This is a genomic window from Parasphingorhabdus sp. (genome assembly GCF_041748495.1).
In the GTDB taxonomy this organism is placed as follows: domain Bacteria; phylum Pseudomonadota; class Alphaproteobacteria; order Sphingomonadales; family Sphingomonadaceae; genus Parasphingorhabdus.
Genome location: NZ_JBGTDD010000098.1, coordinates 1 through 49,136 on the forward strand (window position 1 = coordinate 1; position 49,136 = coordinate 49,136).

Annotated in this window: 55 protein-coding genes and 1 tRNA gene; 25 read left to right on the forward strand and 31 right to left on the reverse strand. The window is 57.0% G+C overall.

All coding sequences use genetic code 11. The features are described 5' to 3' along the window. Window positions 1-3: 3 nt before the first annotated feature. A tRNA-Gly gene (locus tag ACEW8J_RS08670) sits at window positions 4-77 on the reverse strand. Between the two features lie 54 nt (window positions 78-131). After that, window positions 132-1,652 (reverse strand): glycerol-3-phosphate dehydrogenase, encoded by a 1,521-nt coding sequence (gene glpD / locus ACEW8J_RS08675; protein ID WP_373491240.1) that lies wholly within the window; start codon window positions 1,650-1,652, stop codon window positions 132-134. Between the two features lie 114 nt (window positions 1,653-1,766). On the opposite strand from glpD, the gene glpK reads away from it, so the two are divergent. Next, the gene (gene glpK / locus ACEW8J_RS08680) at window positions 1,767-3,245 is read left to right on the forward strand and encodes a glycerol kinase GlpK (protein WP_373491241.1); all 1,479 of its coding nucleotides are present in this window, start codon (window positions 1,767-1,769) and stop codon (window positions 3,243-3,245) included. A gap of 59 nt (window positions 3,246-3,304) precedes the next feature. On the opposite strand, the gene ACEW8J_RS08685 is transcribed toward glpK, so the two are convergent. From ACEW8J_RS08685 to petA, 3 genes are read right to left on the reverse strand one after another with little or no spacing between them, the layout of a single operon-like run. Continuing rightward, window positions 3,305-4,168, reverse strand: coding sequence for a cytochrome c1 (locus tag ACEW8J_RS08685; protein WP_373491242.1), 864 nt, complete (start codon window positions 4,166-4,168; stop codon window positions 3,305-3,307). A gap of 19 nt (window positions 4,169-4,187) precedes the next feature. Beyond that, window positions 4,188-5,456 carry a cytochrome bc complex cytochrome b subunit gene (locus tag ACEW8J_RS08690; protein WP_373491243.1) on the reverse strand — a complete coding sequence of 423 codons (1,269 nt, stop codon included), beginning with the start codon at window positions 5,454-5,456 and terminating at the stop codon, window positions 4,188-4,190. Window positions 5,457-5,470: 14 nt separating this feature from the next. Further along, the gene (gene petA, locus ACEW8J_RS08695; protein WP_373491244.1) at window positions 5,471-6,034 is read right to left on the reverse strand and encodes a ubiquinol-cytochrome c reductase iron-sulfur subunit; all 564 of its coding nucleotides are present in this window, start codon (window positions 6,032-6,034) and stop codon (window positions 5,471-5,473) included. A 176-nt stretch (window positions 6,035-6,210) separates the two neighbouring features. Here petA and ACEW8J_RS08700 point away from each other — a divergent pair, with 176 nt between their 5' ends. From ACEW8J_RS08700 to ACEW8J_RS08710, 3 genes are read left to right on the forward strand one after another with little or no spacing between them, the layout of a single operon-like run. Further along, window positions 6,211-6,669 (forward strand): tRNA (cytidine(34)-2'-O)-methyltransferase, encoded by a 459-nt coding sequence (locus ACEW8J_RS08700; protein ID WP_373491245.1) that lies wholly within the window; start codon window positions 6,211-6,213, stop codon window positions 6,667-6,669. Then, window positions 6,666-7,523, forward strand: coding sequence for an oxygen-dependent coproporphyrinogen oxidase (hemF, locus tag ACEW8J_RS08705; protein ID WP_373491246.1), 858 nt, complete (start codon window positions 6,666-6,668; stop codon window positions 7,521-7,523). Before ACEW8J_RS08700 ends, hemF begins: the two co-directional genes overlap by 4 nt. Next, on the forward strand, window positions 7,514-8,113 hold the full coding sequence (locus tag ACEW8J_RS08710; RefSeq protein ID WP_373491247.1) for a GNAT family N-acetyltransferase: 600 nt from the start codon (window positions 7,514-7,516) through the stop codon (window positions 8,111-8,113). The genes hemF and ACEW8J_RS08710 overlap by 10 nt, the downstream gene beginning before the upstream one ends. On the opposite strand, the gene ACEW8J_RS08715 is transcribed toward ACEW8J_RS08710, so the two are convergent. Next, window positions 8,106-8,858, reverse strand: a complete 753-nt coding sequence (locus tag ACEW8J_RS08715) for a hypothetical protein (protein WP_373491248.1) — start codon at window positions 8,856-8,858, stop codon at window positions 8,106-8,108. The two genes, ACEW8J_RS08710 and ACEW8J_RS08715, sit on opposite strands and share 8 nt — an antisense overlap. A gap of 73 nt (window positions 8,859-8,931) precedes the next feature. On the opposite strand from ACEW8J_RS08715, the gene lipB reads away from it, so the two are divergent. Together lipB and ACEW8J_RS08725 are read left to right on the forward strand one after the other, a co-directional pair. Then, complete coding sequence (gene lipB / locus ACEW8J_RS08720; RefSeq protein WP_373491249.1) at window positions 8,932-9,636, forward strand: lipoyl(octanoyl) transferase LipB; 705 nt, start codon at window positions 8,932-8,934, stop codon at window positions 9,634-9,636. Then, window positions 9,633-9,902, forward strand: coding sequence for a hypothetical protein (locus ACEW8J_RS08725; protein WP_373491250.1), 270 nt, complete (start codon window positions 9,633-9,635; stop codon window positions 9,900-9,902). The genes lipB and ACEW8J_RS08725 overlap by 4 nt, the downstream gene beginning before the upstream one ends. A gap of 4 nt (window positions 9,903-9,906) precedes the next feature. On the opposite strand, the gene queE is transcribed toward ACEW8J_RS08725, so the two are convergent. The 6 genes from queE to ACEW8J_RS08755 all read right to left on the reverse strand — a co-directional run bounded on the left by queE (window position 9,907) and on the right by ACEW8J_RS08755 (window position 14,844). Further along, the gene (gene queE / locus ACEW8J_RS08730; protein ID WP_373491251.1) at window positions 9,907-10,551 is read right to left on the reverse strand and encodes a 7-carboxy-7-deazaguanine synthase; all 645 of its coding nucleotides are present in this window, start codon (window positions 10,549-10,551) and stop codon (window positions 9,907-9,909) included. Then, window positions 10,548-11,234, reverse strand: coding sequence for a 7-cyano-7-deazaguanine synthase QueC (gene queC / locus ACEW8J_RS08735; RefSeq protein WP_373491252.1), 687 nt, complete (start codon window positions 11,232-11,234; stop codon window positions 10,548-10,550). The genes queE and queC overlap by 4 nt, the downstream gene beginning before the upstream one ends. 57 nt (window positions 11,235-11,291) lie before the next feature. Beyond that, window positions 11,292-11,699, reverse strand: coding sequence for a DUF3617 domain-containing protein (locus tag ACEW8J_RS08740; RefSeq protein ID WP_373491253.1), 408 nt, complete (start codon window positions 11,697-11,699; stop codon window positions 11,292-11,294). A gap of 135 nt (window positions 11,700-11,834) precedes the next feature. Next, window positions 11,835-12,737 (reverse strand): Hsp33 family molecular chaperone HslO, encoded by a 903-nt coding sequence (locus ACEW8J_RS08745; protein ID WP_373491254.1) that lies wholly within the window; start codon window positions 12,735-12,737, stop codon window positions 11,835-11,837. Beyond that, window positions 12,737-13,663 (reverse strand): ornithine carbamoyltransferase, encoded by a 927-nt coding sequence (argF, locus tag ACEW8J_RS08750; RefSeq protein WP_373491255.1) that lies wholly within the window; start codon window positions 13,661-13,663, stop codon window positions 12,737-12,739. The genes ACEW8J_RS08745 and argF overlap by 1 nt, the downstream gene beginning before the upstream one ends. After that, the gene (locus ACEW8J_RS08755) at window positions 13,660-14,844 is read right to left on the reverse strand and encodes an aspartate aminotransferase family protein (RefSeq protein WP_373491256.1); all 1,185 of its coding nucleotides are present in this window, start codon (window positions 14,842-14,844) and stop codon (window positions 13,660-13,662) included. The genes argF and ACEW8J_RS08755 overlap by 4 nt, the downstream gene beginning before the upstream one ends. A gap of 255 nt (window positions 14,845-15,099) precedes the next feature. Here ACEW8J_RS08755 and katG point away from each other — a divergent pair, with 255 nt between their 5' ends. Further along, entirely contained in the window at window positions 15,100-17,292 is a 2,193-nt protein-coding gene (katG, locus tag ACEW8J_RS08760) for a catalase/peroxidase HPI (protein ID WP_373491257.1), read from the forward strand. Window positions 17,293-17,367: 75 nt separating this feature from the next. On the opposite strand, the gene ACEW8J_RS08765 is transcribed toward katG, so the two are convergent. The 12 genes from ACEW8J_RS08765 to ACEW8J_RS08820 all read right to left on the reverse strand — a co-directional run bounded on the left by ACEW8J_RS08765 (window position 17,368) and on the right by ACEW8J_RS08820 (window position 26,818). Then, window positions 17,368-17,742, reverse strand: coding sequence for a GFA family protein (locus ACEW8J_RS08765; protein ID WP_373491258.1), 375 nt, complete (start codon window positions 17,740-17,742; stop codon window positions 17,368-17,370). Next, window positions 17,739-18,290: a GDYXXLXY domain-containing protein gene (locus ACEW8J_RS08770; RefSeq protein WP_373491259.1), complete on the reverse strand. Its 552-nt coding sequence runs from the start codon at window positions 18,288-18,290 to the stop codon at window positions 17,739-17,741. The genes ACEW8J_RS08765 and ACEW8J_RS08770 overlap by 4 nt, the downstream gene beginning before the upstream one ends. Next, window positions 18,287-19,456 (reverse strand): DUF2157 domain-containing protein, encoded by a 1,170-nt coding sequence (locus ACEW8J_RS08775; protein ID WP_373491260.1) that lies wholly within the window; start codon window positions 19,454-19,456, stop codon window positions 18,287-18,289. Before ACEW8J_RS08775 ends, ACEW8J_RS08770 begins: the two co-directional genes overlap by 4 nt. A 92-nt stretch (window positions 19,457-19,548) precedes the next feature. Beyond that, a complete protein-coding gene (locus ACEW8J_RS08780) occupies window positions 19,549-19,989 on the reverse strand; it encodes an OsmC family protein (protein ID WP_373491261.1) in 441 nt (146 codons plus the stop codon). Between the two features lie 2 nt (window positions 19,990-19,991). After that, window positions 19,992-21,815 (reverse strand): glutamine--fructose-6-phosphate transaminase (isomerizing), encoded by a 1,824-nt coding sequence (gene glmS / locus ACEW8J_RS08785; RefSeq protein WP_373491262.1) that lies wholly within the window; start codon window positions 21,813-21,815, stop codon window positions 19,992-19,994. Between the two features lie 19 nt (window positions 21,816-21,834). Further along, window positions 21,835-22,215, reverse strand: coding sequence for a type II toxin-antitoxin system VapC family toxin (locus tag ACEW8J_RS08790; RefSeq protein ID WP_373491263.1), 381 nt, complete (start codon window positions 22,213-22,215; stop codon window positions 21,835-21,837). Next, complete coding sequence (locus ACEW8J_RS08795; RefSeq protein WP_373491264.1) at window positions 22,212-22,577, reverse strand: ribbon-helix-helix protein, CopG family; 366 nt, start codon at window positions 22,575-22,577, stop codon at window positions 22,212-22,214. The genes ACEW8J_RS08790 and ACEW8J_RS08795 overlap by 4 nt, the downstream gene beginning before the upstream one ends. Before the next feature lie 108 nt (window positions 22,578-22,685). Beyond that, on the reverse strand, window positions 22,686-24,035 hold the full coding sequence (glmU, locus tag ACEW8J_RS08800) for a bifunctional UDP-N-acetylglucosamine diphosphorylase/glucosamine-1-phosphate N-acetyltransferase GlmU (protein WP_373491265.1): 1,350 nt from the start codon (window positions 24,033-24,035) through the stop codon (window positions 22,686-22,688). A gap of 112 nt (window positions 24,036-24,147) precedes the next feature. Next, window positions 24,148-25,179 carry a nucleotidyltransferase family protein gene (locus ACEW8J_RS08805; RefSeq protein ID WP_373491292.1) on the reverse strand — a complete coding sequence of 344 codons (1,032 nt, stop codon included), beginning with the start codon at window positions 25,177-25,179 and terminating at the stop codon, window positions 24,148-24,150. Beyond that, entirely contained in the window at window positions 25,179-26,039 is an 861-nt protein-coding gene (locus ACEW8J_RS08810) for an HprK-related kinase A (protein WP_373491266.1), read from the reverse strand. The genes ACEW8J_RS08805 and ACEW8J_RS08810 overlap by 1 nt, the downstream gene beginning before the upstream one ends. Before the next feature lie 8 nt (window positions 26,040-26,047). After that, a complete protein-coding gene (locus ACEW8J_RS08815) occupies window positions 26,048-26,332 on the reverse strand; it encodes an HPr-rel-A system PqqD family peptide chaperone (protein WP_373491267.1) in 285 nt (94 codons plus the stop codon). A 69-nt stretch (window positions 26,333-26,401) separates the two neighbouring features. Then, the gene (locus ACEW8J_RS08820; protein ID WP_373491268.1) at window positions 26,402-26,818 is read right to left on the reverse strand and encodes a hypothetical protein; all 417 of its coding nucleotides are present in this window, start codon (window positions 26,816-26,818) and stop codon (window positions 26,402-26,404) included. Window positions 26,819-27,055: 237 nt separating this feature from the next. On the opposite strand from ACEW8J_RS08820, the gene ACEW8J_RS08825 reads away from it, so the two are divergent. From ACEW8J_RS08825 to phoB, 7 genes are all read left to right on the forward strand, one after another. Beyond that, entirely contained in the window at window positions 27,056-28,327 is a 1,272-nt protein-coding gene (locus ACEW8J_RS08825) for a sensor histidine kinase (RefSeq protein WP_373491269.1), read from the forward strand. A 182-nt stretch (window positions 28,328-28,509) separates the two neighbouring features. After that, window positions 28,510-29,553: a substrate-binding domain-containing protein gene (locus ACEW8J_RS08830; protein ID WP_373491270.1), complete on the forward strand. Its 1,044-nt coding sequence runs from the start codon at window positions 28,510-28,512 to the stop codon at window positions 29,551-29,553. A gap of 59 nt (window positions 29,554-29,612) precedes the next feature. Beyond that, window positions 29,613-30,998: a phosphate ABC transporter permease subunit PstC gene (pstC, locus tag ACEW8J_RS08835; RefSeq protein WP_373491271.1), complete on the forward strand. Its 1,386-nt coding sequence runs from the start codon at window positions 29,613-29,615 to the stop codon at window positions 30,996-30,998. Further along, entirely contained in the window at window positions 30,991-32,253 is a 1,263-nt protein-coding gene (gene pstA / locus ACEW8J_RS08840; RefSeq protein WP_373491272.1) for a phosphate ABC transporter permease PstA, read from the forward strand. The genes pstC and pstA overlap by 8 nt, the downstream gene beginning before the upstream one ends. A gap of 52 nt (window positions 32,254-32,305) precedes the next feature. Further along, window positions 32,306-33,103 (forward strand): phosphate ABC transporter ATP-binding protein PstB, encoded by a 798-nt coding sequence (gene pstB, locus ACEW8J_RS08845; RefSeq protein ID WP_373491273.1) that lies wholly within the window; start codon window positions 32,306-32,308, stop codon window positions 33,101-33,103. Between the two features lie 23 nt (window positions 33,104-33,126). Further along, a complete protein-coding gene (phoU, locus tag ACEW8J_RS08850; protein ID WP_373491274.1) occupies window positions 33,127-33,858 on the forward strand; it encodes a phosphate signaling complex protein PhoU in 732 nt (243 codons plus the stop codon). Next, entirely contained in the window at window positions 33,858-34,559 is a 702-nt protein-coding gene (phoB, locus tag ACEW8J_RS08855; protein ID WP_323800497.1) for a phosphate regulon transcriptional regulator PhoB, read from the forward strand. The genes phoU and phoB overlap by 1 nt, the downstream gene beginning before the upstream one ends. A 41-nt stretch (window positions 34,560-34,600) precedes the next feature. On the opposite strand, the gene ACEW8J_RS08860 is transcribed toward phoB, so the two are convergent. Together ACEW8J_RS08860 and epsC are read right to left on the reverse strand one after the other, a co-directional pair. Next, window positions 34,601-34,954, reverse strand: a complete 354-nt coding sequence (locus ACEW8J_RS08860) for a DUF2794 domain-containing protein (RefSeq protein ID WP_373491275.1) — start codon at window positions 34,952-34,954, stop codon at window positions 34,601-34,603. Beyond that, the gene (epsC, locus tag ACEW8J_RS08865) at window positions 34,954-35,658 is read right to left on the reverse strand and encodes a serine O-acetyltransferase EpsC (RefSeq protein WP_373491276.1); all 705 of its coding nucleotides are present in this window, start codon (window positions 35,656-35,658) and stop codon (window positions 34,954-34,956) included. Before epsC ends, ACEW8J_RS08860 begins: the two co-directional genes overlap by 1 nt. Window positions 35,659-35,812: 154 nt before the next feature. Between epsC and ACEW8J_RS08870 the strand changes: the two genes are divergently transcribed. After that, window positions 35,813-36,736, forward strand: a complete 924-nt coding sequence (locus tag ACEW8J_RS08870; RefSeq protein WP_373491277.1) for a hydrogen peroxide-inducible genes activator — start codon at window positions 35,813-35,815, stop codon at window positions 36,734-36,736. A gap of 9 nt (window positions 36,737-36,745) precedes the next feature. Here the strand turns inward: ACEW8J_RS08870 and ACEW8J_RS08875 are convergent, their stop codons facing one another. The 3 genes from ACEW8J_RS08875 to pgsA are packed head-to-tail and all read right to left on the reverse strand — an operon-like array spanning window position 36,746 to window position 38,021. After that, a complete protein-coding gene (locus ACEW8J_RS08875; RefSeq protein WP_373491278.1) occupies window positions 36,746-37,189 on the reverse strand; it encodes a molybdenum cofactor biosynthesis protein MoaE in 444 nt (147 codons plus the stop codon). Further along, complete coding sequence (locus ACEW8J_RS08880) at window positions 37,186-37,449, reverse strand: MoaD/ThiS family protein (protein WP_373491279.1); 264 nt, start codon at window positions 37,447-37,449, stop codon at window positions 37,186-37,188. Before ACEW8J_RS08880 ends, ACEW8J_RS08875 begins: the two co-directional genes overlap by 4 nt. Further along, window positions 37,449-38,021, reverse strand: a complete 573-nt coding sequence (gene pgsA, locus ACEW8J_RS08885; RefSeq protein WP_373491280.1) for a CDP-diacylglycerol--glycerol-3-phosphate 3-phosphatidyltransferase — start codon at window positions 38,019-38,021, stop codon at window positions 37,449-37,451. The genes ACEW8J_RS08880 and pgsA overlap by 1 nt, the downstream gene beginning before the upstream one ends. Before the next feature lie 163 nt (window positions 38,022-38,184). Between pgsA and ACEW8J_RS08890 the strand changes: the two genes are divergently transcribed. Beyond that, window positions 38,185-39,471, forward strand: coding sequence for an MFS transporter (locus ACEW8J_RS08890; protein ID WP_373491281.1), 1,287 nt, complete (start codon window positions 38,185-38,187; stop codon window positions 39,469-39,471). A gap of 11 nt (window positions 39,472-39,482) precedes the next feature. Here the strand turns inward: ACEW8J_RS08890 and ACEW8J_RS08895 are convergent, their stop codons facing one another. Then, window positions 39,483-39,701, reverse strand: coding sequence for a hypothetical protein (locus ACEW8J_RS08895; RefSeq protein WP_373491282.1), 219 nt, complete (start codon window positions 39,699-39,701; stop codon window positions 39,483-39,485). A gap of 304 nt (window positions 39,702-40,005) precedes the next feature. Here ACEW8J_RS08895 and ACEW8J_RS08900 point away from each other — a divergent pair, with 304 nt between their 5' ends. From ACEW8J_RS08900 to ACEW8J_RS08915, 4 genes are all read left to right on the forward strand, one after another. Next, window positions 40,006-40,245 (forward strand): hypothetical protein, encoded by a 240-nt coding sequence (locus tag ACEW8J_RS08900; protein WP_373491283.1) that lies wholly within the window; start codon window positions 40,006-40,008, stop codon window positions 40,243-40,245. Window positions 40,246-40,408: 163 nt separating this feature from the next. Continuing rightward, window positions 40,409-40,975, forward strand: coding sequence for an ATP-dependent protease subunit HslV (gene hslV / locus ACEW8J_RS08905; protein ID WP_373491284.1), 567 nt, complete (start codon window positions 40,409-40,411; stop codon window positions 40,973-40,975). 43 nt (window positions 40,976-41,018) lie between these two features. Continuing rightward, a complete protein-coding gene (hslU, locus tag ACEW8J_RS08910; protein WP_373491293.1) occupies window positions 41,019-42,320 on the forward strand; it encodes an ATP-dependent protease ATPase subunit HslU in 1,302 nt (433 codons plus the stop codon). Window positions 42,321-42,455: 135 nt separating this feature from the next. After that, complete coding sequence (locus ACEW8J_RS08915; RefSeq protein WP_373491285.1) at window positions 42,456-43,088, forward strand: peroxiredoxin family protein; 633 nt, start codon at window positions 42,456-42,458, stop codon at window positions 43,086-43,088. Between the two features lie 17 nt (window positions 43,089-43,105). On the opposite strand, the gene ACEW8J_RS08920 is transcribed toward ACEW8J_RS08915, so the two are convergent. Further along, window positions 43,106-45,940, reverse strand: a complete 2,835-nt coding sequence (locus ACEW8J_RS08920) for a M16 family metallopeptidase (RefSeq protein WP_373491286.1) — start codon at window positions 45,938-45,940, stop codon at window positions 43,106-43,108. A 206-nt stretch (window positions 45,941-46,146) separates the two neighbouring features. Between ACEW8J_RS08920 and ACEW8J_RS08925 the strand changes: the two genes are divergently transcribed. From ACEW8J_RS08925 to ACEW8J_RS08945, 5 genes are all read left to right on the forward strand, one after another. Beyond that, window positions 46,147-46,719, forward strand: coding sequence for a NifU family protein (locus tag ACEW8J_RS08925; RefSeq protein ID WP_373491287.1), 573 nt, complete (start codon window positions 46,147-46,149; stop codon window positions 46,717-46,719). A gap of 25 nt (window positions 46,720-46,744) precedes the next feature. Continuing rightward, window positions 46,745-47,338: a malonic semialdehyde reductase gene (locus ACEW8J_RS08930; RefSeq protein ID WP_373491288.1), complete on the forward strand. Its 594-nt coding sequence runs from the start codon at window positions 46,745-46,747 to the stop codon at window positions 47,336-47,338. A 6-nt stretch (window positions 47,339-47,344) separates the two neighbouring features. Continuing rightward, the gene (gene tsaB / locus ACEW8J_RS08935; RefSeq protein ID WP_373491289.1) at window positions 47,345-47,971 is read left to right on the forward strand and encodes a tRNA (adenosine(37)-N6)-threonylcarbamoyltransferase complex dimerization subunit type 1 TsaB; all 627 of its coding nucleotides are present in this window, start codon (window positions 47,345-47,347) and stop codon (window positions 47,969-47,971) included. A 3-nt stretch (window positions 47,972-47,974) separates the two neighbouring features. Then, complete coding sequence (rimI, locus tag ACEW8J_RS08940) at window positions 47,975-48,478, forward strand: ribosomal protein S18-alanine N-acetyltransferase (protein WP_373491290.1); 504 nt, start codon at window positions 47,975-47,977, stop codon at window positions 48,476-48,478. A gap of 106 nt (window positions 48,479-48,584) precedes the next feature. Continuing rightward, the gene (locus tag ACEW8J_RS08945) at window positions 48,585-49,001 is read left to right on the forward strand and encodes a MucR family transcriptional regulator (protein ID WP_373491291.1); all 417 of its coding nucleotides are present in this window, start codon (window positions 48,585-48,587) and stop codon (window positions 48,999-49,001) included. Window positions 49,002-49,136: the final 135 nt, after the last annotated feature.

Sequence of the window (49,136 nt, forward strand, 5' to 3'; positions counted from 1 at the left end):
CGGTGGAGCGGGTGAAGGGAATCGAACCCTCGTCGTAAGCTTGGAAGGCTTCTGCTCTACCATTGAGCTACACCCGCATTTCCAGATCGACCGGATGCGCCGCTATTGCCATTGCTTTTGTGGTCCGTCAATCAGGAAAGGGCAAGATTGGCCGGTGCAGCTTCGACCTGATGCTCAAACCATGTCGCTATGGCCTGTTGCTCGGCGGCGGTCATGTGCAATCCCAGTTTCGATCGCCGCCAGAGGATATCTTCGGCGGTGCGGGCAAATTCATGCTCGATGAGCCAGCGGATTTCGACTTCATAGAGGCCCGCCCCGAAGGTCTGCCCGAGATCGGCGATGTTGCGGGCCTGTCCCAGAATATGGGCGGTGTCGGTGCCATAGGCGCGGACCAGACGGCGCAGGACGGACCGGTCGAGAAAATTCCACTGGCTGGCATATTGACTGACGAGCGTGTCAAAACCGTCGGGCGGGAAATCGCCTCCGGGCAGATGCGCCTTCCTGGTCCAGTCGTTGCCGTCGATAGCGAGCGCTTTCGATAATGTCCGGATCGCCTGCAATGCCAGCACCCGATAGGTGGTGATCTTGCCGCCAAAGATCGACAGCACCGGGGCGCCGCCTGCATTGTCATAGTCAAAGACAAAGTCCCGGGTAACCGTGGCGGCGCTGCGGCTGTGGTCGTCGAACAGCGGACGGATGCCGGCGAAGGTCCAGACGATATCATCGCGGGTGACCGGCTGTTCGAAATATTCGCTCACCGCATCACACAGATAGTTGATTTCGCTGTCGCTGATCCGGGCGTCGCCTTCGGCATAACGCCACGGTTCGTCGGTCGTTCCGATCAGCGTGTGGTCGCCTTCATAGGGAATGGCAAAGATGATGCGGCCGTCCTTGTTCTGGAAGATATAGCTGTGGTCGCCGTCATATTTGCGCTTCACCACGATATGGCTGCCCTTGACCAGGCGCAGTTTCGCGGCATGGTTGCTACGGTCATACAAGGCGGTGACCGGATCGACCCAGGGACCGGCGGCGTTGACCAGCACCCTCGCCTGCTCGGTGCTCTGTTCGCCATGCTGCTGGATGCGCAGCTGCCAGTGATCAGCCGCGCGATCCAGTCCGGTACATTCCGCCCGGGTCCGGATCTCGGCACCGCGGATTGCGGCATCGCGGGCGGTGAGCGAGACCAGCCGGGAGTCCTCGACCCAGCAATCGGAATAGGCGAAGCCCTTTTTAAGGCGCTTTTGCAACGGGTCGCCGCGATGGTCGGTGAGCAAGTTCAGGCTTCTGGTGGCCGGCAATATGTCGCGGCCGCCGAGATGATCGTAAAGGAACAGGCCGAGACGCAGCAACCAGGCGGGTCGCATGCCTTCGTCCACCGGCAGCACGAAACGCATCGGCCAGATGATATGCGGAGCGGCGCGCAGCAGAACCTCGCGTTCCTTGAGCGCCTTGCGCACCAGATTGAATTCATAATGTTCGAGATAGCGCAACCCACCGTGGACCAATTTGGTGCTGGCCGAGGATGTATGCGAGGCCAGGTCGTCGCGTTCGACCAGCAGGACCTTCAGTCCCCTGCCCGCTGCGTCGCGCGCGATTCCGACGCCATTTATGCCGCCGCCGATGATGGCCAGATCATACATCGCCCTGTTCATAGAGATGCCGGAGATTTGTGCAATGTTGCATCGCAATATAAAGCTGGTTCACCCTGCTTTTGCTTGCCTTTTCAAGGCCAGCTTATAGCGTGGGCAGCGGAAAAGGAGCGGACGATGGTCGCACAGCATATCCTGGTCATCGATGAAGGGACCACGTCAACCCGGGCGATGCTCTTTGGCTTCAACGGGACGCTGCACAGTTCGCATCAGGAAGAATTGCGGCAATATTATCCGGCGCCCGGCCTGGTGGAACATGATGCCGAGGAAATCTGGAACAAGACGCTGCGCTGCTGTCAGAAAATGATCGAACAGGCAGGCGGAGCCGAAAAGATCGCCGCGATTGGCATTACCAACCAGCGGGAAACCGTCGTCGCCTGGGACAAGCGGACCGGAGAACCGCTCGGCAAGGCGATTGTCTGGCAGGACCGGCGCACCGCTGCAAAATGCGAGCAACTCAAATCGCAGGGTCTCGAGCCGATGGTGCAGGCGAAGACCGGGCTGCTGCTTGACCCTTATTTCTCCGGTAGCAAGATCGGCTGGATGCTAGAAAACTGGCCGCAGGTACACGCGGCGGGAGACAATCTGGCGTTCGGCACGATCGATTCCTACCTGATCTACCGGCTGACCCATGGACAGCATATTACCGATGCCAGCAACGCCAGCAGAACGATGCTGATGGCATTGGACGGAGATGACTGGGATGACGAACTGCTGGCGCTTTTCAATATCCCGAAGCAGGCCTTGCCGAAAATTGTCGACTGCGCTGGAGAATTGGGTGCCACGTCCGCCGAGCTTTTTGGCAGCGCGATCCCGATCTGCGGATCGGCCGGTGACCAGCAGGCTGCCACGATCGGCCAGGCCTGCCTTGCGGTCGGGCAGACAAAGGCGACATTCGGTACCGGCGCGTTCATTCTGACCAACAGCGGCGACACCCCTCCGAGATCGGAAAATCGTTTGCTGTCGACGATACTCTATCAGCATGACGGCAAGCGTATCTTTGCCCTTGAAGGCTCGGTCTTTGTCGCCGGCAGCCTGATGAAATGGCTTCGCGATGATATCGGACTGCTGAAATATGCTGGAGAAAGTGAGGAACTGGCACGCTCGGTCGAGGATAATGGCGGGGTCTATCTCGTCCCTGCCCTGTCCGGTCTGGGTGCCCCGCACTGGCGCGCCGATGCGACCGGCACTATCTCGGGTCTCAGCTTTTCCTCAACCAAGGCGCATATCGCCCGCGCTGGTCTGGAAGCAATGGCCTATCAATGTCAGGATCTCAAAGCCGCTTTTTCCGCCGACGGGGTGGACTGGCAAAATCTGCGGATCGATGGCGGGATGGTCGTCAATGACTGGCTGGTGCAGGATCTGGCCAATATACTGGACATCCCCGTCGAACGGCCGAAATTCTTCGAAACCACCGCATTGGGAGCCGCGATGCTGGCAGCGGTCGGTTGCGGCAAATATCCGGCGCTTGAGGATGCCGCCGTGATGATTTCGGAACTCGACATCCACCAGCCCGACATTGATCCGGCGAGACGTGCCGAGCGTCTTGCCGGATGGCAGCGGGCGATCCGGTCGGTGCTGGCAATCGAGCGCTAGATCCAGGCAGAAAAAAGCCCGCGCAAGGCGGGCTTTCTATCCGTTGCTGTCAGCAAATATCATGCGTCGTCGGCTATCTTCTTTTTCTTTTCGGCCTTCACGTCCGCCCAGATCGTCCGATAGGACAGATAGGCGAGGATCGTCGCGATCAGCAGGAATGCGATAACCGCCCAACCGGTTTGATGACGTTCTTCCAGCTTGGGTTCCGCGCTCCAGATCAGGAAGGCAGAGACGTCTGCCGACATCTGCTCGATGCTCGCCTTGGTGCCATCGGAATAGCTCACCTGATCTTCCACCACGATCGGGGGTGCCATCGCCAGATTCAGGTTGGCGAAATAAGGGTTATAATGCAGTCCCGGTCCCGGACGATTGGCTTCGGGCAGATCTGCCGGTGGCTCCTGATAACCGGTGAGCAAAGAATAGATATACGGCGCTCCGCCTTCACGTGCCTTGGTGATCAGGGACAAGTCCGGCGGGATCGCATTGTTATTGGCGGCTCCGGCGGCAACGTCATTGGCGAACGGCTTGGGAAATTTGTCAGCGGCCAGCGACGGGCGCGTGCTCATTTCGCCAGTAGCCGGATCAATATCCGGGGTCGGAATGGGCCAGTTGGCGGCAATCGCCTTTACCTCGTCTTCATTATAGCCGATTTCTGCCAGATTGCGGAAGGCAACGAGACGGATCGAATGGCAAGCCGCGCACACTTCCTTATATACCTGAAACCCGCGCTGCAGCTGCTGGCGATCGAATTTGCCGAGCGGTCCATCAGACGGGAAGGATATATCCTTGGGTTCTTCGTGAAACGCATATTCCGGAGACTTCACCGGAGGATTGGTTACAAATTCGCTCGCTCCGATGACGAAGGAGACAACAAGCCAACCCGAAAAGAACAGGCCAATCAAAAATCCAAAAATTCTTACCATTGCGACAGGTCCCTAATATCTAGCTGGCAGTTGTGAGTGGCTTGCCGGTCACCGATTCCGTGATGCTGTTCGGCAACGGTTCCGGTTTTTCCAAGCGTGACAACAGCGGCAATATGATGAGAAAATGTGCGAAATAGTAAGCGGAGGCCAGCTGACTGATCATCACAAAAGGCTCTTCCGCTGGCGCACCGCCACAATATCCCAAAATCAGTACATCGATTACCAGCAGGACAAAGAAGATCTTGAACTTGGGCCGGAATTTACCTGAACGGACCGGAGACTTGTCGAGCCATGGCAGGAAAAACCAGACCAGAATGGCGGAGAACATCGCCAGCACGCCCAGCAGTTTCGCTGGAATGAACAGGAAGTCGATGGTGAAGGCCCGCAAGATTGCGTACCAAGGCCAGAAATACCATTCCGGAACGATGTGCGCCGGCGTCGACAGCGGGTTGGCCGGAATATAATTGTCGGCATGACCCAGCGCGTTCGGCAGGAAGAACACCAAGGTCGTGAAGAAAATCAGCGCCAGACCCAGGGTCCAGCCATCCTTGGCGGTATAATAGGGGTGGAAGGGGACGGTATCCTGCGGTCCCTTTACATCCACGCCGGTCGGGTTGTTCGAACCCGGAATATGCAGCGCCCAGATGTGCATGATGATCACGCCTGCAATCACGAACGGCAGCAGGTAATGGAGCGAGAAAAAGCGGTTCAGCGCGGCATTGTCCGGTGCAAATCCACCAAGCAACAATTCCTGAATCGGCTTGCCGACCAGCGGAATCGCTTCAAACAATCCGGTAATGACCTTGGCACCCCAGAAGCTCATCTGTCCCCAGGGCAAGACATAGCCCATGAATGCGGTTGCCATGGCGAGCAGATAGATGACCACGCCGAGCAGCCAGATCATTTCGCGAGGCGCCTTGTAAGAGCCGTAGAAAAGGCCCCGTCCGATATGCAGGTAAATGGCGAGGAAGAAGAAGCTGGCACCATTGGCATGGGCGTAGCGGATCATCCAGCCGCTGTTGACGTCGCGCATGATATGCTCGACCGAGTCAAAGGCAATATTGGCATTGGCGGCATAATGCATCGCCAGGATGATGCCGGTTACGATCTGGATAACCAGGAAGATACCGGCCAGAGAACCGAAGTTCCACATATAGTTGAGATTGCGAGGGGTTGGATATCCGGCACCCAGGCTATTGTATACGAGCCGGGGAACGGGAAGTTTCTCGTCCATCCACTGACCGAACTCGGTTGTTGGCTTGTATTGCTTTGCCCAAGGAAAACTCATTTCAATTCTGCCCCTTAGCCGATTTTGACGACGGTATCTGATAGGAATTCATGCACTGGCACTTCGAGATTTGTCGGCGCGGGCCCCTTGCGGATGCGCGCCGCCGTATCATAGTGCGAACCGTGACAGGGGCAGAAATAACCGCCAAATTCACCCTTCACCTCGCCCTGCGCCGCACCGAGCGGAACACAGCCCAGGTGGGTGCAAACGCCGAGGGTGATCAGCCAGTTTTCCTTGCCGACGGTGGTCCGGTCGGCCAGCGTTTGCGGATCGCGCAAATCGGAAATATCAACCGCATTGGCTTCGGTGATTTCAGCCGGCGTCAGATTGCGAATGAAGATCGGCTGCTTGCGCCAGCTGGTCTTGATCGACTGACCGACGTCGATCGCCGAAATGTCGACTTCAATCGAAGCCAAAGCAAGCACATCGGCGCTCGGGTTCATCTGATTGACCAACGGAAAAACGGTAGCGACCGCTCCGGCACCAGCGAAGCTCACTGCTGCAATATTGATAAAGTCCCGGCGGCGAACGCCGCTTTCTTCTGCGACTGCCGTTTCAGCTGTTTCAACCGTTGCCATGCAAACAAGCCCTATAGAATAGTTATGACCCCTGACCGCCCCGAATGTTCGATGCTGTACGGGGACAGCTTGAACGGGCAGTGAATTGCGCGCCTGATAGCCGCGAAGGATAGGGTTTGCCAACAGGGAATTTTCGATTGACCTAACATTCACTTGTCGCTCAAGATACGCGTCCCATGAGGATAGCTTTGTATCAACCCGAGATTGCGGGAAATTTAGGAACAATATTAAGAACTTGCGCGTGCCTGGACGTGCCGGTTGATATCATCGAACCATGTGGATTTCCGTTCAGTGACCGCAGTCTTAAACGGGCCGGAATGGATTATTTCGAACATGTCCGCTACGCTCGCCACGCTGACTGGAACGCCTTCCGGGCAACCATTGATTCCCGCGATACACGGATCATATTGCTTTCCAGCAAGGCGCATGATCCGCATTTTGGCTTCGCTTATCGCAAGAATGATATTCTGCTCTTCGGATCGGAAGGATCAGGAGTTCCCCTGAGTGTACAGGAAGCGTGCGATCAGCGAATCACGATCCCGATGAAACCCGGCATGCGCAGCTTGAATCTCGCGGTATCCGCTGGCATGGCATTGGGAGAAGCCCTTAGACAAACAGGACAGTTTCCGGAATGACGAAACAATTGGATGATCAGCAACAAACCGCCCAGTCGTGGTTCAAGCAGTTACGCGATAATATCTGCGCGGAATTCGAGACCATCGAGGCGGAAGCGGACAGCGACGCCAGGTTCGACTATATTGCCTGGGATCGCGAAAATCCGGACGGCAGCCCGGGCGGCGGCGGTGTCCAGGGTCTGATGAAGGGCAAGATCTTCGAAAAGGTCGGGGTGAATATTTCCACCGTCGACGGCACATTCAGCGAGGAATTCCAGGCCCAGATCAACGGCGCAGAAGACGACCCTCGCTTTTTTGCGACCGGAATCAGTCTGGTCGCCCATATGGCCAATCCCCATGTGCCCAATGTGCATATGAACACCCGCTTCCTGTGCACGACCAAACGCTGGTTTGGCGGCGGGGCCGATCTCAATCCGGCGATTGCCTATGACGAGGATACGGAGGAATTCCACGCCCGCTTCCGTTCGGCCTGCGCGCCGCATAACCCGGAATATTATCCCCGGTTCAAGAAATGGGCGGACGATTATTTCTATATTCCCCACCGCAAGGTGCATCGCGGCGTCGGTGGAATTTTCTATGATCATCTGGAATTGGCCAAGGAACCGGATTTTGCCCGCCATTTTGCCTTCACTCAGGATGTCGGGCGCGCTTTCCTCGATATATTCCCGAAACTGGTGCGCAAGCGCATGGCAACGGAATGGAGCGCGGAAGACAAGCAGCAACAGCTCGAATGGCGCGGGCGCTATGCCGAGTTCAATCTGGTCTATGACCGGGGGACGACTTTCGGTCTCAAGACCGGTGGCAATGTCGACGCCATATTGATGAGCCTCCCGCCCGAAGCCAAATGGGTCTAGATAATCTGACGGCCGGGCTCGAAGACGTCCCCAAGGGTCATGTTGCCACCATCGTGACCCATCTGGAGATGCTGGAAGCACCGGCTCTGGCAGCGGCGCATTCCAGACTGACGCTGGCAGACTGGCCGAGCCCGGCGGTTGACGCATATTGCGACCTGTTCCGGAAAGTCGGGGAGCCGTGGCTCTGGATCTCTCGGCTGTTGATGGACCATGAGCAACTCGAAGCGATTCTGCATGATCCGGCTGTGGACCTATCGATTGTCCGCGATGGCGGCGAGCCGGTCGGTTTTATCGAACTTGACTTTCGGGTTCCGGGAGAATGCGAAATTGCCTTTTTTGGGCTGACAGAAGACCGGAATGGCCAGGGTCATGGTCGCTGGCTGATGAGCCAGGCGCTGGCCAAGGCCTGGCGGGATGGGATCAGGCGGGTCTGGTTGCATACCTGCACCCAGGATTCACCGCGCGCCCTGCCCTTTTATCAGCATTGCGGCTTCCGGATTTTCAGGCAGCAGACCGGCAGGATGAAGGACCCGCGTCTGACCGGCCATTTGCCGCGAAGCGCGGCACCGCATGTTCCGATCCTCAGTTGAAGACTTCGCCCACGTCGGTTTTCCTGCCGGTCAGTTCGATATAGATGGACACGATCACGGCGGTGAGAATCAGTTGAAATGCCGTGCCGGTAAGCGAAGCCACCAGATTCTGGACAAAGGGCCAGCCGGTGCCGCCCGTGGCCAGCCCGGCAACAACCCCGGTGACCGCTTCCAGAACGCTGATCGCAATCGTCCCGACAACCGCAATGATCAGGATGAACAGCATGATCGCAAAGCCGTTATTCTCCGTCACTGCCCAGCTTCGCTTGAGCAATTCGATCGGGTTGCGTTCCCCTTCATCGGCAATCACCACGGGTACGACAATGAACCGACAGGTCAGATAGAGGCCGGGAATGATGAACAACAGGAAACCCGGCAAGGACACTAAAGCGCTCAGCAGATTGGCGAGCAGATAGATGACAAATATCTTCAGCGCGGCGGCGAGATCCTCGGCAACGGTGCCGTTGCGAGACGGTGCCAAGGCGAAATAGATGGCAAGGCCGCCAAAACTGGTCACCAGATTGGAGGTCATGACGGCAAAGGCGTTTTCGTTGAAATAGGCCGAATAGACGGCGATGACGCCATTCATGTCTTCATCGCCGTTGAATACGGGCGGCGTAACATATTGGGCGAACAACAGGGTCGGAAGAAATATGAAGACGCCCGCAATCGCGAGAATCGCTTCCTTGTGCGACATTAGCTGAGCCATCGCGCCATTCCAGCATTGCATATAGTTCAGCTTCATATTTTACATTCCCGGATCCATTACTCTCCCGCCAGCCCTTGCCACCCGGCCAGCAAAAGTGCACGGAATTTTTATGAATAACCGCAATGACATCGAATGGCGGATTTCGTCGGAACAGATCGAATATCCGGACGCGCTGACCGAGATGGAGCAGCGCAATGCCGCTGTGCAGACCGGTGATGCCAAGGAGCTGATCTGGTTGCTCGAGCATCCGCCGCTCTATACCGCGGGCACCAGCTCCGATCCGACCGAGCTGCTCAGCCAGGCGTTTCCCGTTTACGAAACCGGTCGCGGCGGACGGCACACCTATCATGGCCCGGGCCAGCGGGTCGGCTATGTCATTCTGAATCTGAAGCAGCGCAATGCCGATGTGCGGGGCTTTGTCCATGCACTCGAAGCCTGGGTGATCGCGGCCCTGGCTGAATTTGGCGTGTCGGCCCGGGCGGTGGAGGGCCGAGTCGGGATCTGGTGCGACACCCCGGGCGGACAGGAAGCGAAAATTGGCGCGATCGGTATCCGCATTCGCAAATGGGTCACGATGCACGGCTTCTCGGTCAATATCGATCCTGATCTCGGTCATTTTGGCGGCATTGTCCCGTGCGGCATCAGCGAGTTTCCCGTGACCAGTCTGGCCCAACTGGGCATCGCAATCGAACTCCAGCAATTTGACCAAGCGTTGCAAAAAACCGCGGGCACTTTCCTGAAAGCGATTGAACGGACGCAAAGCCCGGCTATGGTGGTGCAATCACCGATCGATGTTGAGAGGACCACATCATGACCAAATTACCCGGCCTTGCAGCCGCTGCGCTAATCGCCCTGACGATTTCCGCCTGTTCCGGCAACGATGGACCAGATGGCAATGAAGTGACCGAAACCCAGATGGACGAGGTGGACGTCATCGACGGCACGATCAGTGACGACATGGTCGATGTCGACACGATTCAGGAGGTCGATGCTACCGGTGAGACCGAAGCAGCGGAATCGGAAGAAGGCAGCGAGCCCGCGGCGGATGAAGATGCAGCGACCGACACTCCGGACGAATGACCGGTCACGCCAGCCCGAGAATTTTGTGATTTTGCAGCGATAAACGCCATTTCGGGTGAGCCTGGACAAAGGCTATGGCCTGTTCAAGATGGGCCTGGCTGGCATCGGTGTCTGCAATTGCATCCTTGGGCTGGAGCAGCAGGTTGGCAAAATTCCAGTCTTGCATGGCCTGCCAGTCACTGCCTTCCTGCGGCCACACCAGCTTGAGTTCATCGCCAGCACGCTGGATTGTTTCGCTGTGCGCTTTCGGGCTGATGCAGATCCAGTCGATCGCGCGCGGCACCGCCAGCGTCCCGTTCGCTTCCAGGGCGATGACGAAACCCACCGCGAGCAGGGCGTCGATCAGGGCGTCGTCCACCTGCAGCATCGGTTCGCCGCCGGTGAGCACGACGAAGCGCGAGTCCCGGTCGCCGGACCATATCTCCGCCGCTGCCCGGGCGAGATCCCGGGCCGTCTGAAAGCGCCCGCCACCGTCACCATCCATGCCGACAAAGTCGGTATCACAAAATTGACAGATCGCGGTGGCGCGATCCCGTTCCAGCCCGGACCAGAGATTGCAGCCGGCGAAGCGGACAAAAACCGCCCGGCGTCCGGCGTGCACGCCCTCGCCCTGCAGGGTCAGGAAGATCTCCTTGACGGCGTAGCTCATGTCGTCGCGTATCGGGTGGGGTCGGGAATGCCCGCTTCTTCGAAACCCTTTTGCCGCAGACGGCAGCTGTCACACAGACCGCAATGCAGATTGCCCTCGGCGGGGTCGTAGCAGGACCAGCTCCATGCGGGATCGAGACCCAGCCGGATCGCTTCCCGGGCGATATCTGCCTTGGTCATATGCTGCAGCGGTGTGTGGATGTGAAAGCCGCTGCCCTGATCGCCAGCCTTGGTTGCCAAATCGGCCAGCCGTTCAAACCCCTGGATAAATTCGGGGCGGCAGTCGGGATAGCCGGAATAGTCCAGCGCATTCACACCGATGAAAATATCGCGCGCGTCTCTGGCTTCGGCCAATCCGAGAGTCAGCGAGAGAAAGATGAGATTGCGGGCTGGCACATAGGTCACCGGAATATCATTACCGACTCCGGACTTGGGCACATCAATGTCCGCGGTCAGCGCCGAACCGCCGAAGCGGCTCAGGTCGAGCGGCAGGACGATATGTTCGGCCACGTCCAGATTGGCGGCAATTTTCTCCGCCGATTGCAGCTCGATCTTGTGACGCTGATTATAATCGACGGTCAGCGCGATCAGCCGATAGCCCTGTTCGGCAGCGAGGGCGGCAGACACCATCGAGTCCAGCCCGCCGGACAATAATATGATCGCAGATCTTGATTCGGAAGTCATGATGCGTCCCGCTAATCGCCTTGCCTGCGCGGTGCAAGCATTGTGCGCGCAGCGCGCTTAGCAGCTACCGGTCCGGCGGCCTTCCAGTTTGAAGGAAAAAGGCGCATTATTGCTGATGCCCTGCGTGGAAATCTGCACCAGATTTCCGGATTCCCGCTTGATTTCGGTCACACCATGTCCGGCACCGCCACATTTATAACTTACGCGGAGCTTTGTGGGACTATTTTCGATGACATAGCGGGTACAGGTCGCATTGCGATGCTGGATCTGCAGCAATAGCTCGGGATTGCCGAGACAGACTTTTGTGCTGGAAGCGCTCGCACCGCGTTCTTTCAGGGTCCATTCGCCCTGCGCAAGCCCGCCCAGCAGCGCCAAATCCGGCGTTTGTGCGGGTGCAGATATCGCAAATCCGGTCAGGACGGCGGCTGATGCGCTGATGATTTTGACCAGTTTCAAGCCTTTCATAGAAAATTTCCCGTCATGTCGTTAGTGTGGATGTAGATACGATAGCGCTCAATCATGGCGAATATTGACGGCAAACAGGGCAATCGATAGGAAAAATTCGCCAATTCTGGCTATTTGCCCTATTTGCGACAGGATTCAGTTGTTCAGGCTGGCGCTCGAAATCGTGAAAGTCTTGCTGCAAAAGGCGCAGTTTATGGCGATATTTCCTGCTTCGTCGACCATGTCGTCCTTGTCTTCTTTCGGGAAGCGCGCGATTACGTCCCGGATATGTCCCTCGTTACAACGACATCCCTTAACGCACGATTTACCGCTCAAAAGCCTCACTTCGTCGCTTTCGCTAAAAAGACGCCACAAAATGTCCTCCAGCGGCAACGCGGTATCGGTCATTTCCGCTGGCGTAACGCTGCCGCCCATGATCTCCACATGTTCCCATTCGGGGTGGTCCAGCTGCACATGGAGCCGCTCGCGTCCTTCCTCCCCTTCGGGGAGATGCTGCACCAAAAGGCCGCCAGCGATATTGCGGCCTGCGGACTCGTTGAATGCAACCCGGATCAGCGTTGGGATCTGTTCCGACTGAAAGAAATAATTCTGCACCGCTTCCGCCAGGCTGGCGCCTTCCAGCGGAACGATCCCCTGGGTGCGACCGCGGGGCGCAGGCAAGTCAAAGGTGATCGCCAGATAGCCTTTGCCAAACAGCGCCATCAGGCTGGGTTCGACCGGCTGCAACGCAAGCCGTTCGTGATCAAATTCGACATAGCCGCGCAATGCGCCGTCCCGATAGTCACAGGCGAGAAGATTGATCACACCGGATTCGGTCTGCGCCTGGAGAGTCAATTGCGACCCCTCGTCCTTCAACAGTGCACCGAGCAAAGCGGTCAGACAGACGGCCTCTGCCAGAACATTGCGGATCATCGGCGGATAATCATGCGCTGCGAGTATGTCATCCAGTGCAGCACCCAGCCGCACCACACGCCCGCGACAGTTTTTTGCCGGAATTGCAAAGGACAATATATTGTCGGTCAAGGCCAGTTCCGCCATCAGATCTGGCCAAAACACCAGCGAAGTACGGATTTTTGCGCGTGAATCCGGTTCTCTGCCTCGTCCCAGACAACCGACTGCGGCCCATCGATTACCGAGGGCATCACTTCCTCGCCGCGATGGGCGGGCAGGCAATGGAGAAACAAGGCGTCTGGCCTGGCCTGTTCCATCATCACGTCATTGACCTGATAGGGCATCATCGCGGCCAGCTTGTTGTGCACATGCTCCTGGCCCATTGATACCCAGGTATCGGTCACCACGACATCCGCACCCGCGACGGCTTCGTTTTCGTCGCGATGGATCGAGATATTGGCTCCGGCGGCCTGGGCGGCCTTGATGAAATCCGGATCGGGATCATAGCCTTGGGGACATCCGATCCGGACATTATATTTCATCAGGCCAGCGGCTTCAACAATACTGTTCAGCACATTATTGCCATCGCCGAGCCAGGCGATTTCAAGACCGGGTAGCGCCTTGCCATGTTCGACCAGAGTCAACAGATCGGCGACGATCTGGCAGGGATGGGACAGGTCGGTCAGTCCGTTGATCACCGGCACGCTAGCATGGGCGGCCATCTCCTCGATCTTGGCATGATCGTCGGTCCGGATCATGATCGCGTCGACCATGCGGGACAATACCCGGGCCGTATCCGCAACCGTTTCACCGCGACCCAATTGCATCGAACCGCTGTCCATCACGATGCTGGTGCCACCCAGCTGGCGGATGGCAATATCAAAGGAGACCCGCGTCCGCGTGCTGCTCTTTTCAAAAATCATCGCCAGCACATGATCAGCCAGAGGCTTGTCCGCATCCGGCCTGCCCTTGAGCCATCCCGCCCGCGCTGCCTTCCGATCAATCGCATCGGCGATCATTGCCGCTATGGCATCGCCGTCGGCGTCCGCGAGATTGAGAAAATGGCGGGTCATGATTGAGGCGCCTGATAATCGGCGGCACCAGCGGAGAATTTCTCGATAAAGGTTGCGATATGGCTCTCATCGATGTTGAGCGGTGGCAACACCCTGACGGTGTTATCTCCTGCCGCTACCATCAGCAATCCGTGGTTGTCGCGCAAATGGGCGACAAAGGAACGGGTTTCCTGCGTCATCATGATACCCAGCATCAGGCCCCTGCCGCGCACGCCGATGAACAGATCGGGATAATTGCCAATAAATTGTTCGATCGCCGCCCGCAGCTTGTCGCCGGTCGACCGGACATTTTCGAGAAATTCATCATTGGCAACCACATCCCAGACCGCATTGCCGGCCGCCATCGCCAGTGGATTGCCGCCATAGGTAGAGCCATGGGTTCCCGGCACCATGCCGCGCGCGGCCGCTTCGGTCGCCAGGCAGGCGCCCAGAGGGAAACCGCCACCTATGCCCTTGGCAGATGCGACGATATCGGGAGTGACGCCATATAGTTCATGGGCATAAAGCGCGCCGGTGCGGGCGACGCCGCATTGCACTTCGTCGAGCACCAGCAAGATGCCATGTTCATCGGCAAGATCGCGCAATCCTCGCATAAACGAATCCGAAGCCGGGCGTACTCCGCCCTCTCCCTGAATCGGTTCGACCATGAACGCAGCGGTTTTATCACTGATAGCGGCCTTGGCACCTTCCAGATCGTCAAATTCTACATATTTGAATCCGGCCAGCAGCGGCGAAAAGCCGTGATGCATTTTTTCCTGATTGGAGGCGGAAATGGTTGCCATGGTCCGGCCATGAAAGGCGTTTTTGAAGGTGATGATCTCGAACCGGTCACTCCCTGCGGACTGGTGATAGGCGCGCGCGGTCTTGATCGCACATTCCACCGCTTCGGCACCGCTGTTGGTGAAGAAGACCGTGTCGGCAAAGGTTGTGTCGACCAGCCGCTGCGCGAATTTCTCGCCCTGCGGACTGCCGTAAAGATTGGAGACATGCATCAAGGTTGCCGCCTGATCCTGGATCGCCTGTGTCAGATGCGGATGGCCGTGGCCGAGCAAGTTGACCGCAATACCACTGGCGAAATCCAGCGCCCGCGTTCCGTCTTCCGAAATCAGCCAGGCCCCTTCGCCTCGCACCGGACGGAAACCACAACGCGGATAAACGGGCATCAATGGAGTAATCGTCATGATCGGCTTCCTTTCGCGGAAAACAGAAAAGGCGACCCGACTGGCCGCCTCCTACTTGGGTGCTTCTTATATGAGTGTAGATCAGGGCGGTCAATCACCGGTGCATATCGGTCCATGCCGGCGACCGGTCAGGAGACTGATTGATCGAACCGGTCACAGAGACAGGCTAAATTCGTTTAGGTGATGGGCTGCTATGCGGTATACGAAGGCAAGGTGACTATACGCAGAAATTTGCACCATGAAGGAGATATTCAGATGGACATGAAAACAACAGGATCCCCCGAAGGCTGCCCAATGGGTTTTGACGGCGGCGCACGCTCGCTGCTCGGCCGTACCAATCGTGACTGGTGGCCCGATGCCCTGCAGCTCAACATTCTCACCCAGAACGGCACGTCGCCCGATCCGATGGGTCCCGACTTTGACTATGCCAAAGCCTTCAAGGCGCTTGATTATCAGGCGCTGAAAGAGGATCTGAAAGCACTGATGACCGATAGCCAGCCCTGGTGGCCAGCTGATTATGGTCATTACGGGCCCTTCTTCATTCGCATGGCATGGCACGCGGCCGGCACCTATCGCACCGGCGACGGACGCGGTGGCGCTTCCAGCGGGCAGCAGCGCTTTGCTCCGCTCAACAGCTGGCCGGACAACGGCAATCTCGACAAGGCGCGTCGCCTGCTGTGGCCGATCAAGAAAAAATATGGCGCGCATATCAGCTGGGCAGACCTGTTCGTGCTCACCGGCAATGTCGCGATCGAGTCGATGGGCGGACCGGTATTCGGCTTTGGCGGCGGTCGCAAGGATGTCTATGAACCCGAAACCGATGTCTATTGGGGTTCGGAAGAGCAATGGGTCAATGAAGGCGTGCCAACGCGCATCAACCCCGACGAAGGCAAGGCGATCGAAAATCCACTCGCCGCAATCCAGATGGGTCTGATCTACGTCAACCCCGAAGGCCCCGGCGGCAATTCGCAAGATGCCGAAGGCATGGCACGCGATATGAAGGAAACTTTTTCCCGGATGGCGATGAACGACGAGGAAACCGTTGCGCTCACCGCCGGCGGTCACGCGTTTGGCAAATGTCATGGCGCGGTCCCGCCGGATCAGCTGAGCGGCGACCCGGAATCCGGCGACCTCCACCTGATGGGCTTTGGCTGGGCAACTGATCCCGAGCAGATTGGCGAGGGTCACATTACCACCTCGGGTCTCGAAGGCGCGTGGACCCCGAACCCCACGCAATGGGGCGGCGATTATTTCCGCCTGCTGTTCAAATATGATTTTGAGCTGGTCGAGAGTCCGGCGGGTGCCAAGCAATGGCAGCCGATCAACCCGGACCCAGAGGACATGGCGCCCGACGCGCGTGATCCTTCCAAGAAGGTCCCGACCATGATGACCACAGCCGACATGGCGCTGAAGCGCGACCCGGATTATCGCAAGATTTCCGAGCGCTTTCGCGATGACCAGGCGGCGCTCGATGATGCGTTTGCGCGGGCATGGTTCAAGCTGACCCACCGCGACATGGGACCCAAGGTGCGTTACCTTGGACCGGATGTACCGGCTGAGGATCTGATCTGGCAGGACCCCGTGCCCGCTGGTGCCCAGGCATCGGACAGCGACGTCTCGGCGTTCAAGTCGAAGATCCTGGACAGCGGTCTTTCCGTGTCCGAACTGGTCAAGGCAGCCTGGGCGTCGGCTTCCACCTACCGCAAAAGCGATCATCGCGGCGGCGCCAATGGTGCGCATGTGCGGCTTGCTCCGCAGAAGGACTGGACGGTCAACGATCCTGACGAGTTGACGCGCGTGTTGTCGCAACTCGACGAGATGCGCGGCTCGCTGTCGATGGCGGACGCTATCGTCATTGCCGGTTCGGCGGCGGTCGAAAAAGCGGCCAAAGACGCCGGCTTTGATGTCACCGTTCCGGTAACAACCGGCCGCGGCGACGCCACGCAAGAGCAGACCGACGCAGAAAGCTTCGAGCCGCTTGAGCCCTTTGCCGACGGCTTCCGCAATTATCTGAAGACCAAGGCGGGTGTGAAGACCGAAGATCTGCTGGTCGACCGCGCGAATCTGCTCAATCTCTCGATCCCCGAAATGACCGTGCTGGTCGGCGGAATGCGGGTGCTGGGCGCCAATAGCGGTAACAGCAAACATGGTGTGCTGACCGATCATCCGGGTCGACTGACCAACGACTATTTCGTCAACCTGCTGCATATGGGTACGGCATGGACAGTTGTCGACGAGTCGGGTGACGAGGAATTCATCGGTACCGATCGCTCAACCGGTGAGCAATTGTGGACCGCCACGCGAACTGATCTGGTCTTCGGCTCCAATTCGCAACTGCGTTCGGTTGCCGAAGTCTATGCCGAGGACAGCCACAAGCAGAAATTTGTCGAAGATTTCATCGCGGCCTGGACCAAGGTCATGAATGCCGATCGATTCGATCTGGCCTAGGACCTGCTGATATACGCCCGCAGAAACGGCCCGCCGAGATGATCAGCGGGCCGTTTTTTGTGCTGAAAGGGTTTTCTATTTCAATCGCGCTTTCGCCGCTTCCCAATTCCGGCCGTCAAATTTCCTGATCCCCGGTGTCAGGTCATGACCGATATCCAGGCAGTTATAATTGACGCTCCATGCACCCGGATGGGAACGGGGTTGATAGAAGCTTTTGACGCCGCATTGGCTGCAGAACAGATGATCCGCCTGGCCGCTCCCGAATCTGTAGCTGGTGAGAACAGCCCTGCCGGTGACCAGAGTAAAATCGGGATGCGGCACAATCAGATGCAGATAGGCTGTTCGCGCGCAGATTGAGCAATTACAATCAAGCAGTGCCGGTCGCTTCCGGACTTTTGCTGCAAAGCGGACAGCGCCGCAGTGGCAGCCGCCAACGATGCCGGATTTCACTCGGCTTGTTCCCGATCAACATTGTCATCGGACCGCGGCTGGAAACGGAGCGATAGCGGCGTGATGAAGCCGCTGCTGTTGATGCGTATCCGGACGATTCCCTGCAAGGATGGATTGGCCAGCTTGGCGTCATATTCGCGCGCGGCGTCCTGGGGCACATAGATGCGGTCGCGGAGCAGCCCATCATCGCCTTCCTCGCTCCACGGGTTCACTTTGGCGGTTGCATCGCAGACAGCCGTTGAAGATGAATCGGGGCCGATCAGATCCTGGACAGCCACGCTTCTGATGCGCGGCGCAGCCCCGGTGATGCAAAGGCCTTGCCGCGATCCAGACCAGGTCGGGATATCCCCTTCGCGAACGGTGGGCCAATCATAGCGGAACTGGACATAATGTCCGCGCAGCAAATCCCGCGGATCATAGCCAGCGATCGGCACATCCCATTCCGTCCCCTGATCCGAATCGCTGTCGGTCAGCCACCAGATCAGGCCGAGTCCGAGTAGTGGCAACAGCAGCGCGATCGGCAGGAAGAAGCGACTGAACCGGTTCATCGATCGCCTCCCTCGTTCCTTGCGTCGCTGGCAGGCATTCTGGCGGGTGCAAAGGCCTTGGAGAAACGGTAAGCGACGACAGCGATGGCAATGGTGATCACTCCGGCAAGGATCAGCCCGAGGCCGCTGCTCAACAGATCCGATGCCAGTTCGAAACTCAGGATGATCAGCCGCAGCGCGATTACGGCGACGACCATCTGGAAAATATTGCGCCAGCCAGCCTGGTTCGCGCTCCAGCCAATCGCGGCCCAGAATGCCATGAACCATATCGCGCTGATCACGGGTTCAGTCGATGGGAGAGCGCTGCTGGCAGAGTTAATCGTGGCGGCAGCCAGCAATATTGCGGCCATGCCGATACCGGCGGCGGTACGGTGGAAGGCATAGATGAGCAAAGCCGCAGCGCCCCAAAGGGCCAGCTGGATCGTTGCTAAGGTAATGACAGCCGCTTCGGATCCGAAGAGTCCGCCTGTCATCAGGCCATCCGCTATCAGTTTAAGGGTCACGCCGGCGACAAAGGATGCCAGAGCAAATTGTCCAACCTGCTTCCAGAACAGCTGTCGTGAGCTGATTGTCCTTGCGAATACGCCAGCGAGCAACGCAAAAACCGGGACGCTGGTGATGACCGCGATATAGAGCGACGGCAGCTCGCTGCTTTGTTGCGTATACCAGCTCCAGTACGCGATGGCGGTGCCCAGAAGGCCGGCGACCCAGAGCAGGGAAATCAGCCAGCCTCGACCGGCCAGCAGCAGCAGCGGTGAAAATAGCAGCAACCACGTCGCCAGCGGCTGCCATAACGGGGAACTGGTCTGATAGACCTGGCCCAGATGACCAAGAAAAGTGGCGCCGAGAAAGGCGAGGATGAACAGCAGCACATCCTTCAGATAGAGTCCGAGAAAGCCATTGCGCGGCTGGAGGAGAAAAATGACCGCGGCAACGGCTGTGATCAATATCCCGTGAACCGTGAGCCGGATCATGCCGGGAATATCGTCCCAATTGGCTGCAACCAGGGAGATGATGCCCAGACCGATGGCCAGGGCACCCAGCCCGATCAGCGCCCAGAGGCCCAGAGGCCGTGACTGATCTGCTTCATATTCCCGGAGGCGCAGCGCCGTGTCGGCATCGATCAGGCCGGCATCCAGCCAGTTTCTTATTTTTCTGTCAGACAATCGTCGATCCTCGCTGCCACTGCGGGCTACGCGAGACTGGTCCGATTGGCAAGTTCAGAGCGTGGCAGGCGCTTCGCACTGCTGCGCCGGGATCAATCCCGGACTTCGGTGGTATGAATGTCAATTCTGTTTTCCAACGTCCTGTGGACCGGACATTTCTCCGCAATTTCAAGCAGCTTTTTGCGCTGCTCGTCGGTCAGATCGCCGCGGAGGGTGATCGAACGATCGATCACGTCGATCCGCTTGTCGGCCTTGTCGCAGTCGTGACAATCCTCGGCATGTGCGCGGCTGTGTTCCAGTTCCACATGCACGCTTTCCAGAGGAATATTCTTGCGATCCGCATACATCTTCATCGTCATCGAGGTGCAACTGCCCAGCGCGGCGAGCAACAGGTCATAAGGCGACGGACCGCTGTCGGTGCCGCCGAAAGATTCCGGTTCATCCGCCAGAAATTGATGATTGCCGATCCGAACCGTCTGCTGGAACTTGCCGCTGCCGGTCTCGACCGTCACATATGAGGGGTTTTCTGCCATGCTCATTCCACCGTGACCGATTTTGCGAGATTGCGGGGCTGATCGACATCGGTGCCTTTGGCAACCGCCACATGATAAGCGAGCAGCTGGACGGGCACGGCATAGACCAGCGGGGCGATCAGCGGATGCACCTTGGGCATCTCGATCGTCGCCATGCAGCCCTCGCCGGCTTCGGCAAGACCTGCGGCGTCCGAGATGAGCACGACCTTGCCGCCCCGCGCCATGACCTCCTGCATGTTCGACACGGTTTTTTCGAACAACGGCCCGGATGGTGCGAGCACGATGACCGGGACCGCTTCGTCGATCAGGGCAATCGGTCCATGTTTCATCTCGCCCGAGGCATAGCCTTCGGCGTGGATATAGCTGATTTCCTTGAGCTTGAGCGCGCCTTCCAGCGCCAGCGGATAATCGGGACCGCGGCCGAGATAGAGCACATCGCGGGCCGGTGCGATCAGATGGGCCATTGCGGCGATATCCTCATCATGGGCCAGCGCTGCGTTCAGCGCTGCCGGCGCTTCGGTCAGATGCCGCACGACATCGCGCTCTTCATCCCGCGTCATCTGGCCTTTGACGACGGCAAGATGCGCGGCAAGCGCCGCCAGTACAGCCAGCTGGCAAGAAAAGGCCTTGGTCGATGCGACACCGATTTCCGGACCGGCGTGGGTGGGCAGCAACAGATCGGCTTCCCGCGCCATCGAACTGGTCGGGACATTCACGACCACGGCAATTTTCTGGCCATTGTCCTTGCTGTGACGGAGCGCCGCCAAAGTATCGGCAGTCTCCCCGGATTGGGATATGAACAGGGCCAATCCGCCAGACTCGAACACCGGATCGCGATACCGAAACTCCGACGCGAAATCCAGATCGACGGGCACTCGGGCAAAACTCTCGAACCAGTATTTTGCGACCATGCCGGCATAATAGCTGGTCCCACAGGCGACGATCGTGATCCGCTTGATGTCGCGCAGATCGAAGTCCATTTGCGGCAGCGCCACCTGCTGTTCGAGCGGCCTGATATAGCTTCGCAAGGTCTGGGCAACCACGGTCGGCTGCTCGAAGATTTCCTTCTGCATGAAATGGCGATAATTGCCTTTTTCGATGGTCGCCGCAGACACGCCGGATGTCGTTATTGCCCGCTCTACCGACTGGTTGTCCTTGTCATAAATTGCCGCGCCATCGCGCGTGACCACGACCCAGTCACCTTCTTCCAGATAGGCGATCTTCTGGGTCAGGGGTGCCAGGGCCAGGGCATCGGATCCCAGATAGGTTTCGCCGTCGCCATAGCCGACCACCAACGGTGATCCGAGCCGTGCGCCGATCAGCATATCCGGCTGAGAGCGAAAGGCAATGGCGAGAGCAAAGGCTCCGCGCAACTGCGGTAAAATGGCCTGCACGGCTTGTTCCGGCGATTTGCCGCTTTCGACCTGTTCACTGACCAGATGCGCAACAACCTCGGTATCGGTCTCGCTTTCAAAGGATCGTCCGCGTGCGGTCAATTCTTCGCGCAGGGCCTTGAAATTTTCGATAATGCCATTGTGGACCAGCGCCACTTCGCTTGTTGCATGGGGATGCGCATTGTACGTTGTCGGCGCGCCATGGGTCGCCCACCTTGTATGCGCAATCCCGACATTGCCGACCGCATCGTCATTTTTCAACACTGCAACCAGATTGGCAAGCTTGCCCTCGGCCCGGCGACGGATCAGCTGGTTATCGTGCACGGTACAGACACCGGCGCTGTCATAGCCGCGATATTCCATCCGTTTGAGCCCATCGACCAGTCGATCCGAGACCGGTTCCTTGCCAACTATTCCAATGATTCCGCACATGCTTTTCGGGTCTTTCGCTTCAGAGGGTATAAGGTACGCGAATTCCCGGCATATTGGCAGGGAAGTCTTTGGTATTGCGGGTTACGAGAACGCGACCCCGCGTCATCGCGGTTGCGAGTATGATGGCGTCGGACGATTTGAGGCGCGGGCGTTGCCTGCGCAGCGCCGACGCCCGTTCCGCTATTTCTTCGTCAATCTCGTCAATTCCGAAACCCGACATGAGAATGGACGCCCTGCGCAACTGCTCGTCGGTGCCTTTGGCCAGGACCTCTATCCAGACCATGCGACTGGCCCAGGGGCGCAATCCACCCGCCGTTGCACGCCGGATTTCCGAGCGCGCCGGCTCGAAGCCCGCAAGGGCGTCAATTATGATATTGGAATCGAAGGTGAAGCCGCTCACGTGCTTTTTGGCTTATTGGATTCGGGATATTGACCGGCAAGCATGTCCAGATGGATTTGCCGTTGCCGGTCATCCTCGTCGTCGAACAGATCCGGGAACTCGGCTTTCACCTCTTCATAGTCATCGTCCCATGGCCGCGTCGAACCGGCTCGTTGTCGCCGCTGCCAATCAACCGCGTCGCCAATATCAGTGCGGTCCTTCCATGCGCCAAAGCCGATATCGAGCCAGTCTTTGGGGGCTTCAGAACGATAGGCGCTGACCGCATCCCGCAGCAATTGCGCTCGCGACTTGCCCAACTCCGCCGCCTGCGCGTCGAGCCATTTCACATCGTCTTCGGGAAGATCAGCCAGGATACGGGTCATTATGATATATTGATATCATATCATGATATCATGTCAATGAATTTTTGGCGGCGTTGCGCGAATGACGGGAAATCAACGAAAGCCGTGGCACCAAAAAATGTCCAACCCTCACTTCCCTGCCTTTTTCTTCAGCATCGCCTCGCGAAATTTCTTCGCCCAACCAACCCTTACCTTCTGTTCCGAGCGCACCAGCGCCAGATCATCGGCCGCCACGTCTCTGGTGATCGTCGCCCCGGCGCCAACAATCGCGCCATCGCCAATCGTCACCGGAGCAACCAGCGCGCTGTTCGAGCCGATAAATGCGCCCTTGCCGATCACCGTCCTGTATTTCAGATAACCGTCATAATTGCAGGTAATCGTGCCGGCGCCGATATTGGCACCCTCGCCCACTTCGGTATCGCCGAGATAGGTCAGGTGATTGGCTTTCGCGCCCTTGCCGAGCGTGGTTTTCTTCATTTCCACAAAATTGCCGACCTTGGAACCCTCTTCCATCACCGAACCGGGCCGCAGGCGAGCAAAAGGCCCGACTCTCGCATTCTCTCCGATTTGCGCGCCTTCGATATGGCTGTGACCATAGATGACCGTACCGCTGGCAATGGCAACGCCGGGACCAAATATGACATTCGGTTCTATCACGACATCGGGAGCAATCTCCGTATCATGAGAAAACCAGACTGTTTCAGGAGCGATCAGGGATACGCCATCCGCCATCGCCCGCGTGCGGCGGCGCTGTTGCCATTCGCCTTCCATGGCCGCGAGTTCCGCCCGGCTGTTGACGCCGGCCACCTCGGCGGGATCTTCAACTTCGATCACCGCGCTTTTCTGGCCAGGCAACATCACGATATCGGGCAGATAATATTCACCCGCTGCATTGTCGTTGCTGATCTGGTCGAGCAGGATGAACAGGTCGGTTGATCGCGCCGCCATCAGGCCGCTGTTGCACAAATTGACTTGGCGCTCCGTATCGCTGGCATCCTTATATTCGACCATTTTCGTGATTTCGCCCTGGTCATCGGCGATGATCCGGCCATAGGCACCGGCGTCATCGGGACGGAAGCCGAGTACGACGGCACGCGGGTCTGAGCCATTGTTCAGCCGGTAGATCATTTCGCGCATCGTGTCGGCACCGACCATTGGCACGTCGCCGTAGAGGATCAGCACATCACCGGCGAAGCCTTTCAGCGCATCATGGGCCTGCGCCACGGCATGGCCCGTGCCGAGCTGGTCTTCCTGAACCGCGATTGCGACATTGCGGCCGGCTACGCTGGCCTCAATCTGCCCTCGCCGCGCGCCGACGACAATGACCGTGCGCTCCACCCCGATCGAATCGACGGTATCGAGCAGATGATGCAGCATCGGCTTTCCGGCAATCGGGTGCAGCACCTTGTGCGTCTCCGATTTCATCCTTGTGCCCTGTCCGGCGGCCAATATGATTGCAGCTAGCGGGCGGTCGGTCATCGGGTTACTCCGGAGCAAATTGGGCAAAAGAGGCGCTGGCTCGGCCATTTGCAGCGGCTAATGCCATGCAAACGGGACTTAAGCCAGCGTGATTTACGGTCTATTGGCAGGTTCATTTCGATGGCTTTCCACCTTTCCGCCACTTGGTCCACAAATGCCGGGCCAACATCATCGGCGGCATCCGCAGCCAGTGTGAACGGACGTAAAAGGCCAGGCGAGTCAGCTTCCGCGTTTCCCGTCCATAGCCGTCGCGCGCCAGCAATCGCCGGACATAGAGATAGTCGGCAAATTCGGTTTGACCCGCCCGATATTTATAGACCGGGGTGTGATAGAGGCGCGCTGCCAGGCGCAAGCCTCTCTCCATCTCCTGCACCAGATCATGGGTTTTCGCCCGAACCCCCAATTCTGTCCAGAATTCCTCGTCATCCTGAGCAAACTGCCGGATCAGGAGGTTGATGTCCCACAGATTGCGCAATCCGCCCGCCAGATCGCCGTCGGCAAACAGATGGGCAATGGAATGGAGGACCATGTCGGTCGGCGCCATGACATGGAGGCCATTGTCGAGCGCAATCGCATTGTCCCGCATCGCCTGCGCATCGGGCGTCGGCCTTGCGGTCAGCGGCAGCGTCGTATGATGGACGTCGATCATCCGGTCGCGCTCGCGGTGGATCAGCGGCGGCAGCTCATGCATATGGTCCCGGTAATATTGGTCATCATAGGGATCGGGCTTCACCCACTCCCAACCGGCATCAAGCAGGGTGGACTCGACCACCGCCAAGTCATCCCGGGCCACCATGATATCGAGATCGCCGATGCTGCGGCCCACGCCGGCATCGAGATTTGCCGCAACATAAGCGGTGCCTTTCATCAGTACGATCTTTCCGGAATAATTGATCAAGGCCCTGCGGGCACAATCGGCTTCCCACAAGGCCTGCTGGCGCGCCAGATCATGCGCGCCGATGGCGTCGTCCAGGACATATTGCATGCAATCCGGTACGGATATGCCCTTGAGCCGATGAGCCAGTGAGCCGATCAGGGATTCCGCGCGCGCGACACTGACCAATTCGGACCACTGGCTGCTGGTCAGCGTCGCGGCGCTTGCCGGTTCGCGCAGAGCACGAACCAAGAGAGCTGCGTCCCGCATCATGGCAGCTCGCTCCACAGGCTTTCGATCAATTGTTCAGCCTGTTCGGTCGATTGATAATCCATCGCCTTGACGGGGACGGTATCGACAAACCGGGTGAGCGCACGAAAGCCTGCCTCTCCCAGCGCAACATAATTGGTCGAGGCCTGAGTGAGCCGAACGAATATTTCCGATTGCCCCATGTCTCGCAGCGTCGGTGCGTGGCCAAAGCGGGGAAAGAGCAGCAGCGCCGGCGCGGCGGGCTCATCCATCCTTGCCAATGCTGTCTTCGGGGGAACAAGATGCCGGATATCGCCTTTCGGCGTGGCTTTCATTTCCGGACCAAAACGGCTCGCCGGGGCAACTTTCTGCATCGCCCCGATCGCCTCGTTTTTCAGGCTGATCAGGCGTGGAAACGGCACGAATTGGCCGGAATCGAGGCTCAAAAGGGCAAATTCATCACCCATGAAACGCCAGCCACGTTCGGCCAGCATGGCGGATAAAGTGGATTTTCCCGAACCGGAAAGACCGGTCATGATCAGCGCCTTGCCGTCTTTTTCCACACTGCTGGCATGGAGCAGCAAATGCCGCCGCCAGCCGAGCGCCATTTGCAGGTTCATGCCCATTTCGGCAGCCAGCAATCCCTGGGCGAGCGGCAATGGCGCAGCATCCGGCAGCCAGAAGTCGCCACCGATATGAACCGCGGGTCGGAGATAGCGTCGCCAAGGCTTTTCCGGCTCGAGACGAACCGTGAAGTCGACCATTGGATCAGCAGGTGCCGGATAATCACGGTATAAGGCCTCCAATTGATCCAGAGGTTGCCGCCATGACGAAGCGATCCGGAAAGCGGCGGGCCCGATCCTGAGCAGAATCTGATGCATATCCCGCATCAATCCGCCGCCCGCGTGACCAGTCCCAATCCGGAAAGCTCTTCCAGCCTGGCGATGACGATCTGTTCGGCATCCGTCTCCGTCTCGACGTCAAATTCCGCAATCAATCGCGACGCGATTTCAGCCGCGGTGAGGGGCAGATCTTCCATCACTGCCAATATCGCGGGAGCGGGTTCGGCCAGCATATGGGTGATTCCCGACGGACGATGAAACAGCAAAGTCATGCTGTCCAGATCATGCCAGAGCAGATCATCCTTTGCGGCGGCGCGATATCTCCGGGTCATGATTACCTGCGATTCTGGTAGGACATGCAGGTCTGATAGCAGCCAAATGTTAAAAAGGGGTCGCGAATATCAGCGGGGCATTTGCAGCGATGCATAGCAGGTAAAGCCGCTCTGGCCAGCCTGCAGTCTGCGGATATAATTCACATAGGCCTGGGACTGGTCATAGGACGTGCCGGGCAGCGTCCGTCCGTTCATCGCACGCCGCACTTCTTCGCCGGTGAAATTTCGGCCTGCTGGCGGAAAGGCGCCGGGTGTATCAGCCGAAACGACCCTGCCGGCGGCATCGATATGCCCGCCCGTCGTATTATTGGCAGGGACCGGAATTTCGCAGTTGAGTACCGAACCGGCGGTCTGGGCCAGTGCCGGCTTGATACTGACCACCGCCGAAGCCGTTATTGCGCCCATCATCAAGGCACGACGGCGGGTCACGATTCCGTTATTCCGGTCAGCATCGGCTGACGATTCAGATGGAAGGTGATCTTTCATCGCGTTGCTGTCCTTGGTTTTCCTAGCTTCCGATTGCCGCACATACGCAGAAATCCGGTTAAAAGCGAGCAAACAGTCCGTCGCTGCGCGCCGCGTCCATATTCGGGACATAGACACGAAATTCGTTAACAAGGCCTCTACGGGGGAACGCGCGGGCCAGAGCGCTGAAATATTCCCATTGCCGATCCGGTCCGGCGCAGCCTAGATGGGTGCTATGAAAATGTCAGAATCGGCAAGATGACCTCCGTCTCCCCCTTGCGCTTGCTGGTTGCTCTGGCCTTCATTCTGGGTGGTGCCCTGCTGGCAGGCCTGCTGCAGCAGCCCGGACAACAATTTCTGATTGTCGTCGGCAGCGGCTTGATTGCCCTGTTCACAGTTCTGCAGGATCCGCCTGCCCCGCCATTGCCGGACCCGGCCACGCTGGAACGGCAACGCAAACGGATATTATACCAGGGCCGCTCTGAAGCCTATCAGGATATCATCAACCCGATCACGGATCCGATATTGCTGGTGCGCAATGCAAAAGTTGCGGCGGCCAATTCCGCTGCGGCCAAAGTTTTGGGCGATCATATCGTCGGCGAGGATGTGCGGATCGCTATTCGCCATCCTGCCGCTGCTGACCGACTTGCCAATCCCGACGCCCAGCATACCGGGGAGCCTATCTTGCTGGTCGGCGTCGGCAGCACCGACCAGAGATGGGAACTGCGCATCAACACCTTGCAGGACGGCCTGAAACTGGTGCAATTGTCGGATCGCAGCAGCCGCTACGCGGCAGAGAGAATGCGTACCGACTTCGTCGCCAACGCCAGCCACGAATTGCGTACGCCGCTGGCCGCGATCAAGGGCTTCCTGGAAACTCTGGAAGATCCAACGGCTGGCAAGGATGATGCGACCCGCACCCGATTCCTCAAAATAATGTATACCGAAGCCGATCGCATGCAGCGTCTGGTCGAGGACCTGATGTCGCTTTCCCGGATTGAAGCAGAGAAATTCGAACTGCCTTCGGAACAGATAGATCTGAGTGAACTGGTCGGCGAAGCGCGCGATTTTTACATCAACAGTCGCGGCAAGAAGGAAGCCGAAATATTGGTCCATCTGCCGACCGATGTCCCGCTGATTCACGGAGATCGCGCGCAATTGGCCCAGGTCGTGAATAATTTGCTCAGCAACGCCTTCAAATATGGCAAAAAGGGCGCTCCGGTAACGATCAATCTGGCACCCAACAAGGCTGGAACGATGTTATGCCTTGCCATCAGCGATCAGGGCGACGGCATCGCTGCCGAACATATTCCCCGGCTTACCGAGCGTTTCTACCGCGTCGACAAGGGCCGCAGCAAATCCATTGGCGGGACCGGCCTTGGGCTGGCCATCGTCAAGCATATTACCGAACGGCATGGTGGCCGAATGGAAATCGCCAGCGATGTCGGCGTCGGCACGACGGTCTCGGTGCTGCTCCCCATAGCGGGCAATTCCATCAGTTCTGCCGATCGCCAAAATCTGTCACCATAACATGCATTCGCGGACGAAATTCCGTCAAGAAGAACGGCCCATGATCCATCGTCACATATCCGTAACATATCTGTAATGATCAGGACATTGCGCCTCCCTAGAAGCCACGCCAACGAGCCTGTGATTCTGGTCTTTGCGAGCCTTTGCCCTGGACCGACCATAGACGAACTGGGGATTTTTCCATGTTAAGACAAATCGCATTGCTTGCGGCCGCCTCCTTTGCGCTCTCCGCTTGTCAGGACCAGGCGTCCGGCGGTCAGAGCGGGACCCGCAGCGAAATCCGGATTGTCGGATCGTCTACCGTTTTCCCCTTTGCCAAGGCTGTGGCCGAACAATATAGCATCAATGGTGCCAATCCGTCGCCGATATTGGAATCGACCGGAACCGGCAGCGGGTTGAGCCTTTTCTGCTCTGGCGTGGGTGCGAATACCCCCGACATCGTCAATGCATCGCGCCGGATCAAGCGTTCAGAGCTGGAATTATGCCAGACAAATGGCGTCACCGACGTCGTTGAAGTGCAAATCGGGATCGACGGAATTGCCATTGCCCAATCGAAAAACGGGCCTTCCTTTTCGCTCACACCTGCCCAGATTTACAAGGCCATTGCTGCGCGGCCTTTTGGCATAGAGAATAGCACCGAAAGCTGGTCGGAAATCGATCCCTCGCTTCCAGATCTTCCGATCAATGTCTACGGGCCCCCATCCACGTCCGGCACCCGCGATGCGCTCACCGAACTGATCATGGAGGTCGGTTGTATCACCGATCCCGCCACGAGAGCGCTGAAGGACAGCGATGAGGAAGAATTTAAATCGATCTGTCACGAGATAAGGGCAGATGGCGCCTATATCGACGCAGGCGAAAATGATAATCTGATTGTCCAGAAGCTGACTGCGAATCCCAATAGCGTGGGTATTTTCGGCTATAGCTTTCTGGAAGCCAATCTTGACAATGTTCGGGGCATTGCGATTTCCGGTGTGGAACCAGGCTATGAGGCAATTGCATCCGGCGATTATCCGGGAGCCCGGCCGCTTTATGTCTATGCCAAGAAGCAGCATGTCGGCGTCATACCGGGGTTGCAGGACTATCTTTTGGCCTTTGTCAACGCAGGCACAAGGGACGGCTATCTGGCAAAGGCCGGGTTGATTGTCTCGCCGGACAATGTACGAGAAAACATGACCGAAGTGGTACGCAATATGACACCACTTGCAATTGGCGAATTGAAATAAGCGCGCCTGAACAGGCGTATTTTGCAGATGATTTTGAAACAAGGGCGGAACCAGATATAGTGACAAGTGCGACGCTCCTTTTTCTCGTCATTGGCCTGGGTCTGATCGCTTGGTTCTTTGGCCGCCTGAAGGCGGCCGGAATGCAATCCGTCGGCAAAAAATCGCGCTCGGTTCTTCATTCCCTGCCCAATTATCATGGCTGGTATGTCGCATTATGGGCGATCATCCCTGCGGCCATTTTCATGACCGTGTGGAGTTTCGTCAGTCCGGCGCTGATCACCGATGCCGCGCTGACCAGCCCCGCTGCGGCGCAATTGCCGCAAGATGCCTTTTCTCGCGCAGCCATTCTATCGGAAGCGCGGGCCATCGCCTATGGCAATCAGGTCAATGCGTTTAATCCGCTATCGCAGTCCATGGTCGAACCCTATCGCGACGCGATTGCTTATTATCAGATGATCGGAGCGATCGCGGCATTGCTGATGGTTTTTGCTTGCGGCGTTTACGCGTGGCTGAAGATCAAGCCGGACCTCCGCGCGCGGACAAAAATCGAGCGGGTGACCATGTTGCTGCTGCTGCTCGCATCGCTGATCGCAATCATCACCACGGTTGGCATTTTCCTTTCACTGGTCTTCGAAACGATCCGATTCTTCTCGATGGTGTCGCCGATCGACTTTCTATTTGGCACGGAATGGAACCCGAAGGCAGTAGCCGGCCCGCGGGGCGAAACCGGATTTGGCGCGATACCGCTGTTCTGGGGCACGGTATTCATCGGCGCGATCATCGCCATGATCGTGGCGATCCCTCTCGGTCTGATGAGCGCTATCTATCTCACCCAATATGCCCCGGCAAGATTTCGGGCGTGGATGAAACCAATACTGGAGGTGCTCGCCGGGGTACCCACCGTCGTCTACGGCTATTTTGCCGCCTTGACCGTTGCGCCGGCCTTGCGTGACTTTGCCGTTGCGATCGGCATTTCCAATGCCTCTTCGGAATCCGCTCTGGCAGCTGGTGTGGTGATGGGGATCATGATCATTCCGTTTGTTTCCTCGATGGCCGATGACAGTATTGCCGCCGTGCCGAGCGCGATGCGGGATGGATCGCTGGCAATGGGAGCGACCCAGAGCGAAACCATCAAGAAAGTCCTGATTCCCGCCGCGCTCCCTGGCGTAGTCGGCGGTGTGCTGCTGGCCGTCAGCCGGGCGATCGGTGAGACGATGATCGTCGTCATGGCTGCCGGTCTCGCGGCCAATATGACGGCCAATCCCTTTGCCAGTGTTACCACCGTAACGGCCCAGATCGTCCAGTTGCTGACCGGCGATCAGGAGTTTGACAGTCCCAAGACGCTGGCTGCATTTGCCCTGGGCCTTGTCCTGTTCATCGTGACCCTGCTGCTCAACCTGATCGCCTTGCGGGTCGTCAAAAAATATCGGGAAGCATATGAATGATCTGATCGAAACCAGGCGTCTTCCGACCGACTGGCAGGGCGCCGAAATGCAGAAGCGCATTGCCCGGCGTTATTCGGCCGAACGTCGGTTCAAGGCCATGGGCATATCTGCAATCGTGCTTTCGGCTGGATTTCTGGCTTTCCTGCTGATCGTCATGGTGGGCAATGGTTTCCGCGGATTTACGCAAACGGAAATGCCGCTCCAGATAGATTTTCCCGCGGTTACCAGCGGTGCGTCGGCCAGTCAGTTTGAAGGGCCGAATGCAGATGCCAATTTGCAGGTCATGGGGCTGCGGGAAATTGTCGCTAGCAGCATTGAAATCCAATATGGCGAAGATGGTGCCAACCTGTTCTCCTCGGGCGCATGGACAGCGGTCAGCGCCATGATTCTCGATAATCCGGACATTGTCGAACGGAAAGCGACCGTATATCTGCCGGTCAGTTCGGAGATAGATATTGCCTACAAGTCCGGAGGCACTCCCGCTGCCGAACAGAAAGTTCGGCAATATAAGGATCGGCTTTCAACCGGGTTCAACTGGAATTTCCTGAGCAATTCCGACGCCACCGATCCGATGCAAGTGGGCATCTGGGGAGCATTCAAAGGTTCCTTGATCACGATGATCGTGACGTTGATGCTGGCCTTCCCGGTCGGCGTGCTGGCTGCGCTCTATCTCGAGGAATATGCGCCCAAGAACCGGCTAACCGATCTGATCGAGGTTTCGATCAACAATCTGGCTGCGGTACCGTCGATCATCTTCGGTCTGCTCGGCCTGGCGGTGTTTCTGAACTTTTTCGGCATGCCGCGATCCGGCGCGCTGGTCGGCGGCCTGACCCTGGCGCTGATGACGATGCCGGTGATTGTCATTTCCGGGCGCAATGCCGTCAAATCCGTGCCGCCTTCGATCCGGGAAGCCGCATTGGGTATCGGCGCAAGCCCTCTGCAGGTCGTGTTTCACCACGTCCTGCCACTCGCCCTGCCTGGCATATTGACCGGAACCATCATCGGGATGGCGCGGGCGCTGGGCGAGACCGCACCGCTGCTGATGATCGGCATGCGGGCGTTCATTGCCACACCGCCGAGCGGCATCACCGATCCGGCGACCGTGTTGCCGGTGCAGATTTTCCTTTGGTCCGACGAGGTCGATCGCGGCTTTGTCGAGAAGACTTCAGCGGCGATCATCATATTGTTATTATTCCTTCTGATCATGAATGCCCTGGCGATCTACCTGCGCAATCGTTTTGAAACCCGTTGGTAAATGTCCCGATGCACGACGATCAGAAAAACTTGAACCGAGCGAAAGCGTAAATATGACAGATTCGGCCACGACAGGCATGACCACCGATAGCGGAACGCCCAAAATGACGGCGCGCCATGTCGATGTTTTCTATGGCGACAAGCAGGCGATCAACGACGTCTCGATTGATGTGAACATGGACAGCGTCACCGCCTTTATCGGGCCGTCCGGTTGCGGCAAATCGACCTTCCTGCGCTGCATGAACCGGATGAACGACACAATTCCGATCGCGCGCGTCACCGGCGAAATCAAGCTGGAGGGTGAGGATATTTATGCCTCCAAAATGGATGTCGTGCAGTTGCGCGCTCGGGTCGGAATGGTGTTCCAGAAACCCAATCCCTTTCCCAAATCCATCTATGACAATATCGCTTATGGCCCGCGCATCCATGGCCTTGCGACTGGCAAGGAAGAACTGGACGAAATTGTCGAATCCTCGCTGCAACGCGCTGGCCTCTGGGGCGAAGTGAAAGACCGGCTGCAGGACAGCGGCACCGCATTGTCCGGTGGTCAGCAGCAGCGCCTGTGTATCGCTCGCGCCATCGCAGTGGATCCGGAAGTGATCCTGATGGATGAACCCTGCTCGGCGCTTGATCCGATCGCAACCGCCAAGATCGAAGAACTGATACACGAACTGCGCGGAAAATATGCTATAGTGATTGTGACACATAATATGCAGCAAGCGGCGCGCGTTTCCCAAAAAACAGCCTTTTTCCACCTTGGCACATTGGTGGAATATGGCGAGACGACCGATATTTTCACCAATCCGCGGGAAGAAAAAACGCGGGATTATATCACCGGTCGCTACGGCTGACTTATCGATGATTAGGAACAACCATGGTCAATAGTGGCACAGAACATACCGTCAAAGCCTTCGATTCTGACATCAACGAATTGCGCGGAATGGTCGCCGAAATCGGCGGCCGCAGCGAGCAGGCCATTGCCAAGGCGATGCGGGCGCTGGAAAATAGCGATCTGGAACTGGCGGCGGAAGTCGTCCGGGAAGACAAGCTGATCGATGATCTCGAAAAGCGGATCGACGAACTGACCTTTCAGACGATCGCGCTCCGGGCACCGATGGCGGATGACCTGAGGGAATTGATCGCCACGTTCAAAATATCCGGGGTGGTTGAACGGATCGGTGATTATGCGAAAAATATTGCCAAACGGGTCCCGCTCGTCACCCATACCCATCGGTTGAGGCCGATCTCGCTGCTTCCTTCGATGTCGAAAATTGCCAGCGAACTGGTCCGCGATTCACTCGATGCCTTTGCCCGGCGCGATGCCGAACTGGCGATGGAAGTGAACCGACGGGATCAGATTGTCGACGATTTCTACAACAGCATCTTCCGGGCGGTGATCACCCACATGATCGAGAATCCCAAGGATATTGGCGAAGCCGCGCATCTGCTGTTCATTGCCAAGAATCTGGAACGGATCGGTGATCATGCGACCAATGTTGCAGAGATGGTCTATTTCGCGGCGACCGGCGAACCCATGCCCGAGCGCACCCGGGGCGAGAATCCCACGACGCCGATCGATAACGTACCAAAGAATGGGGCCGACTGATGGTAAATGCCAAATTATTGCTCGTCGAAGACGATGCCGCGCTGGCGGAACTGCTGACCTGGAACTTCAAGAAGGAAGAATATGATGTCATCCATACTCCGGATGGCGAAGAGGCGCTGCTGCTGGTGCAGGAACATCGCCCGGATGTGATATTGCTCGACTGGATGCTGGAAAGCCTGTCCGGGATTGAAGTGTGCCGGCGGTTGCGGCGCTCGTCCGAAACCGCCAATATTCCGATCATCATGCTGACCGCTCGGGGTGAAGAGGAAGACAAGATCCGGGGGCTCGAGACGGGTGCGGATGATTATATCACCAAGCCGTTCAGCCCGCGGGAACTGATCGCGCGGGTCAAGGCGGTGCTGCGCCGGGTCCGGCCCGCACTGGCCGGGGAAAAGCTGACTTTCGGCGATCTGGAAATGGATACGGTCGGGCACAAGGTCAAACGCGACGGCGACACGATACCGCTGGGACCCACCGAATTTCGTCTGCTCCGTCATTTTCTGGAACATCCCAACTGGGTGTTTTCCCGCGAGCGGCTGCTAGACAGCGTCTGGGGTCAGGATAGCGATATCGAGTTGCGCACCGTCGACGTCCATATTCGTCGTCTCCGCAAAGCCCTGAATGCCAACGGCAGATCGGATATTATCCGGACGGTACGATCAGCAGGCTATGCGCTCGATACCGATGCTGCAGAAGGCTAGTTTTCTGGGCAGTACAGACCCGGGCGCACGGGCTTGACCTTCTAGTCGGCAACCAGTTTCAGCAGTTTGCGTTCGACCGGGGCAAGCACGGCCGACAGATCATGACCGCGCTTCAAGATCTGTCCCTGCTCCCCGTGCAACGACCACATGCCCTGCCGATTGCGCTCGGCCGGGCGTTTCTCGATCCTGATCTGGGGCCGCTCCGATGCCCGGCGGAAGGCGGCGAATATCGCCACATCGCGGCGCATATCCATGGCGTAATCTTTCCAGTGGCCGGCCGCGACCATGCGGCCATAGAGATTGAGTATGCGGTCGAGTTCGCGCCGCTCAAATCCTACCTGCGATGGCGTGATTCGCGGCGGAAAGGCCGATATGTTGGACTCGGAAAAACGCATCAAGCGCTGTCACGTCCCTTGGCCGCGATTCCACTGTCATCCCTGCTCCGTTCCTTGGCGAAAGCGGCAATACGCTTCTGCAACTGCTCCATTTCGCACTGCAAGATTTCCAGCTTTTGCGTCGACGGATCGAATATCTCGCTGCACGGCGTGCCGTAAGGAACAAATTCCTTCTGATAATCCTTGGCCTCGACCAAGGTCGGGCGCGCGCGGACACCTACCATGGTGGCACCCTCGGGAACGTTCTGGGTGACCACCGCATTGGCGCCGACCCGAGCCCGTTTGCCGACGGTGATCGGACCGAGCACCTGGGCACCGGAACCCAATATGGCCTCATCCTCAATGGTCGGGTGGCGCTTGCCCCCGACACCATTGGCCGGATTGGTCCCGCCCAGGGTCACGCATTGATAGATGGTTACATTGTCACCGATTTCGGCGGTTTCACCAATGACGGTGAATCCGTGATCGATAAACAGATTCCTGCCGATTCTGGCACCGGGATGGATATCGATGGCGGTCAGGAATCTCGAGAAATGGTTGATGAAGCGCGCGAAGAAATAGAGTTCGCCCTTGAACAGCCAATGCGCCACGCGATGCAGGCCGACGGCCAGCACACCCGGATAGAGCAGCACCTCCCACCGCGATCGCGGAGCCGGATCGCGCGCCTTGATGGAATCCAAATAAGCGCCGAGTGCCCGAAACATATATTTCCTCCGGAAGGGGTCAAGGCTTTTAAAATAGGCTCGGCAAATCAGTATTTCCAGTCTTTTCTTGCAACTGAAATAGGATGATGCTTTTCAAACGGCGTATCATCACTATATTAGATCAATACACTGCCACTGATCGAAAGCCTCGATAATGTCGACTTACCTGCCCACGCTCAAGCAATTGCAATATCTGGTGGCGCTGAAAGAACATGGTCATTTTGGCAAGGCTGCGGAATCCTGCTTTGTGACCCAGTCCACCCTGTCTGCGGGGATAAAGGAACTGGAAGCATTGCTGGACATCGTGCTGGTGGAACGCACGCGCAGAGTTGTACGCTTTACGGAACTGGGCAATCAGATGGTGGAAAAGGCCTATCGGATCCTGCGCGAGGCTGAAGAACTGTTCGAAATGGCGCGCTCGGCAGGCAAACCACTGGCCGGAGATGTCCGGATGAGCGTCATTCCCACCATAGCCCCTTTTCTTCTGCCACGCCTCCTGCCGCAATTGCGCAAGGAGCGCCCGGACCTGAAACTCTATTTGAAAGAGGAAACCAGCCAGGCGGCGTGCGACTCGCTGCATCACGGCCATGCCGATTGTGTCTTGCTGGCGCAGCCCTTTCCCTGCGGCGATGTCGAGTCGGAGGTGCTGTTCAGCGATGAGATTTTCGTCGCTTTCCCAAAAAATGATCCGCGTGACCCGCCGCCGCAAGTGGACCCGGCGAACATCGACGAGACCCAGCTGTTGTTGCTGGAGGACGGGCATTGTCTGAAGGATCATGCTCTGGCGGCCTGCAATCGGCCCGAACTCAGAGCTTCCGCCAGGATGATGGGCACATCACTGCACACGCTGGTGCAGATGGTGGACAATGGTCTCGGCCTCACTCTGCTCCCGAAAATGGCGATCGACAGCGGCATATTAAATTATACCAATATCGTCGCCCGGCCACTGAAATCGGATCGGGCCACCCGCGACATCGCTCTGGTCTGGCGCAAGAACAGTCCGCGACGGAGTGAATTTCAACTATTGGCAGAGATTATGAGGGGCGCGCAGAACTGGGTTTCCAAAGCACATCCCTAGGCCAGAATATTATTTTTTCCAATTTGCCGCCGCTTCGACATCAGACGCCCGTTCGTCGATCCATTTTTCTGCCCCGTCGGCGCCTGTCTCCTTTTTCCAGAAAGGCGCGACTGTCTTCAGCTTATCCATGATGAATGAGCAGGATTCCATGGCTGCATTGCGATGATCGGATCCGGTCACGACGAGCACGATATTCTCGCCAACGGCCAGTTTCCCTACCCGGTGGATGATCGTCACGGCATGGAGAGACCAGTCGGAAAGCGCTGTTTCGGCTATATCCTGCAGCGCCTTGCCCGTCATTGCCGGATAATGTTCCAGTTCCAATGATTCCAGATTGCCGTCATCGCGGACCTGGCCGACAAAGCTGGCAATCGCACCGCCACCCTGCCCGGCAACCGCCCGCGTCTCGACGCCGATGTCGAAATCTTCTGGTCCGACAACAATCTTTATCATCCGCCAGTCACCGGCGGAAAAATGGCCAGCTCCCGCGCCGATCCGATGCTGGCGGTGGCAATGCCGTAATCCTGATCAAGCGCGAAGCGCAATTTTCCAATATCCGAAAACAGCTCTGCATATTGCGCCCCCCGGTTGGACAGCATCGTCAGCACATCTTCAATTGTCTCGATATCTTCGCCCAGCGTGACTTGTTCCTGATCCATGCCGAGCCGTTCGCGCACCCAGGAAAAATATATGATGTTGAGCGAGCGCGGCATCAGTCCATATGCTTCAAACCGACGCGCAGATAATCCCATCCCGTGATCAGGGTCAGAATTGCGGCGGTCCAGAGCGTCCACAGTCCGACAGTCTGAACGATCGGCATATGCGGCAGGCCGCCAGCCAGTATCATAGCGCCCAGAGCAATCATCTGAAATCCGGTTTTCCATTTGGCAAGCTGCGACACCGGAACGCTGACCTGCAGGCCGGCAAGAAATTCACGCAGCCCGGATACCATGATTTCGCGTAACAAGATGACGATAGCCGCGATCGTGTGCCATCCGTTGATATCCCTGGTGAATATCAGCATCAGGACCACGGCCGCGACCATGATCTTGTCCGCGATCGGGTCCAGAAAGATACCGAGCTTTGATACGGTTCCTTGGGTCCGCGCCAGATAGCCATCAAAATAGTCGGTAACCGCCATCAGGCAATAGAGGCCAAATGCCAGCAGATAGTCGATGGGCAAGGGCTGGCGAGCGACCAGATCGAAATTCGGCCAAAGCAGAAAAACCAGAATCGGTACCGCAAATATTCTCGAAAGCGTCAATATGTTCGGAAAATTCAGCATTGCGGCATTCGCATAAACGGATTTGCCGAAAATGAAAATTGATTCAGCCAATTAATGGCCAAATTGGTGACCTCTGCGCCCGTCATACGATTTGACGCCATGGCTCAATGGGCTAAGGATGGCCTGACGCTCCTTTTTCCGCTCGAGAAGAGATTTCCATCATATGCAAAATACGGCGCATCTGCTGCGAACAAGACGGTTTCTGCCCCTGTTCCTCACGCAGCTTCTCGGGGCATTCAACGACAATCTCTTCAAATTCTCGATGGTCATCCTGGTGACCTACGGAATTTATGATAGTGAATCCGAGGATTTTGCCTTTAACGCTCTCGCCTCCGGACTTTTCATCCTGCCCTTTTTCCTGTTTTCGTCTCTCGCTGGTCAACTGGCAGACAATTATGACAAGGCCCGGATCACTCGATTCGTCAAAACACTGGAAATATTCATTGCCCTGATCGGCGGAGTCGGGCTGTGGCTGCAGTCTATTCCCATCATGCTGACCGCCCTGTTCCTTCTGGGTCTGCAGTCGACCTTTTTCGGCCCGATAAAATATGCCGTGCTGCCGCAGCATCTGCAAAAGGATGAAGTCCTCGCGGGGACAGGGCTGGTCGAGGCCGGTACCTATATTGCGATTCTCGCGGGGACGATTCTGGGGGGCATCATCATTGACCGGGATGGAAACGGCACCGAAGTCGCGATTATCGCGGTTTTCTTCGTGGCGCTGATCGGCCGCGTCGCGGCCCAGTTCATGCCGCCGGCTCCGGCGCAAAAGGAAGTCGAGAAAATCGATTATAATTTCATACGCTCTTCGATCCGTTTGATCGCGGCTACTTTGCATGTCCGCCGGCTCTATCTGGCGATTATCGCGATCAGCTTTTTCTGGACCATCGGTTCGGTGATGATCATCCAGTTTCCCCCTCTGGTAGAGAATGTTCTGACCGCCACCCCCCAGGTTGCAAGCCTGTTCCTCGGCGTATTTTCGATCGGCATTGCCATCGGTTCGATTCTGGTCAACCGAATGCTGAAAAATGAAGTCTCCGCCCGATTTGCTCCGATCAGTGTCATATTGATGGGCGTTTTCGTTCTCATTCTCTACTTCATTGCCCGCGGTTGGGAAGGCTTGCCTGACGGCCAGCTCTATACATTCGAAACATTCATCGACCATGACGGGGCATGGGCACTGCTTGGCACGCTGGGCGGCGTTGCGATATTCGGGGGCATGTTTGTCGTCCCGTTATATGCTTTTCTGACGACCACCGTCGACATCAGCCAGACCGCCCGCACCATAGCCGCCAATAATGTCGTCAATGCCGGCTGCATGGTTCTCGGCGCCCTCGTTGCCCTGGGACTGAGTATGTTGGGAGTTTCAACAACCGAACAATTATTGCTGGTTGCGGCCTTGTGCCTGATTGCGGCTTGGCTGGGCCTGCAATTGCACCACGCTTGCGACTGAACAGTCCCGGATCAGAAAATGAACGTGGAAAAGGCGGTAAAAAAGGCGAGAAAGCTGAGCAGAAACAGGCTGGCGTCATGCGCCAGACCTTTTTCCTTGCCGGCCAGCGCGACCTGCGAATCTTGTTCTTTCCTGGCGATTTGCACGATCTCGATCGGCAGGCTTTGGCGAAAGGGATGCCGTATACCTTCATCCCGCAATATCAATGGTCTCGATCTCTGTCCGTTCATGGCCATTGGTTAACAGGAATTTAGCCATGCTTTCCAGCACGAAATTCATGGCCTTGGTTAACGTCTTGAATTGGAACAACCCTGAGAAGCCAGCGGGTTTCACATGATCAGACAGGCCAAACCAATGATCAGCGCCTCAATCGCACAAACATAAAACTTGTCAGGCAAACCGCTGATCTGTGTGATCTTTGCAACTGGTCGCTGAAATTGCCAGTTTGAACAATAAGATGGTTGATTTCAGCAGCCTGTTATGCCAATGACCATCGCGTATTGAATGAAATGCGAAACCCTGAAGGAGCAAATTATGCGTTTCGGTAAAATTGGAATGGCTGCAGCCGCAGCCGCATCGCTTGTAAGCGCACCCGTCTTGGCGCAGGCTACCCAGCCTGTAACATCTGCTGCACGTACCAGTGCAACGGTTGAAGGCGAAAGCAACGTCGAGGGTGGAACTGGAATAATTCTGGCAATCCTCGCAGCTGCAGCAATCATCGGCGGAATCATCATCGCTGCTGACGGCAGCGAAGATACTCCAACCAGCCCCTGAACTGGTTCTGGCATATTGATTAAAAATGGCGGCTTCTGGTCGCCATTTTTTTTATGCAATCATTGGCAGAAATCTGGCGGTTGCCTGATCAGCACCGTGTCATCAAGCCGGTAGGGCAAGCCGCAGGTTGCACATCCGGATCGGCTTACCCATATCTGCTTTCATGACAGAAAATCAGCAACATGGCCTGCCCCAATGGCACGGCACAACCATCCTATCGGTGCGAAAAAATGGCAAGGTCGTCGTCGTTGGCGACGGTCAGGTGTCCATGGGCCAGACGGTGATGAAGCGAAATGCCCGAAAGGTCCGACAATTGCACGACGGATCGGTGATTGGTGGCTTTGCAGGCGCAACCGCCGACGCGTTCACATTGTTCGAGCGCCTGGAAGCAAAGCTGGAGCGCCATAGCGGACAGTTGATGCGCGCAGCGGTTGAATTGGCAAAGGACTGGCGTACCGATAAATATTTGCGCAATCTGGAAGCGCTGATGATCGTGGCGGACAAGGACATTACACTTATCCTGACCGGCAATGGCGACGTTCTGGAGCCGACAGAAGGGATCGCTGCCATCGGATCCGGCGGAAATTTCGCTCTTTCGGCTGCTCGCGCCCTGGCAGATTACGAGAAGGATGCGGAAAAGCTGGCACGAAAAGCAATGGAAATTGCAGCGGAAATTTGTGTCTACACCAATGATCATATCACCATCGAATCGCTAGCAAGCGACAGCTGATCTCCGCCGGACCCCCAACCATTTTGAATGAAGAGTGACCGATATGCAGGCGAACCTGACCCCCAAAGCCATCGTGAAGGCGTTGGATGAACATATTATTGGCCAGCAGGACGCCAAACGTGCGGTGGCTGTCGCCCTGCGCAACCGCTGGCGCAGGCAGCGACTGCCCGCCGAACTGCGCGAGGAAGTGACCCCCAAAAATATCCTGATGATCGGCCCCACCGGTTGCGGCAAGACCGAGATTTCCCGTCGCCTTGCGAAACTGGCCGACGCACCCTTTATCAAGGTGGAAGCGACCAAGTTCACCGAAGTCGGCTATGTCGGCCGGGACGTCGAACAAATTGCCCGTGATCTCGCGGAAGAAGCGGTCCGCCTGGAACGGGAACGCCGGCGATTGGCGGTGCACGAAGCCGCCGCGGAAGCGGCGATGAAACGGCTACTCGACGTTCTTTGCGGTGAAAATGCCAGCGAAGCGACGCGCGAAAGTTTCCGCCAGCGGGTTGTCGACAATCATATGAACGACAACGAGATCGAGATTGAAGTCGAAGATACACCCAATATGCCAATGGATATTCCCGGCATGGGCGGACAGGTCGGGATGATCAATCTGTCCGACATGATGGGCAAGGCCCTGAATCAAAACCGCCTGAAACGTCGCAAAATGCGGGTGGCGGATGCGTGGGACAAGCTGGTTGAAGAAGAGTCCGATAAGCGTCTTGATGACGAGGATATTTCACGGGCGGCGATTTCCGACGCCGAATCCAATGGTATCGTCTTCCTGGACGAAATCGACAAGATCGCGGTGAGCGATATGCGCGGCGGATCGGTCAGCCGGGAAGGCGTCCAGCGCGACCTGCTGCCGCTGATCGAGGGAACAACGGTCGCGACCAAATATGGTCCGATGAAAACCGATCATATCCTGTTCATTGCCTCCGGTGCTTTTTCGATATCCAAGCCCAGCGACATGCTTCCTGAACTGCAGGGTCGCTTGCCGATCCGGGTGGAACTGCGGGCCTTGACCGAAGCTGATTTCGTCCGGATATTGACCGAAACCAAGGCCAATTTGCCCGAGCAATATATTGCCCTGCTCGGTACCGAGGACGTCAAGATCAGCATCACCGAGGATGCGATCGCGAAGCTGGCCGAAATTGCGGCAAATGTGAACGAAACGGTTGAAAATATCGGTGCGCGCAGACTTCAGACGGTCATGGAGAAGCTGTTGGAAGAGATAAGTTTCACGGCGGAAGACCGGGTGGGCGAAGAAATCAGCATCGACAAGGCCTATGTCGAAAAGCAGCTGTCGGATGTCGCCAAAGACACCGATCTGTCGAAATATATATTGTGATGACACAAGCAGGATCTTGATGATATTCGAGCGAATTGTGCCTTGTCTTTCGCCAGCGAATAAAATTTTTCTGCGGCTGTAACGGAATATCTCAAAACAGCGAATGATCGAACAGATAGCTGGATGGAACCCGTCATGAAAAGCGCCACATTATTGATGACCTGCATTGCTGCGATGGGCTTGTCTGCCTGCTCCGAACCGGCACCCGATACCGTCACCGAAGGCACCGAACAGGTCGAAGTCAAGCCGGAAGCGGTTGTTGCTCCGATCACCGAAGCAGACAGCATCGATGCCGGCCTGGCTATCGGGGCCCAGGCTCCGATGACTGCCAGCTTGCTGACCAATGCAGGCGAAACCACATTGGGTCAGATCGTGGCAAAGGGCCCTGCCCTGCTGGTTTTTACCCGCTCGGTCGAATGGTGTCCGTTTTGTCAGACCCAATTGAAATCGATCAATGCGATTGTCGGCGACCTGAAGGACCGTGGCTATACGCTTTATGGAATCAGCTATGACAGTCCCGACAAGCAGGATCGCTTTTCAAAAAACCAGATGTTGCAATATGACATGCTGTCCGATCAGCAATCGACGGTGATTGACGCGTTTGGACTGCGCGATCCCCAATATATCGAAGGCCGCGCTGCTGGCGTGCCCTATGCCTCTGTATTTTTGATCGACGAAACAGGGAAGATCGTCGCGAAATCGGTGTCCGGTGACTATAAGAAACGACCGACCAACGATCAGATATTGGCGCTGGTCGACTCTCTCTGATTACAGGCTGGATTCGTCTAGTTTCGGGTAGCTGCTTTTGATGGAGCAACTGCCGGATCATTGTCATTGGCAGCCAGACGTTCGGATTCGGGCAGGACCACCAGCTTCCATTGTTTTTCTTCATCAAGATATTTGATCGCGAGCGCTTGCACTTCTTCCGCTGTGATGGCGGTATAATCACGAAGCAGGGTTTGCAGGGCGACAAATTTTTGCGGATTGAAGCTCGCACCCTCCATCTGGCCCATCCAGAAACTATTGCCGCTGCTGGCTCTGGCGATCAGTTGCCGCAAGGGTTCAACAACGCGCTGCAACTCGTCTGCGCTGACCGGCTTTTCCCGTAGATCCTTGGCTATCAATCGCACGACATTGTAGAATCGATCGACATTATCCGGCATCAACTGACTCTGCGCACCGATATAACCGCCTGTTTCAAAATCGACTGGCCAATTATTCACGACCTGCGGACTATAGCTGGCGCCTTGCTGCGAGCGCAGAATATCGAACAGGCGATCGTTGAAAATCGAAACCAGAACCTCGAGCTTGCGGCTCTCGCGTACATTGTCCAGTCCGCCCCCGGTCGGCCACGCTATCATCGCAGCGGCCTGTTCTGTGTCACCATTGTGCACCAGGATTTCCGGGCCGGCCTGCGGTGGCGGGAAACGCGGCGACTGCGCATCGCGTGGGATTGCCTGCGGCTTGCGTTTTTTCAAAGCGCCAAAAGTCTTGAGGACGGACTCGACGGCCTCGTCCCGATTGAAATCTCCGAAGATCATCAGTTCGACCGGCCCGCTGGCCAGAATGGGTTGCCAGAATTGCTTGAAATTCCCGGCGGTCAACTGGTTGAAATCTTCCTTGTCGGGTGTCTTCCAGCGAGGGTCCTTGCCGCGAATGAGCCATTCCAGATCGCGCTCCAAAACCGCCTGCGGAGAAGCCGAAAAACTGTCGTAACTGATCAGGGCTGCAGCCTTGCTTCGGATAACCGGCGCGGCGTCCCAGCGAGGGAATGCCAGTTTGGCAGCGATCAGATGCAACTGGTCCTCGAGATCGGAAGCCCGGGTATCCGCGCTGATCTCGAAGGCATCATTATCGATGCCGAACCCCAAACCAATCCGCCGGCCGGTGGTAATCTTGTCGAGTTCTTCCTGGCCGAGATCGCCGATGCCGCTGGCCATCAAGGCCATGGCCCCAGTCCAGGCAAGCGATTCTTCATGAGGCGAGAGCCCGCGATAGCCGTTGCCGAACCGGACGTTGACCATGATCTTGTTACGCTCGGCCGAATTGGGGTAGAGCAGCACCCGGACGCCATTTTCCAGTTCCAGTTGCTCGATCTCGAACCGTTCAATTTTCCTGGAAGATTTAATCCTGCCCTTTTTGCCGATCTTGTCCAGCGCTTCGAAGCCGATATCGGACTGGGTGACGCGGACATCGCTGGCAGCATCAACGGTGAGACGCAGTGCCTGAGCCAGTCTTGTCTTGCCGTTATCGATGGCGTCGGGTGATGTGAGCAATGCGCGGGTCGAGACGCCCGAGAATAATTTGCGCGTCGAGTCGAGCAGCCTCTCCGGCGTGTACAGGTCCCGCATCGCCCGAAATACATCAAGCGCCACTTGCGGCGTCGCCACAGTTTCGTGAATATCGACAGCGTTGATGATGTTATCGGCCTGATCCCGCGCTGCTTCGGTCTGATAGCTTTCCACACCAATGGCCAGAGCGGCATCAAATTCAGCAATCTCGCGAGCGATATCCGGCTCCGATGGCGCGACCGCCGTGGCGTCGGCGATCACGGCACGCACGTCCCTTAGCGCGGCCTCCCAGTCATCACCCAGCGGAATGATGCTGACAAACGTCCCGTCAAGCGACCGGCTCACATCATCCTGCCCCACGCTCGCCTGCAAATAGCTGCCTCCGGTTCTGGCTCGCGCTTCCAGACGACGATTGATCAGCTGCAGCGCCAGCAGGTCGATCAAAATCTGCTGGTTATAGACAATAGTATCGTTGACCTGCTCCCATGGCCGAGCAATGACCATGGAAATGAACCGCGGCAGGGTTGGCTCGATAACCACCGCACTGATATCGTCGATATCCTGTGGTTCACCGAAGTCCGGGACACTGCCTGCTTCGCCTGTGCCTTGCCATTGGGTAAAATGCTTGTTCAGCAGTTCCTCGAACACAGCCGGGTCACCATCGCCTGCAATGACGATCACCGCCTGCTCCGGGCGATACCAGCGCTGGTGGAATGATTGCAGCATCTGCGGCGTCGCCGCGCTCAATGTTTCCGGGGTCCCGATCGGCGCCCGGTCGGCCATCCGTTGACCGGCGAAGAATAATTCCCGTGTGGCATTCTGAACTTTGGACTGGGGACCAGCGCGTTCTCGCAATTCCGCCAATACGACCGGGCGCTCCGCATTGACCGCTGTTAGGCCCAGGCCCGGCGATATCATCATGCCCGACAATATTTTCAAACTCTCGTCGAGGCTTGCCCTGCTGGCATTGGGGAGATCCAGTTTATAAACGGTTTGCGTAGGGGTTGTTTCGGCATTGCTGTCGCTGCCGAACGTCGCTCCCAGTCGCTGCCACACGCGTTTCGCTTCGCCATCGGGGACATGGGTCGATCCGCGAAAGGTCAGATGCTCCATGAAATGGGCAAATCCCTGCTCTTCGTCATTTTCCATCAGCGAACCAACGTTGATCCGTAACCGGATTGATACCTGTCCCGGCGGCACGCCGTTGCGCTTGACTGCGTAGCGCATGCCATTGTCCAGTTCGCCAAAAGTCCAGCTCCTGTCGACCGGCACGTCGCTGTTTTTATAGAGCCAAGGCAAGGCAGCTTCGCCCTCAGCTTCCTGCGCCATGACCAAGCCAGGCATCGCCATAAGGCAGAACAGCAGAAAACAGAAGGTCAACCAAGGGACGGAACGGGGGGTCAATGATTTCATTTTGCGGGTATAAGCAGTCCCTATCTTACTGACCAATGAATATTATCGTTATTCTTGCGTCCTGCCGCCTCGAAATGTGTTTAGCCCTTGATCCATACGGCGATAATCGCCAGATAACAGATATGTTGATTGAAACCGAAAAAACACCCAATCCCTCAACCCTGAAATTCCTGCTCGGGCAACCGGTCATGACCGAAGGAACCCGCGATTTTGCTTCGCCGGAAGATGCCGAGATATCACCGCTGGCGGAAGCATTGTTCACGCTGGGCGATGTCACCGGAGTATTTTTCGGTTCGGATTTCATTTCGGTGACTTGTGGACCTGGTGCGGACTGGAGCGACCAGAAACCACAGGTGCTCAGCATCTTGCTCGATCATTTTTCCGCTGGACTGCCCCTTTTCAAGCCGGGCAGCGCTGGTGAAATAGTCGTCCCACCCGAAGAGGAAGTGCACGACGATCCGGAAGATGCTGATATTGTCGCACAGATCAAGGAACTGATCGAAACCAGAGTTCGTCCGGCGGTTGCCAATGACGGCGGCGATATCATCTATCGCGGCTTCAACAAGGGCACGGTGTTTCTGAAAATGCAGGGAGCCTGCGCCGGTTGCCCCTCTTCGACGGCTACGCTGAAACATGGTATCGAATCGCTGCTGAAACATTATGTGCCCGAGGTCACCGAAGTTAGGGCTGCTTGAACATTCCGCAAATAAGGGCAATTCAATGAATATACCACTGGGTCAGGCGGCTCTGGATCAGCTGTTCCTGGAAGCGCGTACCTATAATGGCTATCACGACAAACCGGTATCCGTCGACCAGCTCCACGGTATCTGGAATTTGATGAAGATGGGCCCGACCAGCGCGAATATGCTGCCGGCCCGGCTGATCTGGTGCCATAGTCAGGAATCGCGCGATCGCCTGGCCGGTCTTTCATCGGCCGGCAATGAGGAGAAGATCCGCAAGGCGCCGGTTGCCGTGATCATCGGCATGGACCAGAATTTTCACGAGCATCTGCCCGAACTTTTTCCGCATGCCGATGCAAGAAGCTGGTTCGAGGGAGATCCGGAGGCACGCAAAGTGCATGCGATGCGCAACAGCTCGCTGCAGGGCGCCTATTTCATTCTCGCGGCGCGGGCGCTTGGTCTCGACACCGGGCCGATGTCAGGCTTTGACAATGATGCTGTCGACAAGGAATTTTTCGGCGATCAGCCTGATGTCAAATCGAACTTCATCTCGACATTGGGCTATGGCGATCCGACAACAATTTTCGATCGCAGCCCTCGTCCCGAATTCGACAAATTCAACAGCCTGATCTGACGCGGGATGGCCGAGCGCCTTCTCGTGATTGATACCGCCACCATCGCCTGTTCCGTCGCTCTGTTCGGGGATGGCGCACTGATTGGATCGGAATATGCCGAAATTGGGCGCGGTCATGCGGAAAAGCTGATCCCCGCGATTGCGCGACTTCCTGGTCATGGCAAAGCGGCTAGAATACTGGTCAATTGCGGGCCCGGAAGCTTCACCGGCGTCCGCATTGGCATTTCCGCCGCCAGAGCGCTCGCCCTAGCCTGGAATGCAGATGTGCAGGGTTATGATTGCCTGACGCTCGTTGCGGCGCAGGCTCGAGAGCAAATGGACGCACCGCTTCCGGTCTGCGTCGCCATGCTCGCCGGCCATGGCGAATATTTTCTGCAAAATTTTACGGCAACCGGAGACCCGATGGCCCCGTTTGTCACCATCGCTCCCGAACAAGCCACCCGAAAGGTCAGGGCAGATATTATTGCTGGATCGGCAGCGGCAGAACTGGCTGCGGCCACCGGCGCTGATACTCACTTTTCGATATTGCCAAATGCCGCTCAAATCTCTTTAGTGACCAGCGTTATGAAAAAAATGCCTCCCACACCGATCTACGGGCGCAAACCAGACGCCCAGCCAGCGAAAACGGTCTGAGAGATGGCGGGTCGCCAGCGTCCATGGTCAGACCATGACCTGGGTCCGGTCGATATCCGGACGGGCGATCTGACCGACCTGAGTGCTGTAATGAGCGTCATGGAACAGTCCTTTCCCAAGACATATGGCGAAGGATGGAATGTTCATCAATGCCGGTCAATGCTTGCCATGCCTAGTGCGAAGCTACTGATTGCGCAGCGAAAAACCCAAATTTATGGCTTTGTCATCAGCCGTCAGGCCGCCGATGAGGAAGAATTGCTGATGATCGCAGTCGCTCCCGACTGCCAGGGTCGCGGCGTCGGATATTTGCTGCTTGAACAGATGTTGCAGGCAGCGCGTACGAACCAAGTCGCATCGGTATTCCTTGAAATGAGAGCCGATAATCCGGCAGAAAAGCTTTACAGCAAGTTTGGCTTTCACCGGATTGGATTGCGCAAGGCCTATTATACTGGCGCGAATATGGAAAAATTCGACGCGGTTACTTATAAAGCCAGTTTAACCATCTAAACTAATGGTTGAGCTGTTTGAGTGTTGCAGCCCGTCACCGTTCGTGTAAATAATGGCGCGCATAAAATGCAATAAAATAATAAACGTCGCACAAAGGTATATGAATATGACAGAGGAAGAAATTGCTCTGAATGAGACGCTAATCACGCTCACTTCAGACATTGTTGCCGCCCATGTCAGCAACAACAGCGTCGCGGTATCTGATTTGCCGCTCATCATTAGCAGTGTTCATGGGGCGCTCGCTGGACTTTCGGGCAAGGCCGCCGAACAGGCGCGTCCTGAACCTGCGGTTCCGATCAAGGCATCGATCAAGCCAGACTATGTCGTCTGTCTCGAAGATGGCAAGAAGCTGAAGATGCTGAAACGCCATCTGATGACCCATTATGGCATGACGCCCGAAGACTATCGCGCCAAATGGGGCCTGCCGAACGATTATCCGATGGTTGCCCCCAATTATGCGGAAAAGCGTCGGCAGCTTGCCAAGGCGATCGGCCTCGGCAAGAAAAAGGGCAAAAAGAACTGAACCACTGACCGGCTGACGCCGGTAGGTTCATGGCTTGGGGCTGAAGCCAGTTTTGTTTGGCTTGGTATGCTTGTCGAGATAATTGAGGATCACGTCGTCGGTAATATTGCCTGAGGTGGTGGAGAAATAGCCTCG

Coding starts and splice junctions, on each gene's coding strand:
- ACEW8J_RS08770 (WP_373491259.1), bottom strand. CDS start 18,290: ATGAACCGGTTCAGTCGCTTCTTCCTGCCGATCGCGCTGCTGTTGCCA.
- glmS (WP_373491262.1), bottom strand. CDS start 21,815: ATGTGCGGAATCATTGGAATAGTTGGCAAGGAACCGGTCTCGGATCGA.
- ACEW8J_RS08690 (WP_373491243.1), bottom strand. CDS start 5,456: ATGAGTTTTCCTTGGGCAAAGCAATACAAGCCAACAACCGAGTTCGGT.
- ACEW8J_RS08820 (WP_373491268.1), bottom strand. CDS start 26,818: ATGAAAGATCACCTTCCATCTGAATCGTCAGCCGATGCTGACCGGAAT.
- ACEW8J_RS08780 (WP_373491261.1), bottom strand. CDS start 19,989: ATGGCAGAAAACCCCTCATATGTGACGGTCGAGACCGGCAGCGGCAAG.
- hslU (WP_373491293.1), top strand. CDS start 41,019: ATGCAGGCGAACCTGACCCCCAAAGCCATCGTGAAGGCGTTGGATGAA.
- ACEW8J_RS08925 (WP_373491287.1), top strand. CDS start 46,147: ATGTTGATTGAAACCGAAAAAACACCCAATCCCTCAACCCTGAAATTC.
- ACEW8J_RS08805 (WP_373491292.1), bottom strand. CDS start 25,179: ATGCGGGACGCAGCTCTCTTGGTTCGTGCTCTGCGCGAACCGGCAAGC.
- ACEW8J_RS08745 (WP_373491254.1), bottom strand. CDS start 12,737: ATGGCGGAACTGGCCTTGACCGACAATATATTGTCCTTTGCAATTCCG.
- ACEW8J_RS08710 (WP_373491247.1), top strand. CDS start 7,514: ATGGGTCTAGATAATCTGACGGCCGGGCTCGAAGACGTCCCCAAGGGT.
- epsC (WP_373491276.1), bottom strand. CDS start 35,658: ATGTTTCGGGCACTCGGCGCTTATTTGGATTCCATCAAGGCGCGCGAT.
- glmU (WP_373491265.1), bottom strand. CDS start 24,035: ATGACCGACCGCCCGCTAGCTGCAATCATATTGGCCGCCGGACAGGGC.
- glpD (WP_373491240.1), bottom strand. CDS start 1,652: ATGAACAGGGCGATGTATGATCTGGCCATCATCGGCGGCGGCATAAAT.
- ACEW8J_RS08915 (WP_373491285.1), top strand. CDS start 42,456: ATGAAAAGCGCCACATTATTGATGACCTGCATTGCTGCGATGGGCTTG.
- ACEW8J_RS08870 (WP_373491277.1), top strand. CDS start 35,813: ATGTCGACTTACCTGCCCACGCTCAAGCAATTGCAATATCTGGTGGCG.
- ACEW8J_RS08860 (WP_373491275.1), bottom strand. CDS start 34,954: ATGCGTTTTTCCGAGTCCAACATATCGGCCTTTCCGCCGCGAATCACG.
- argF (WP_373491255.1), bottom strand. CDS start 13,663: ATGACCCGCCATTTTCTCAATCTCGCGGACGCCGACGGCGATGCCATA.
- rimI (WP_373491290.1), top strand. CDS start 47,975: ATGGCGGGTCGCCAGCGTCCATGGTCAGACCATGACCTGGGTCCGGTC.
- ACEW8J_RS08685 (WP_373491242.1), bottom strand. CDS start 4,168: ATGGTAAGAATTTTTGGATTTTTGATTGGCCTGTTCTTTTCGGGTTGG.
- ACEW8J_RS08810 (WP_373491266.1), bottom strand. CDS start 26,039: ATGCATCAGATTCTGCTCAGGATCGGGCCCGCCGCTTTCCGGATCGCT.
- ACEW8J_RS08715 (WP_373491248.1), bottom strand. CDS start 8,858: ATGAAGCTGAACTATATGCAATGCTGGAATGGCGCGATGGCTCAGCTA.
- ACEW8J_RS08890 (WP_373491281.1), top strand. CDS start 38,185: ATGCAAAATACGGCGCATCTGCTGCGAACAAGACGGTTTCTGCCCCTG.
- tsaB (WP_373491289.1), top strand. CDS start 47,345: ATGGCCGAGCGCCTTCTCGTGATTGATACCGCCACCATCGCCTGTTCC.
- hslV (WP_373491284.1), top strand. CDS start 40,409: ATGACAGAAAATCAGCAACATGGCCTGCCCCAATGGCACGGCACAACC.
- ACEW8J_RS08825 (WP_373491269.1), top strand. CDS start 27,056: ATGACCTCCGTCTCCCCCTTGCGCTTGCTGGTTGCTCTGGCCTTCATT.
- ACEW8J_RS08930 (WP_373491288.1), top strand. CDS start 46,745: ATGAATATACCACTGGGTCAGGCGGCTCTGGATCAGCTGTTCCTGGAA.
- pgsA (WP_373491280.1), bottom strand. CDS start 38,021: ATGCTGAATTTTCCGAACATATTGACGCTTTCGAGAATATTTGCGGTA.
- katG (WP_373491257.1), top strand. CDS start 15,100: ATGGACATGAAAACAACAGGATCCCCCGAAGGCTGCCCAATGGGTTTT.
- hemF (WP_373491246.1), top strand. CDS start 6,666: ATGACGAAACAATTGGATGATCAGCAACAAACCGCCCAGTCGTGGTTC.
- ACEW8J_RS08830 (WP_373491270.1), top strand. CDS start 28,510: ATGTTAAGACAAATCGCATTGCTTGCGGCCGCCTCCTTTGCGCTCTCC.
- ACEW8J_RS08755 (WP_373491256.1), bottom strand. CDS start 14,844: ATGACGATTACTCCATTGATGCCCGTTTATCCGCGTTGTGGTTTCCGT.
- phoU (WP_373491274.1), top strand. CDS start 33,127: ATGGTCAATAGTGGCACAGAACATACCGTCAAAGCCTTCGATTCTGAC.
- ACEW8J_RS08725 (WP_373491250.1), top strand. CDS start 9,633: ATGACCAAATTACCCGGCCTTGCAGCCGCTGCGCTAATCGCCCTGACG.
- petA (WP_373491244.1), bottom strand. CDS start 6,034: ATGGCAACGGTTGAAACAGCTGAAACGGCAGTCGCAGAAGAAAGCGGC.
- glpK (WP_373491241.1), top strand. CDS start 1,767: ATGGTCGCACAGCATATCCTGGTCATCGATGAAGGGACCACGTCAACC.
- queC (WP_373491252.1), bottom strand. CDS start 11,234: ATGACTTCCGAATCAAGATCTGCGATCATATTATTGTCCGGCGGGCTG.
- ACEW8J_RS08700 (WP_373491245.1), top strand. CDS start 6,211: ATGAGGATAGCTTTGTATCAACCCGAGATTGCGGGAAATTTAGGAACA.
- ACEW8J_RS08875 (WP_373491278.1), bottom strand. CDS start 37,189: ATGATAAAGATTGTTGTCGGACCAGAAGATTTCGACATCGGCGTCGAG.
- ACEW8J_RS08900 (WP_373491283.1), top strand. CDS start 40,006: ATGCGTTTCGGTAAAATTGGAATGGCTGCAGCCGCAGCCGCATCGCTT.
- pstA (WP_373491272.1), top strand. CDS start 30,991: ATGAATGATCTGATCGAAACCAGGCGTCTTCCGACCGACTGGCAGGGC.
- ACEW8J_RS08920 (WP_373491286.1), bottom strand. CDS start 45,940: ATGGCGCAGGAAGCTGAGGGCGAAGCTGCCTTGCCTTGGCTCTATAAA.
- ACEW8J_RS08795 (WP_373491264.1), bottom strand. CDS start 22,577: ATGACCCGTATCCTGGCTGATCTTCCCGAAGACGATGTGAAATGGCTC.
- pstB (WP_373491273.1), top strand. CDS start 32,306: ATGACAGATTCGGCCACGACAGGCATGACCACCGATAGCGGAACGCCC.
- ACEW8J_RS08815 (WP_373491267.1), bottom strand. CDS start 26,332: ATGACCCGGAGATATCGCGCCGCCGCAAAGGATGATCTGCTCTGGCAT.
- ACEW8J_RS08895 (WP_373491282.1), bottom strand. CDS start 39,701: ATGAACGGACAGAGATCGAGACCATTGATATTGCGGGATGAAGGTATA.
- queE (WP_373491251.1), bottom strand. CDS start 10,551: ATGAGCTACGCCGTCAAGGAGATCTTCCTGACCCTGCAGGGCGAGGGC.
- ACEW8J_RS08880 (WP_373491279.1), bottom strand. CDS start 37,449: ATGCCGCGCTCGCTCAACATCATATATTTTTCCTGGGTGCGCGAACGG.
- ACEW8J_RS08945 (WP_373491291.1), top strand. CDS start 48,585: ATGACAGAGGAAGAAATTGCTCTGAATGAGACGCTAATCACGCTCACT.
- ACEW8J_RS08740 (WP_373491253.1), bottom strand. CDS start 11,699: ATGAAAGGCTTGAAACTGGTCAAAATCATCAGCGCATCAGCCGCCGTC.
- phoB (WP_323800497.1), top strand. CDS start 33,858: ATGGTAAATGCCAAATTATTGCTCGTCGAAGACGATGCCGCGCTGGCG.
- lipB (WP_373491249.1), top strand. CDS start 8,932: ATGAATAACCGCAATGACATCGAATGGCGGATTTCGTCGGAACAGATC.